Origin of the sequence: Dyadobacter chenhuakuii (assembly GCF_023821985.2) — a bacterium.
Classification (GTDB): Bacteria; Bacteroidota; Bacteroidia; order Cytophagales; family Spirosomataceae; genus Dyadobacter; species Dyadobacter chenhuakuii.
Genome location: NZ_CP098805.1, coordinates 57,672 through 115,342, shown reverse-complemented (window position 1 = coordinate 115,342; position 57,671 = coordinate 57,672). Strand labels below are relative to the sequence as shown.

The 57,671-nt window shown below is 44.5% G+C and carries 60 protein-coding genes and 1 pseudogene (2 of these 61 cut by a window edge); 30 read left to right on the top strand and 31 right to left on the bottom strand.

Going from position 1 to position 57,671, the window contains the following annotated elements; translation table 11 throughout:
- Positions 1-204, top strand: the 3' end of a protein-coding gene (locus tag NFI80_RS00530) for a universal stress protein (RefSeq protein ID WP_235159627.1). Its footprint begins 633 nt before the window's first position; 204 of the gene's 837 nt are visible here — the last part of the coding sequence; its start codon lies off the left edge, out of view; it ends in the stop codon at positions 202-204.
- A 23-nt stretch (positions 205-227) separates the two neighbouring features.
- Here the strand turns inward: NFI80_RS00530 and NFI80_RS00525 are convergent, their stop codons facing one another.
- The 8 genes from NFI80_RS00525 to NFI80_RS00495 form a co-directional block, all read right to left on the bottom strand.
- The gene (locus NFI80_RS00525; RefSeq protein ID WP_235164292.1) at positions 228-1,046 is read right to left on the bottom strand and encodes a universal stress protein; all 819 of its coding nucleotides are present in this window, start codon (positions 1,044-1,046) and stop codon (positions 228-230) included.
- Between the two features lie 13 nt (positions 1,047-1,059).
- On the bottom strand, positions 1,060-1,266 hold the full coding sequence (locus NFI80_RS25630) for a BON domain-containing protein (protein ID WP_510185819.1): 207 nt from the start codon (positions 1,264-1,266) through the stop codon (positions 1,060-1,062).
- A gap of 62 nt (positions 1,267-1,328) precedes the next feature.
- Positions 1,329-2,180: a universal stress protein gene (locus tag NFI80_RS00520; RefSeq protein ID WP_235164291.1), complete on the bottom strand. Its 852-nt coding sequence runs from the start codon at positions 2,178-2,180 to the stop codon at positions 1,329-1,331.
- A 371-nt stretch (positions 2,181-2,551) separates the two neighbouring features.
- Positions 2,552-2,740, bottom strand: coding sequence for a hypothetical protein (locus NFI80_RS00515; protein WP_235164290.1), 189 nt, complete (start codon positions 2,738-2,740; stop codon positions 2,552-2,554).
- A gap of 341 nt (positions 2,741-3,081) precedes the next feature.
- A complete protein-coding gene (locus tag NFI80_RS00510) occupies positions 3,082-3,474 on the bottom strand; it encodes an HAD hydrolase family protein (protein WP_510185811.1) in 393 nt (130 codons plus the stop codon).
- 128 nt (positions 3,475-3,602) lie between these two features.
- Positions 3,603-3,890 carry a hypothetical protein gene (locus tag NFI80_RS00505; protein WP_235164288.1) on the bottom strand — a complete coding sequence of 96 codons (288 nt, stop codon included), beginning with the start codon at positions 3,888-3,890 and terminating at the stop codon, positions 3,603-3,605.
- Positions 3,826-4,434, bottom strand: coding sequence for a DUF6544 family protein (locus NFI80_RS00500; RefSeq protein ID WP_235164287.1), 609 nt, complete (start codon positions 4,432-4,434; stop codon positions 3,826-3,828). The genes NFI80_RS00505 and NFI80_RS00500 overlap by 65 nt, the downstream gene beginning before the upstream one ends.
- 139 nt (positions 4,435-4,573) lie before the next feature.
- Complete coding sequence (locus tag NFI80_RS00495; protein WP_235164286.1) at positions 4,574-6,277, bottom strand: alpha-amylase family glycosyl hydrolase; 1,704 nt, start codon at positions 6,275-6,277, stop codon at positions 4,574-4,576.
- Between the two features lie 164 nt (positions 6,278-6,441).
- Here NFI80_RS00495 and NFI80_RS00490 point away from each other — a divergent pair, with 164 nt between their 5' ends.
- The 7 genes from NFI80_RS00490 to hemA all read left to right on the top strand — a co-directional run bounded on the left by NFI80_RS00490 (position 6,442) and on the right by hemA (position 14,024).
- Positions 6,442-7,308, top strand: coding sequence for a universal stress protein (locus NFI80_RS00490; protein ID WP_235164285.1), 867 nt, complete (start codon positions 6,442-6,444; stop codon positions 7,306-7,308).
- 100 nt (positions 7,309-7,408) lie between these two features.
- On the top strand, positions 7,409-9,913 hold the full coding sequence (locus NFI80_RS00485; protein WP_235164284.1) for a cation-translocating P-type ATPase: 2,505 nt from the start codon (positions 7,409-7,411) through the stop codon (positions 9,911-9,913).
- Between the two features lie 111 nt (positions 9,914-10,024).
- Positions 10,025-10,870, top strand: a complete 846-nt coding sequence (locus NFI80_RS00480; RefSeq protein WP_235164283.1) for a universal stress protein — start codon at positions 10,025-10,027, stop codon at positions 10,868-10,870.
- Between the two features lie 55 nt (positions 10,871-10,925).
- Complete coding sequence (locus NFI80_RS00475; protein WP_235164282.1) at positions 10,926-11,177, top strand: YtxH domain-containing protein; 252 nt, start codon at positions 10,926-10,928, stop codon at positions 11,175-11,177.
- A gap of 127 nt (positions 11,178-11,304) precedes the next feature.
- A complete protein-coding gene (locus NFI80_RS00470) occupies positions 11,305-12,369 on the top strand; it encodes a response regulator (protein ID WP_255703532.1) in 1,065 nt (354 codons plus the stop codon).
- Positions 12,370-12,490: 121 nt separating this feature from the next.
- Positions 12,491-12,763, top strand: coding sequence for an alcohol dehydrogenase catalytic domain-containing protein (locus NFI80_RS00465; RefSeq protein ID WP_235164281.1), 273 nt, complete (start codon positions 12,491-12,493; stop codon positions 12,761-12,763).
- Positions 12,756-14,024 (top strand): glutamyl-tRNA reductase, encoded by a 1,269-nt coding sequence (hemA, locus tag NFI80_RS00460; RefSeq protein ID WP_235164280.1) that lies wholly within the window; start codon positions 12,756-12,758, stop codon positions 14,022-14,024. The genes NFI80_RS00465 and hemA overlap by 8 nt, the downstream gene beginning before the upstream one ends.
- Here the strand turns inward: hemA and NFI80_RS00455 are convergent.
- Positions 14,021-14,587: a DUF4136 domain-containing protein gene (locus tag NFI80_RS00455; protein WP_235164279.1), complete on the bottom strand. Its 567-nt coding sequence runs from the start codon at positions 14,585-14,587 to the stop codon at positions 14,021-14,023. The two genes, hemA and NFI80_RS00455, sit on opposite strands and share 4 nt — an antisense overlap.
- A 261-nt stretch (positions 14,588-14,848) precedes the next feature.
- On the opposite strand from NFI80_RS00455, the gene NFI80_RS00450 reads away from it, so the two are divergent.
- On the top strand, positions 14,849-15,094 hold the full coding sequence (locus tag NFI80_RS00450) for a hypothetical protein (RefSeq protein ID WP_235159614.1): 246 nt from the start codon (positions 14,849-14,851) through the stop codon (positions 15,092-15,094).
- Positions 15,095-15,120: 26 nt separating this feature from the next.
- Here the strand turns inward: NFI80_RS00450 and NFI80_RS00445 are convergent, their stop codons facing one another.
- The gene (locus tag NFI80_RS00445; protein ID WP_235164278.1) at positions 15,121-15,588 is read right to left on the bottom strand and encodes a DinB family protein; all 468 of its coding nucleotides are present in this window, start codon (positions 15,586-15,588) and stop codon (positions 15,121-15,123) included.
- A gap of 588 nt (positions 15,589-16,176) precedes the next feature.
- On the opposite strand from NFI80_RS00445, the gene NFI80_RS00440 reads away from it, so the two are divergent.
- The 10 genes and pseudogenes from NFI80_RS00440 to NFI80_RS00395 all read left to right on the top strand — a co-directional run bounded on the left by NFI80_RS00440 (position 16,177) and on the right by NFI80_RS00395 (position 25,804).
- Positions 16,177-17,145, top strand: a complete 969-nt coding sequence (locus NFI80_RS00440; RefSeq protein WP_235164277.1) for a dihydrofolate reductase family protein — start codon at positions 16,177-16,179, stop codon at positions 17,143-17,145.
- Between the two features lie 273 nt (positions 17,146-17,418).
- The gene (locus NFI80_RS00435; RefSeq protein ID WP_256565296.1) at positions 17,419-17,793 is read left to right on the top strand and encodes a response regulator; all 375 of its coding nucleotides are present in this window, start codon (positions 17,419-17,421) and stop codon (positions 17,791-17,793) included.
- A gap of 18 nt (positions 17,794-17,811) precedes the next feature.
- Positions 17,812-17,985 carry a hypothetical protein gene (locus tag NFI80_RS00430; protein WP_252172087.1) on the top strand — a complete coding sequence of 58 codons (174 nt, stop codon included), beginning with the start codon at positions 17,812-17,814 and terminating at the stop codon, positions 17,983-17,985.
- Between the two features lie 297 nt (positions 17,986-18,282).
- On the top strand, positions 18,283-20,673 hold the full coding sequence (locus NFI80_RS00425; protein WP_235164276.1) for a phosphoketolase family protein: 2,391 nt from the start codon (positions 18,283-18,285) through the stop codon (positions 20,671-20,673).
- 18 nt (positions 20,674-20,691) lie between these two features.
- Positions 20,692-21,273: an HdeD family acid-resistance protein gene (locus NFI80_RS00420; RefSeq protein ID WP_235164275.1), complete on the top strand. Its 582-nt coding sequence runs from the start codon at positions 20,692-20,694 to the stop codon at positions 21,271-21,273.
- Between the two features lie 20 nt (positions 21,274-21,293).
- On the top strand, positions 21,294-22,925 hold the full coding sequence (locus NFI80_RS00415; protein WP_235164274.1) for a L,D-transpeptidase family protein: 1,632 nt from the start codon (positions 21,294-21,296) through the stop codon (positions 22,923-22,925).
- Positions 22,926-23,495: 570 nt separating this feature from the next.
- Positions 23,496-23,606: pseudogene (locus NFI80_RS00410) on the top strand (transcriptional regulator); the annotation flags it as partial.
- A gap of 168 nt (positions 23,607-23,774) precedes the next feature.
- Positions 23,775-24,272 carry a GNAT family N-acetyltransferase gene (locus tag NFI80_RS00405; protein WP_235164273.1) on the top strand — a complete coding sequence of 166 codons (498 nt, stop codon included), beginning with the start codon at positions 23,775-23,777 and terminating at the stop codon, positions 24,270-24,272.
- 13 nt (positions 24,273-24,285) lie between these two features.
- Entirely contained in the window at positions 24,286-25,338 is a 1,053-nt protein-coding gene (gene arsB / locus NFI80_RS00400) for an ACR3 family arsenite efflux transporter (RefSeq protein ID WP_235164272.1), read from the top strand.
- Between the two features lie 163 nt (positions 25,339-25,501).
- Complete coding sequence (locus NFI80_RS00395; RefSeq protein ID WP_235159602.1) at positions 25,502-25,804, top strand: putative quinol monooxygenase; 303 nt, start codon at positions 25,502-25,504, stop codon at positions 25,802-25,804.
- Between the two features lie 97 nt (positions 25,805-25,901).
- Here the strand turns inward: NFI80_RS00395 and NFI80_RS00390 are convergent, their stop codons facing one another.
- The 8 genes from NFI80_RS00390 to NFI80_RS00355 all read right to left on the bottom strand — a co-directional run bounded on the left by NFI80_RS00390 (position 25,902) and on the right by NFI80_RS00355 (position 31,196).
- The gene (locus NFI80_RS00390) at positions 25,902-26,582 is read right to left on the bottom strand and encodes a TlpA family protein disulfide reductase (protein WP_235159601.1); all 681 of its coding nucleotides are present in this window, start codon (positions 26,580-26,582) and stop codon (positions 25,902-25,904) included.
- Between the two features lie 258 nt (positions 26,583-26,840).
- The gene (locus tag NFI80_RS00385) at positions 26,841-27,137 is read right to left on the bottom strand and encodes a rhodanese-like domain-containing protein (RefSeq protein ID WP_235164271.1); all 297 of its coding nucleotides are present in this window, start codon (positions 27,135-27,137) and stop codon (positions 26,841-26,843) included.
- Complete coding sequence (locus tag NFI80_RS00380; RefSeq protein ID WP_252172085.1) at positions 27,118-27,327, bottom strand: hypothetical protein; 210 nt, start codon at positions 27,325-27,327, stop codon at positions 27,118-27,120. Before NFI80_RS00380 ends, NFI80_RS00385 begins: the two co-directional genes overlap by 20 nt.
- A 59-nt stretch (positions 27,328-27,386) precedes the next feature.
- Entirely contained in the window at positions 27,387-27,632 is a 246-nt protein-coding gene (locus NFI80_RS00375; protein WP_235164269.1) for an MBL fold metallo-hydrolase, read from the bottom strand.
- A 37-nt stretch (positions 27,633-27,669) separates the two neighbouring features.
- Complete coding sequence (locus NFI80_RS00370) at positions 27,670-28,182, bottom strand: DUF6691 family protein (protein WP_374760347.1); 513 nt, start codon at positions 28,180-28,182, stop codon at positions 27,670-27,672.
- A gap of 8 nt (positions 28,183-28,190) precedes the next feature.
- Positions 28,191-28,754, bottom strand: a complete 564-nt coding sequence (locus NFI80_RS00365; protein WP_235164267.1) for a YeeE/YedE family protein — start codon at positions 28,752-28,754, stop codon at positions 28,191-28,193.
- Positions 28,755-28,829: 75 nt separating this feature from the next.
- Entirely contained in the window at positions 28,830-30,254 is a 1,425-nt protein-coding gene (locus NFI80_RS00360; RefSeq protein WP_235164266.1) for an MBL fold metallo-hydrolase, read from the bottom strand.
- Positions 30,255-30,395: 141 nt separating this feature from the next.
- Positions 30,396-31,196, bottom strand: coding sequence for a sulfite exporter TauE/SafE family protein (locus tag NFI80_RS00355; RefSeq protein WP_235164265.1), 801 nt, complete (start codon positions 31,194-31,196; stop codon positions 30,396-30,398).
- 177 nt (positions 31,197-31,373) lie between these two features.
- Here NFI80_RS00355 and NFI80_RS00350 point away from each other — a divergent pair, with 177 nt between their 5' ends.
- On the top strand, positions 31,374-32,018 hold the full coding sequence (locus NFI80_RS00350) for a Crp/Fnr family transcriptional regulator (RefSeq protein WP_235164264.1): 645 nt from the start codon (positions 31,374-31,376) through the stop codon (positions 32,016-32,018).
- A gap of 558 nt (positions 32,019-32,576) precedes the next feature.
- On the opposite strand, the gene NFI80_RS00345 is transcribed toward NFI80_RS00350, so the two are convergent.
- The 3 genes from NFI80_RS00345 to NFI80_RS00335 all read right to left on the bottom strand — a co-directional run bounded on the left by NFI80_RS00345 (position 32,577) and on the right by NFI80_RS00335 (position 35,382).
- A complete protein-coding gene (locus tag NFI80_RS00345) occupies positions 32,577-32,999 on the bottom strand; it encodes a response regulator (RefSeq protein WP_235164263.1) in 423 nt (140 codons plus the stop codon).
- Positions 33,000-33,070: 71 nt separating this feature from the next.
- On the bottom strand, positions 33,071-34,756 hold the full coding sequence (locus NFI80_RS00340) for a sensor histidine kinase (RefSeq protein ID WP_235164262.1): 1,686 nt from the start codon (positions 34,754-34,756) through the stop codon (positions 33,071-33,073).
- Between the two features lie 23 nt (positions 34,757-34,779).
- Complete coding sequence (locus NFI80_RS00335) at positions 34,780-35,382, bottom strand: PAS domain-containing protein (RefSeq protein ID WP_235164261.1); 603 nt, start codon at positions 35,380-35,382, stop codon at positions 34,780-34,782.
- A 1,423-nt stretch (positions 35,383-36,805) separates the two neighbouring features.
- Between NFI80_RS00335 and NFI80_RS00330 the strand changes: the two genes are divergently transcribed.
- Positions 36,806-37,168, top strand: coding sequence for a VOC family protein (locus NFI80_RS00330; RefSeq protein WP_235164260.1), 363 nt, complete (start codon positions 36,806-36,808; stop codon positions 37,166-37,168).
- Between the two features lie 198 nt (positions 37,169-37,366).
- Here NFI80_RS00330 and NFI80_RS00325 read toward each other — a convergent pair whose 3' ends face one another.
- From NFI80_RS00325 to NFI80_RS00300, 6 genes are all read right to left on the bottom strand, one after another.
- Positions 37,367-37,687 (bottom strand): AtuA-related protein, encoded by a 321-nt coding sequence (locus NFI80_RS00325; RefSeq protein ID WP_235164259.1) that lies wholly within the window; start codon positions 37,685-37,687, stop codon positions 37,367-37,369.
- Positions 37,677-39,011 (bottom strand): acyclic terpene utilization AtuA family protein, encoded by a 1,335-nt coding sequence (locus NFI80_RS00320; RefSeq protein WP_235164258.1) that lies wholly within the window; start codon positions 39,009-39,011, stop codon positions 37,677-37,679. The genes NFI80_RS00325 and NFI80_RS00320 overlap by 11 nt, the downstream gene beginning before the upstream one ends.
- Entirely contained in the window at positions 39,008-40,306 is a 1,299-nt protein-coding gene (locus tag NFI80_RS00315) for a CitMHS family transporter (RefSeq protein ID WP_235164257.1), read from the bottom strand. Before NFI80_RS00315 ends, NFI80_RS00320 begins: the two co-directional genes overlap by 4 nt.
- 24 nt (positions 40,307-40,330) lie before the next feature.
- Positions 40,331-41,197 (bottom strand): alpha/beta hydrolase, encoded by an 867-nt coding sequence (locus NFI80_RS00310; protein ID WP_235164256.1) that lies wholly within the window; start codon positions 41,195-41,197, stop codon positions 40,331-40,333.
- A gap of 11 nt (positions 41,198-41,208) precedes the next feature.
- Positions 41,209-42,822 carry a carboxylesterase/lipase family protein gene (locus tag NFI80_RS00305; protein ID WP_235164255.1) on the bottom strand — a complete coding sequence of 538 codons (1,614 nt, stop codon included), beginning with the start codon at positions 42,820-42,822 and terminating at the stop codon, positions 41,209-41,211.
- Positions 42,823-43,674: 852 nt separating this feature from the next.
- A complete protein-coding gene (locus NFI80_RS00300) occupies positions 43,675-44,112 on the bottom strand; it encodes an RrF2 family transcriptional regulator (RefSeq protein ID WP_235164254.1) in 438 nt (145 codons plus the stop codon).
- A 104-nt stretch (positions 44,113-44,216) separates the two neighbouring features.
- On the opposite strand from NFI80_RS00300, the gene hmpA reads away from it, so the two are divergent.
- The 3 genes from hmpA (at position 44,217) to NFI80_RS00285 (ending at position 46,938) form a co-directional block, all read left to right on the top strand.
- Complete coding sequence (gene hmpA, locus NFI80_RS00295) at positions 44,217-45,422, top strand: NO-inducible flavohemoprotein (RefSeq protein WP_235164253.1); 1,206 nt, start codon at positions 44,217-44,219, stop codon at positions 45,420-45,422.
- Between the two features lie 110 nt (positions 45,423-45,532).
- Complete coding sequence (locus NFI80_RS00290; protein ID WP_235164252.1) at positions 45,533-45,982, top strand: cupin domain-containing protein; 450 nt, start codon at positions 45,533-45,535, stop codon at positions 45,980-45,982.
- A 62-nt stretch (positions 45,983-46,044) separates the two neighbouring features.
- Positions 46,045-46,938 (top strand): dihydrodipicolinate synthase family protein, encoded by an 894-nt coding sequence (locus tag NFI80_RS00285; protein ID WP_235164251.1) that lies wholly within the window; start codon positions 46,045-46,047, stop codon positions 46,936-46,938.
- 172 nt (positions 46,939-47,110) lie between these two features.
- Here NFI80_RS00285 and NFI80_RS00280 read toward each other — a convergent pair whose 3' ends face one another.
- The gene (locus tag NFI80_RS00280) at positions 47,111-47,842 is read right to left on the bottom strand and encodes a hypothetical protein (protein ID WP_235164250.1); all 732 of its coding nucleotides are present in this window, start codon (positions 47,840-47,842) and stop codon (positions 47,111-47,113) included.
- Positions 47,843-47,898: 56 nt separating this feature from the next.
- Entirely contained in the window at positions 47,899-48,132 is a 234-nt protein-coding gene (locus tag NFI80_RS00275; RefSeq protein WP_235164249.1) for a thioredoxin family protein, read from the bottom strand.
- A gap of 231 nt (positions 48,133-48,363) precedes the next feature.
- Between NFI80_RS00275 and pdxR the strand changes: the two genes are divergently transcribed.
- The 6 genes from pdxR (at position 48,364) to NFI80_RS00245 (ending at position 52,873) form a co-directional block, all read left to right on the top strand.
- The gene (gene pdxR, locus NFI80_RS00270) at positions 48,364-49,791 is read left to right on the top strand and encodes a MocR-like pyridoxine biosynthesis transcription factor PdxR (protein ID WP_235164248.1); all 1,428 of its coding nucleotides are present in this window, start codon (positions 48,364-48,366) and stop codon (positions 49,789-49,791) included.
- A 68-nt stretch (positions 49,792-49,859) separates the two neighbouring features.
- The gene (locus NFI80_RS00265; protein WP_235164247.1) at positions 49,860-50,117 is read left to right on the top strand and encodes a hexameric tyrosine-coordinated heme protein; all 258 of its coding nucleotides are present in this window, start codon (positions 49,860-49,862) and stop codon (positions 50,115-50,117) included.
- Positions 50,118-50,339: 222 nt separating this feature from the next.
- A complete protein-coding gene (locus NFI80_RS00260) occupies positions 50,340-50,564 on the top strand; it encodes a hypothetical protein (protein WP_235164246.1) in 225 nt (74 codons plus the stop codon).
- A gap of 227 nt (positions 50,565-50,791) precedes the next feature.
- Positions 50,792-51,175, top strand: coding sequence for a hypothetical protein (locus NFI80_RS00255; RefSeq protein WP_235164245.1), 384 nt, complete (start codon positions 50,792-50,794; stop codon positions 51,173-51,175).
- 15 nt (positions 51,176-51,190) lie between these two features.
- The gene (locus NFI80_RS00250) at positions 51,191-52,132 is read left to right on the top strand and encodes a cytochrome-c peroxidase (RefSeq protein WP_235164244.1); all 942 of its coding nucleotides are present in this window, start codon (positions 51,191-51,193) and stop codon (positions 52,130-52,132) included.
- A gap of 36 nt (positions 52,133-52,168) precedes the next feature.
- Positions 52,169-52,873 carry a hypothetical protein gene (locus NFI80_RS00245; RefSeq protein ID WP_235164243.1) on the top strand — a complete coding sequence of 235 codons (705 nt, stop codon included), beginning with the start codon at positions 52,169-52,171 and terminating at the stop codon, positions 52,871-52,873.
- Positions 52,874-52,884: 11 nt separating this feature from the next.
- On the opposite strand, the gene NFI80_RS00240 is transcribed toward NFI80_RS00245, so the two are convergent.
- Positions 52,885-55,710, bottom strand: coding sequence for an ATP-binding protein (locus tag NFI80_RS00240; protein WP_235164242.1), 2,826 nt, complete (start codon positions 55,708-55,710; stop codon positions 52,885-52,887).
- A 352-nt stretch (positions 55,711-56,062) separates the two neighbouring features.
- Positions 56,063-57,671 carry the 3' portion of a bifunctional YncE family protein/alkaline phosphatase family protein gene (locus NFI80_RS00235; RefSeq protein WP_235164241.1) on the bottom strand. Its footprint extends 878 nt past the window's final position, so only the last 1,609 of its 2,487 coding nucleotides appear in the window; the start codon falls outside the window, past its right edge — the gene reads right to left on this strand; it ends in the stop codon at positions 56,063-56,065.

Below are 57,671 nucleotides of genomic sequence, written 5' to 3'. Positions count from 1 at the left end.
AGACACTTTCACAATGCCAGCTATCATGTGCTACACGGTGCTGCGGAACAAGAAATTGTGAGGTATTTAAAAGAAAGTGAGCGGCCACCGCTGGTTGTGCTAGGGGCTTATCAGCGTAATTTGGTGTCGCGGTGGTTTCGGCAAAGTATGGCAGATGTGCTTATGGAAAAACTGGATAGCCCTCTATTTATAGCACATACCTAATGTTGACCGGGCTACATGCCCGGTCATTTTGACTTTATAAAGCTGGATGCCAGAGATTGCTGCACGCAGGTCCAGGTCAGTAAATGCGCGTGGTTAGCTACATCGGCCGAAACGCTAAACCCGTACATATGTGCAGCATCTGCTGATCCATGAGTGGTCATGGCAATCATATCCGCATTAATCTCTTTGGAAAAGTGAAGGATGCCATTTTTTTCGTCGGTGTCTTTGACGATGTTAATGGTTAAATTTTTTAGCGAGTGAAATGCTGCATAATCTCTGACCTGTTGCATGAGAATCTGCTTATCTATCCCAAGCGTAGTATCAACATGCAGCAGGTGTAGCCGTGCTTTTAGCAACGCTTGCAGTTTTTTGAACTGGCCCATCCCATAATCGTCTCTCAAAACAAGATCGCAGGGGAAGACTATGCTTTTAAGGTTCTTCAAATGCGTTTTCTGATTGACGGCAAAAACTGGGACAGGAGATCGTCTGAGAACCTTTTCAACGTTTGAACCCATGAATGTACTCTCCCACCCACGGGAGCCCCGCGTGCCCACCACAATCTGATTTACTGATTCTAGGGTGATCATCTCCAGCACAGCTGGCAATAACCTGCCAAATCGAATCTGCTGAATAATAGTGACGGCCTGGTTGATGTTCGTTACAAAGTTTTGAAAGTCTTCCTTATAACGCTCCATAACTGCCTGTTTTTGATCTTCTTGCTGTTGGCTGATTACAGACAGTATAACAATGTCCCCAGATGTTGCCTGAGCTAATTCGACAGCAAACTCAAGCCCACGTCGCGCTGAGACTGAAAAATCGCAAGGCACAAGTATTTTTTGCATACCGCTGTCAGTATTAGTCGCAATGGAATCGAGAAAAGGTCAGATTGTTAGTAATGCCATAAACGCCCAAGACGCTCTCAACACTTTCCTGGACAAGTTGTCTGTCGGACTCTTGATCTACTTTTCCTTCCAGAGATACCCATCCCTCTTTGACAGATACCCGTATATCTTCATCACGAAGACGAGAGTTTTGGTGCAGGGTGCTGACGATATGCTTCATAAGCAAGGCGTCACTTATCCATGTTTTCATGTTAGATAGCCTTTCTATTGGCCCGCAAAGCATCAATTCTGCGGGTTAACGTAAGTGAAGACAGTTCCGGTGGTATGATTGACCACATCTTCGGCAACGCTTCCTTTTAGTAAATGCTCACAACCCTTCAAACCATGCGTGGACATGGCGATAATCGAACCCGGCATCTTGGAAGCGAAATCCAAAATTGCTTTTTCCAAATTTGGACCCCTACGCACATTCAGTGTATACCGTTGCAGTTTATAGAATTTGGCGTAATTCCGCAAGCTGGCTGTAGCCTCTTCATCATGCATCAAGCTCATCGGATAATCATTGACGTAAAGCACGTGCAGAATTGCATCGAAGCGTGCTTGCAGGGTCTTGACCTGTGTCAAAAATTCATTTTCAGTCAAATCCAATGATGTGGGTACTATAATATCCCTTATATCCTTTACATGCTGCATTTGGTGAGTCACAAATACTGGAATTGGCGCTCGCCGCACGAATCTTTCGGAATTAGATCCGATAAAAAACTCCCTCAGGCCATGGGCGCCAGTGCTGGACATGACGATTAGGTCGGCATTTTCACGAACAGCCACATCGAGGACTGTTTCAATCAAAGAACCTGTTTCCGCCAAAAAGTTAATAGGTACCCTCCCCTCGCCAAGTGCCAATTTTATTTTTTCAAATTCTTTTTGAGCATCTTTAATTAACTCATCGACTGCAAGCGAGGTATCGGCAAACAGGTAAGGCTGACCAGCCATACCATTCCCGTACAGATACCGGGTTTCAATAATATGCAGAACTTTCACTTGTCCACGGCTAGCTTGAGCGATCTCTTGGGCAAACTCGACTGCCTGGATTGCAGCTGTTGAAAAATCGCAGGGTACTAATATGGTTTTCATGAGCAGGAATAGTAAGGTGAGCTAATTTTCTACCAAATTATCCTGATACAGACCTACGTCCGATGACCCTGCCTACTCTTCTAACTGACATTAGTCAGTTTTACGGCGCCGACACACAGTTAAGTAATACTCAGGCCTTATTGAAATGAAAGAACCACACCTTTAACAAATCGGCGGTAATCATGTACGCAATCAGGATGCCGAGCAAAACCAATACGTGCTTCCCCTCAATCCCTGTCAGCCCAGCGAAAAGGCAACCGAAGACCATGGCAGGTAAATGGCCAATATCAGCGCAATAACTGTGATCGTTAGCAATAGATTTCCAGGCCTACTTTTAAAAAACGATACTTTGGTACGGATTACCAGTAAGACTACTGATTTGCTAAGTCTATCAGTGTTTTCTCGTAGTCTAGCCTGACAATGGGCTTCATTTTCTCAATTTTACGGATTTGTGAAAGAAATTCCAGTTTTTCTTTGGCGGTAAGACAGATATAGTCCCTTACTGCTAACAATACATTTTTCGTCATGTGCTGGTAAGGTGTTGAACCTGTTACATTCATTGAGTTTGCTGTACGCTTTCTTAAATGTACACCCATTTCTTAACAAGACTGGCAGTGGTTACTGAGGGATGCCAATCTTTATTATTAACGGCTGCCTCAACTGCTATATAATTGCCATGTTTTTTATAGCCTCCTCGTAGGCCTCCTTTGTAGGTTTCCTCATGGATTCCAGTCTTTGAAGCTCATCCAATAATTCCATCCGATCGTCCGGTGACAACCCAATATAAAGTTTAACAATTATCAAAATTGAGTTTGGCATAGTACATTATAACGTTTTTTAAATGTACATCCATTTCGTTTAGCGTGTTGTAGTGATATTTTTCACAATGAAGAAAGTTTAGCTACAAACCCATGTCCCAACTCATATATAGTTGCCATTTCATTGAGTTGACAAAAGACTTCCTCCTGTCCTGGATGCCATCGGCCAGTACAGAAAGGTCTTTTTCTAGCAGAACAACATCCGCAGCCTGTTTTGCCGCGTCTACTGCATTGCTTGTCGAGATTCCCGCGTCAGCCGCGTTGATGGCGGCGACGTCGTTGATGCCGTCACCAATATAGGCAACGCGATACCCTTCTTTGGAAAAAGCTTCAAAACGATCATTGATATCGCTTCGCATCTTTTCATCCAGCTGCTGTAAATCTTCCGTCTGGGTATGCACAAACTGGCAAACTTGAAGAATGTTGGCTAAAGCCCCATTACTAATAATGATTGCTTCTTCTTGAAAGCCTACCAAAATACTCAGCCTCTATCTGATAAAATCGTAAAGTATTTCTCCAAGCTTGGTATAACCAGGATCTTGAACGCTCAGCGCGCAGATCGCCTGGTCGACCGGGTTAGTGAAACCCTGCTGCATGGATGCATTTAAAATGCGAACAACCGGACCTGATCATCCGGATTGCCATATACGTCAACAAAAACATTTGCTATGACAGTGCCTTCTGTAATGGTCCCGGTTTTGTCGGAGCACAAAATACGGACCTCGCCGAAGTTAAGGATGGATAAAAGCTTCTTGACAATCACCTTCTTTTTCATCATCGTTGCCGCTACCGACGACATAGCTACGGTCATAATGGCAGGCAGCAGCTCAGGCGCCATCCCGACGGCCAGCGCCAGGGAAACGTAATTCGGCGATCTGATGGTGCGCGTCAAAGATAACAGTGAAAGAAACTGACAAATTGTTATATGCGAATTCAAGTTTAGCAGATTTGTCATCGATCGGCAACCATCTTAAATGTTGACTTGGCAGCAAATTGGTTGGAAAACAAACGCTTTCCCCAAGCCAACGCATTAGCTCCCCTTTATCATATTTCTCACTAGTTTGGTTTTGAATGTTCGCACTGGAATGCTTTAAAATAAATGGCCGTATGCCAGCGATGTCGTTGAATGTGGCCATCTGTGCCAACAGATCAAACGGTTGATAGACAACCGGAGCGTCACGATGCATTTGGGCAATCTTCTCAGCCAATGCTATCATTTCATTGCTGCCTACTTTGCCTTTGGAAAGAAGGTGATCCATTCTCTTTTCAGTTGGTAACCGCCTCATCATTAACACCGTTTGACCCCTGCTTAAATGCTTATCCGTCAGCTCCGCCATCGTTTGGCATATATACATTTTGTCGTCCAATGTATACTTCCCCTGCGCATGAAGCGAAATACTAATCCTATCGCTGCTCAAATAAACCGCTCTAAGCATTTGGGCCAGTTTCTGGGCAAAAAAGCTGTTACCTTAGCTGGGAGTCCCGAGACAATGATGATTAAACCAGATTTTGCATTTCTCATTTTCAAGGTTTTACGAGTTATATGTCAACCAAATAGTAAGCTATCATAAACGGTTAGCTTTTGTTAGTTAGGACAACGAATTGGCCGGGTTCCAGTTTCAGCTTGATAAAATGCTTGTTACCCTCTTCATTCAAAAGGACATTTACGCTGCCTTGCTGTCCGTAAATAAACCTAAGTGAGCTCCCTTGCGGGTTCAGTAGCGGATCTACCCGGACGTACTCTTCATCGTTCTCATCCTGAGAGCTGTTGTAAGCAACCACAATTTCTTCATCATATAGGACCCGTGAAAACGCCAGCAGGCATTTTTCAAATGTGGGAAGCATGAAATCCTTTCCGTCCACCGAAAGTTTGCGCATATACATACGCCCGAACCTGAGCGCTGCATTTTCCTTTCTGAGTTTAGCCAGAGCAGCGATCTGCTGGTAGATCCGGCAGGATTTGTTCAAGGCATTTACTCTGGGATCCTGTAAGCTGAACATCGCTTCGCGAACATTGAAATCCTTTTCACCTGAGCCATCAAACCCCTGCTCAGTGCCATAGTAAATGCAGGGCGTACCCAGTGCGCACAGCAAAAATCCGATGCCTGCAATTATTTGGTTTTCAGAAGCTTCCTTACCAAAACGCCGCTTTATCAGCTGCCCCAGCTGATCGTGGTTATCAATAAAGGTTACCAGGAACTCACCAAACTCACCTCTGCCCATCGCTCCCTGGCGGAGTGATTCATAACGCTCGACCAGCTTTTGCGGTTTAGAGACACCACGGATCACATCAGCCAGAATATGGTAGAGCGGAAAATCCAGGACAGAATTAAGCCCAAAATAAATGGCCTTATCTTCTATCATCACAGAAGTTTTCGGGCCGATATACCGGTTGTACATCTCTTCGGGACCGACAAACTCTCCAAAAAAGAAGAAATTACGTTTTCCTAACTTGTAAGCGTACTCACGTACGTGTGAACAAAATTGACTAACGGTTTCCTCCCCCATATGCTTGACGGCATCAATCCGGAAACCGTCGACGTCTGTTTCCCTGATCCAGTAACAATGTATTTTGGTCAGGATCTGCTGAACCAGCAGAGCCTCCGGAGAAGCATCATTTTTGTAGCTCTTAAGATTCTCAAAATCACCTTCGCGCGTTTCCGGGTATGCATCGAAATTTCGGATTTGCCCTTTTCGCCAGTAAAGCTCGGGATTTCTCAGCTCAATTGGGACAGGTAAATCGGCTGAGCGCCAAGACTCAAATGGAAATACTGCCCCCTGATAATAGTAATATTTTTCATCGCCCGGATAAGTCCAGTTGTCCCCGGAATGATGCAAGACGATATCCAAAAAGACTTTGATATCATAACTATGTGCCTTTTCGACGAGGTCTTCAAGATCCTTTTTTGTTCCAAATCTCTGGTCAACGTCCATGTAATTCTCCACCGCATAACCATGATATGAAAAGCCATTATTCTGAAACACCGGGCTCAGCCATAATGCTGTGCAACCCAGGTCCCGGATATAGTCCAAGTGACGGGTAATCCCGCTGAGTGTCCCGCCACAAATTCTCTGAAGCTGATCTGCATTCCCAAAGCCGGTTTGTCTGTTTGGCTTGTCCTCAGGCGCTCTTTCAAGATCATCATGAAAGCGGTCTATTAAAAGAAAGTAGATAAATTCCTCACGCCACTCCCGGTTACCATCAGCCCAGTAGGTCTTACCTGGCTTAGGTGACAGATCAATATCAAAGATGGAATTCACTGTGTTGCTTCCGCTCATATTCATAAGGTTATGCCTATATCAGCAAAGCTATTTGCCAACAAGATATAGCTGACTGACCACGCTTCTAAAACGATATGACCTTCGTCATTCTCTTGCAAGCCTGCCCCCACGAACTTTGTAATACACTGATTCAAAGCATTCCTCTCAAACCAAAACATTCTATGAAAACGATCCTAGTACCAATAGACTTTTCCGAAAATGCTGATAAGGCACTAGCGGCTGCCAAGCAAATCGCAGCTAAAACCGGTGCAAAGCTACTGATCATGTATGCCTACCAGCCTTATGTTGGGGACTTTATGATCCCCGAATCCATCGTTACTGCGCCCATCTATCAGCAGTTGAAAGACGATTACCGCACAAAACTAAACGAGCGAGTGTCCAGGGCACAACAAGAAGGCTACCTGGCGGATGCCATATGGGAAACGGGCAGCGTAGAAACGGCTGTACTCAAACAAGCAAAAGAAAACTCCGCCGATCTGATCGTAGTCGGAAGAACTGGTCACGCAGCGTTTCTCGACAAATTAATAGGCAGCGCAGCAACCGGTATAGCACTGCAAGCGCATTGCCCAGTCCTGATTATACCGCCAAACAATGAGGTAATTAGGTTTGATCAGTTTGTTTATGCTACTCAACTGGAATTTGATGAGAAGGAAATATTGCTCGATGTCATCGCTCTGACTAAACAGTTAAAAAGTAAGCTCCGACTGGTAAAAGTGAATTCGGATGAGCAGCTCGACATCCAACCGGATGGGCAGTATATTGACGAAATAGAGCATGAGCTTGGCATTGGTCGCGGCGAGATTACGATATTAAATAGTGACCATGTGATGGACCGGCTGGAGAAATACTGCGGTCAAATAAAGGCGGACCTGCTGATCGTTTCTAACCGCCGTAGAGGCTTTCTTGAAAAGCTCCTTAACCCCTCGATGACAAAAAAGTTGACGATGGATACCCAGGTTCCACTATTGGTCTATCACAAAGAGTCGGTTAAAGACGGGCTCAAAGCACCGATGGTGATCCTGGGCTGATAGGGCGCATTCTGAATACGAAGTGGAGTTATAAACTTTGAGTTGATAGTACTAATTACGCCCTTCCTTTTCCCTGATTTCTACCATTACCAATATTGCCGTGCAAACTGTAAATACTATTGAAAGCCCGGGCTTAAATGATGCGCAAGTTCTGGCATCAAGGGATAGGTTTGGGCGGAATTGTCTGAAAGAGAAATCGCGAAGCGAATTTTTTGAAGCACTGATATCGCTAGTGAAAGAGCCTATGCTGATACTGCTTATGATCGCTGCCAGTATTTATTTTTTTACAGGCTCTGTTCAGGAAGGTCTTATGATGATTGGTGCAATTGTGCTGATCTCCATTATTTCGCTTTATCAGGATACAAAAAGCAGAAGCGCGCTGGAAAAGCTCAGGCAATTTACACAGCCTAAAAGCCTTGTTATCAGAAATGGCATCGAATCACCGATTCCAGTTGAAGACATTGTTGTAGGGGATTTGCTGGTTCTTGAAGAGGGCGTGCGGATTGCAGCGGACGGCATAGTTAAAAAGGCGCACGATTTCTCAGTCGACGAATCGATTTTAACCGGCGAATCATTGTCTGTTTTCAGATATGTTTCCCAGCCCGTTTACCAGGGTACCCTCGTTGCCAGCGGCCGTGCAGTCTGCAAGGTGACATCTATTGGAAATAAAACACGCCTGGCCCAGATTGGCGAAAGTCTTGACTCGATTGAAGTAGGGAAAACGCCACTGCAAATTCAGATCAATCAGCTGGTAAGAAATATGGCATTCATTGGGGCTGTCGTGTTTGTATTTGTCTGGGCCATCAACTACGGCAGATCACAAAACGTGCTGGATAGTTTAATGAAGGCACTTACCCTGGCAATGAGCATCTTGCCCGAGGAAATACCGGTTGCCTTTACCACGTTTATGGCCCTCGGTGCATTTCGCCTGATGAAAATGGGCGTAATTGTCAAAGATGCAAAGACTATTGAGGCGCTGGGAAGCGCAAGCGTGATCTGCACGGACAAAACAGGCACGATCACTGAAAACCGGATGTCGCTGGCCGGGATCTATCTTCCTACCGAAGATGCAATCGTTTCGATCGCTGATAAACCAGGCAAGGAAACCATTCACGTCTTGTCAACAGCCATGTGGGCAAGTGAGCCCGAACCCTTCGATCCTATGGAAATCGCACTGCATCAGGCATGTCAAGAGCTGCCTGGCAAAGATGAGCGAGCTGACTTCCAGATGGTACATGAATACCCGCTGAGTGGCTTGCCGCCGATGATGACACACATATTTGAGAACGGAGCTGGAATAAGGATCGTGGCGGCTAAAGGCGCGCCAGAGGCTATCTCATCGGTATGCAGGTTGAGCGGCGAAAAGAACAGGCGCGTTTTAAATGCAGTCAATGAATTCACCAAAAAAGGGTACCGGGTTTTAGGTGTGGGCCAGAGTAGTTTTTCCAGGAAGCAGTTTCCGGAACAACAGCAGCAAATCGAATTCCGTTTTGCAGGACTGATTGCATTTTACGATCCTCCTAAGAAGAACATCCAATCCGTACTTGAATCATTTTACAGAGCTGGTATACAGATAAAGATAATTACCGGCGACAATGCCGCCACAACCCAGAATATTGCGTCCCAAATCGGGTTTCGTGGCACGGAAAATGTCCTGCTTGGCCAGAGCCTTATCGGAGAGGATGATCAGGATCTTCGAAAAACGGTAACAGGTACCTGGATTTTTGCACGTATGTTTCCCGAGGCCAAACTTCGGGTCATCAATGCGCTGAAAGCCAACGGGGAAATTGTGGCAATGATCGGCGATGGCGTAAATGATGGCCCGGCGCTCAAAGCGGCGAACATTGGCATAGCCATGGGCAAAAAAGGAAGTGAGATTGCCAAACAAGCGTCTGCACTCATTCTGCAAAATGATGATTTGTCCGGAATGGTGGACGCCATTGCTGCCGGGAGAAGAATTTATACCAACCTGAAAAAAGCGATCCGGTACATCATTTCCATTCACATACCCGTCATCCTGACCGTATTTGTACCACTGCTGCTAGGATGGAAGTATGCTGAGGTTTTTACTCCTGTGCACGTGATCTTTTTTGAACTGATTATGGGCCCAACGTGCTCGATCGTCTACGAAAATGAGCCCGCCGACAAAGATGTTTTATCGCAGCCGCCGCGCCCTTTCTCCAGCAGCTTGTTTAGGACAAACGAACTGCTGTTTAGCATGCTTCAGGGCCTGGTCATTACGGCAGGTTTGTTTAGCGTTTACTGGTATGGGTTAAACACTGGCTGCTCAGAGACGATGACCAGATCGCTGGTCTTTATCAGTCTTATTTCGGCTAATTTCTTTCTGACGCTATCCAACCGCTCATTTCATAAATCACTCTTTACGACCTTGAAATACAAAAATGACCTCATTGGATGGGTCTTAACGATTTCGGTCTCCCTATGCGTTCTAATACTTCTTAATTCCACCCTGAGAAGCTTGTTTAAGCTCGACGCTGTGAATATAGCCCAGGCTTTACTTTGCATTTTGGTTGGCTTTATTTCCGTTAGCTGGCATGAGATATATAAGTACTGGAAGGAGGATGGGACTAAAGGCAGTTATTGATCAAAATCATAATCTGGACTAAGGCTTATCAAGGCATTAAAGTTCACGATTCCCTTATTTTATCTTGGAAATGGGCTAGCTCTGCAACTAAGCAATAACTTACTTAATCTCATGAAAAACATTCTGGTTCCCTGTGACTTTTCGAAAGCCTCTGAGCAGGCGCTTCGATTTGCTATTGAAATTGCGGCTTTAAGCCAAGGAGAAGTGAGGGTTTTACATGTTATTAACCTGACTCCCGACTACATCCAGACCCTTGAAACAAATCCATACTATGTCGATTCGATGTCTATTCTAGCAGAACTGAAACGGCAAGCCGCGGATGATTTTGACGAACTAATGCAAAAAGTAGATACTGGGAACGTCCCTGTGAAACTCACTATTGAGCAAGGTCTGATTAGTCATGCAATTTTAAAGTCCATTCACCAGCATAATGCTGACCTTGTGGTGATGGCAACCAACGGTGCCAGCGGGCTCAGCGAAATCCTCGTTGGCTCTAATACGGAGAAAATTGTCCGAAGCTCCCCTGTTCCTGTTTTCGCGGTTCACAAAAACCAGAAAGCCGAGCAAATCAAGAATATAGTTTTCCCTACTACGATTGAATTGAATAAGGGTGCCTTGATCGAAAAAGTAAAAGCATTGCAAGCTTTTTTTAATGCGAGGCTTTATTTGCTACATGTGAAAACCCCGGAATCCAGGCAGAAAGATCACGAATTGAAGATGGCTTTGGAAAACTTTGCGCGCTTTTATGATCTAGAAAACTACTTGGCAGTAATCAAGCAAGCCAAAACAGAGGAAGAAGGAATTATCAGATTTGCGCGGCAACTCGAATACTCAATCATTGCGATGTCCACCCACGGACATACCGGCTTGACACACCTGATGCTTGGCAGCGTTGCTGAAAACGTCGTTAATCATTGTCCAGAAGCCGTCTGGACATACACCGCGCATGAGGCATAAATTTTCATGTACTTACCAATATATAAAAACCACCTATGAATTAAATAATGATGTTATGAAAAAGACCAGTGTGTTCTTAAGTGTTTTAGTTGCTGCGGGAGCGGGGATCATTATTGGAGTATTACTGGCTCCCAACAGTGGGGTGAGAACCCGAAGGAAGATTCTGTATTTTGGCGAGGAAGCCTTGGAAGAACTTGAGCAAACGATTGAAGATTCATTTGACGATTTAAAACGTCAGGCGCAGAAGAAGTGTACCGAATTTAGAAATAAGCTGATCTGTAATCCGCAGCAGCACTTTAACCATTGAAAATCAAAGGATCAATCCTTAAAAGCAAGCAACCCGGTGTCATAAGATGAAACCGCCGGGCTTGTCTAACTTACTTCATTAACGTATATTGTCTATATTACACTATAACTGCTTAATTAATACTTGTTTGGAACAAAAGAAGATTTTGCTCATTGAGGACAATCCAGAAATGCGCGAGAATACGGCCGAAATTTTGGAATTAGCTCACTATAAGGTCCAGACTGCTCAAAATGGGAAAGAGGGCGTACGGCTTGCCATGGAATTCAAGCCCGATATCATTATCTGCGATATCATGATGCCTGAGCTTGATGGGTATGGAGTGCTTCATCTTCTGAGTAAGGACGAGAATACGGCCCATGTTCCATTCCTTTTCTTGACAGCAAAAGCAGAAAAAGAAGATTATCGCAAAGGCATGAGCATGGGAGCAGATGACTATCTTACAAAACCTTACGATGATGTCGAGCTTCTTCATATTGTTGAAGTGCGTTTAAAGAAAAATCAAAATTTACGTAAGCGATTCGAACGCTCATCGGCTGGATTTGATCAGTTCATTCAAGAGGCTAGATCTTTTGATTTGCTATCCAAACTTGGACAGGACAGAAAAGTAAAAGCCTTTCGCAAAAAAGAAACTATTTATACAGAGGGCAGCTTTCCGTCCCATATCTTCTTTCTTCTAAAAGGGAAAGTGAAAGCATACAAGTCCAGTGATACAGGTAAAGAATACATAACAGAGCTATATAAAATAGGTGATTTCTTTGGGTATCTTGACTTGTTGCAGGGCGAACCCTACCAGGAAACTGCTATTGCACTTGAAGAGGTCGAAGTTTCAATCATTCCAAAAGATGACTTTTTCAATTTGTTACAAGGCAACCGGGAGGTGTCTTCAAAATTCATCAAGATGCTTTCTAATGAAATAAAAGAAAGGGAACAACGGTTGCTGAACCTTGCGTATAACTCCGTGCGTAAGAGGGTAGCCCAAGCATTGGTGATGCTTGCGCAGCGCTACCAGGATGATCATACCAAGCCTTTTTCAATGGCTATCGCCCGTGAAGACATCGCCTCAATAGTCGGCACGGCGACTGAAACTGTAATACGCACATTATCAGATTTTAAAGAAGAACACCTTATCGACATGAAAGGCAGTCTAATTACCGTTCTGGAATATGATAAGTTAGTCCGTATTCGAAATTAGCCTTGCCTATCATAAAAGCTGACAAAAGTCAGTCTTTCTTCTGACCACACTCCTGACAACAAAACTATTAAGAACTGAAATTTACCATCTCAAAGTAAATCAGATTCTAAACTTTGTTGTGATGCTCCCAAAAATAATGAAAGCCGCGGTTGTTCGGCAGTTCGGAAAACCTCTTCAAATCGAAGAAATGCCAGTTGAAAGACCAGGAAATCACCAAATCCTGGTTAAAGTTGTTGCCAGTGGCGTTTGTCATACCGATTTGCATGCCGCAGAAGGTGATTGGCCTGTCAAACCCAAGTCTACGGCTCGGTTGGAGGACATTAATGACGTTTTTACGTATATGAAGGCAGGTGAAATTCAGGGACGCGTTGTGATGAAAATTGCCGATGCCTAATTTATTTAAGGTAGTTAGCCTCTCCTATCGGATTGCACCCTTGCATGTCAGGGGGCTGTTCACGCTCAATGACACCGAAGCTAAACAGCTCATGTTGCGGATAAAGGAGTATTTTCTGGTCAGCGAAGTGCTGGTGCTTTCGACCTGCAACAGGACAGAGATCTATTATTCCTCGCTCGAAGATCTTAACGAGGGCATCATCAAGCTCTTGTTAATTGAAAAACAGATAAATCACACGGAGAAGTATTTGAGCTATTTTAAACAGCTCGTCTGCGAAGAAGATACAGTACGGCACTTGTTTGAAGTTTCTTTGGGCTTACACTCCCAAGTGATTGGGGATATGCAGATCATAAACCAGGTAAAACAGGCATATCAATGCAGTATCGACCTTGATCTGGCTGGCCCTTTCCTTCACCGGCTTCTACACACGATATTTTTCGCCAATAGGAGAGTGGTCCAACAGACAGCATTCCGGGACGGAGCCTGCTCTGCGTCCTACGCAACCGTAGAACTTCTAAAAAGTCTGGTGCAAAATCCAAAAATCCTGGTTGTGGGCTTGGGAGAAATTGGTACCGATGTGGTCAAGAACCTTCCACCAGGCGCCCAGGTAACATTGGTTAACCGGACAAAAAGCAAGGCCGAAGAGCTCGGCTCAAAATATGGCCACAGGACTGCGGATTTTGATGACGTGGAAAGCGAGATTGCCGTTGCCGATATAATCATTTCCTCCATTGTCATGGATAAACCATTTTTCACAAAAGATATGTTGGTCCGCTCTGGCAGCTACACTTTCAAATACCTCATCGACCTGTCGGTACCCATCAGTGTAAGCCCGGATGTAGAGGATATCCCTGGTGTTTTAATTTATAACATTGATGGGATACGCGCAAGGACTGACGAAAGCCTGGCACAAAGAATGCAGGCGATTCCAATGGTAAATCAGATTATCTCAGAGGCCATTTCCGATTTTGATGATTGGTCAAAGCGGATGGTCATGCAACCGGTGGTTCAACAATTAAAGCAGGCCCTCGAGCAGATCCGGAGCCAGGAAATTGCGCGAGCTACAAAGGGCTTGTCGCCACAAGAGCTTGAAAACGTGGAACGAATCACCAGCAGTATGATTCAGAAAATCATCAAACAACCCGTTCTTCAACTTAAACAGGCGTGCAAACAAGGTGAGCCAGAAATATTAGTCGAGGCCTTACAAGACCTGTTCAACCTCGACAAAAAGAACTTACACCATTCCGTTAATGACTATTAGTGTATTTTGATCGTCATTTCTACACTTTGTCTTTTTGCTGATTCTGGAAAGTCCTTGAGAATCTTAGCTATCGCAGACCGGATCGCCACCTCCACATCACTGCTTTCATAAACTACAACTTCTAGGATGCCTACCGCCCACCCCCGCCAAAGAAGACGCCCGTCCTTTGAGTCTAAAACATCAAGTGCTAAGGTCGCTTCCCGGTAGTTAAATACTTCGGATCTTGACCGCATATAATTGTCCCAATACATGTACCCATAAGGGTCCGGCAGAAATACCGATCGTTCTTCAACAGTGATCGTGTAATCCAGTGTAAGCTCAGCGCTGCTATCAGTCAGCACGTAGCCCCGTACTGCTAACAAGTCATTTACCGCTGATGTGATCCTTTTGCCGGTCATTTCATTATAGTATAAAGGGTACCGCTCCTGGTCGGCCAAAGGTTTCGACCAGCTATAAGTACGAAACTGCGACACATCAAATTCTTTGTCATAATCAGAGTAGGTCCGGATTTCCGGGCTGCATGCTGTTGCAAGGATTGCCAAAAGATATACCAGTTTTTTCATGTACTAGCGGGATCAGATAAGTGATCTACCAAATTACCATTCGAACGGCAACTGAATTATGACAATAGCTTGCCTTTTAATTGACCACAATCATGCTTTGCAAAATATTTGATAAACTTTAACTATATCCGATTTTCATGAGAAATATCATGTCTAACTGCCACCACGATCATGGTATTTTAGTAAGAACTGCTATAATATTGTCTTGCTAATAACAAGGGCTCTAACTCAATTTCCATTCCACATTTACTACTCCGTGATATGACTTACCAACCTAACTCCCAGCAGGTAACATTCGTTTTACCGATGTACTTCACGAAAGCTGAAATCGTATTCTCTAAATCTTCTAAGAGCCTTGAGAACTTCTCTTTCAAGATCGTCCCGACCAGTAAACCGGTTCACGCCATTTCTACTGAGATTTTAGAAAAAGGTCAGTGGCTGGCACAACTGATCTGGACGCAAGGCAAATCTCAGTTTTGCAGCGAACAGGTAATTGACATCAATTGAAATTCCGAGCCGGGCTGCCAGCCTGGCTATTTGTCGGTATCTGCATATTTGAGTATAATGGCCAGTTGCCCGCCGTGATGTGCAGTGTGAGATATTATTCTGCCAAGCGATTCCGCTTTTGTTTTCACCCCAAACTCCTGGGTTACAATCTCAGTATCCCAATCCTGATCACTTTGCAGACCGATAGCGATTTCCAACGCTTCGGCTGAATGAGAAACATATTCAAGCAGGCTGGGCAGATCGGTCCATTCTCCTGTATCGTGCTGGGCGATTAATGTTTTTGCGCTCACAGAGATTTTGCTGCCAAAAACGTTCTTCGCAAATAACAACTCCACATCCCCAACATGCCGGATCAGAAAACCGACGCTATTTTTCGTGAGAGGTAATTTTCGAATCAAGTCCTGAGACTGAAGGCGTATTAATTGATTGGAGAAACGGGTTCTTGCTTCTTTCCAAAGAGAAAGCAGGGTTTGTGTTTTTGGTTTTAGTTCCATTTAATTTTCTGGTTTTGAGCGCAAAGCAACCATTTCTGCAAACACAGGAGTATGAGTCAAATCATTTTAGGATGTGATATATTGTCTTGTCCTGAAATAAGTTGACCACAACTCATTAAATTATGGATCAACTCAAACAACTACGGATGCGGCAGCATAGACAAACCATGCTTGAAATGGTATCTGAGATTCATCAGGGCAAACTTAACATCACTCAGGCAGCTAACAGATTTAGCGTCACACGTCATACGGTGTGAAGCCAACTTGGATCAATTGGATGAAGTGATGACCTGGGTGCAGGAATCACGTAAGCTATGGAGCTATCGCTTCCATAAGCTGGATAATTTTTTAGCAGAAACTAAAAATCAGTAGAAGTGGAAGCACAAGAAAAAGAACTTACAATATCTCATCTGTCTGACGCAGGTATTGATCGGGTTTCCAAGCATGGACTGACGCAATCAAACCAAAGCGCTTATTCATGAAATTGTTTCTGAGGATAAAGCCAAGAAAACCGGAGCTTACCGCGGCTGGATCCAAATGTTCAATAAACTAAACCAACAATTAGCCAGACTATAAATCAATCAAATAATGGAAGACGAAATTATAACCAGCAAAATCATTTTTGACAGCGGGATATCCCTTGACGGCTTTTTTGCTGGAGAGAATAGAGGCCCGGAGAATCCCATGGGTGGTGCGTCCGGAAAACTGCATGCATGGATGTTTAAGCAGAAAGCCTTTTGGAAAAATATAAATATGGAAGGTGGTTCTGAACACGGGGCAGACAGTGAATTAATTGATGATGTGTTTGCAAGGACAGGCGCTTACATCATGGGGAAACGGATGTTTGACGAAGGAGAGGTCGTTTGGAAGGAGGATTTATACAAAGCGGACGTTTATGTGCTTACCACCGAAATTCGGGAGCCGTGGGTACAGAAAGGGACAACGACCTTTTATTTTATCAATGATGGTATACAAAGTGCGTTGGAGAAAGCAAAACAGTCAGCAAATGGGAAAGATATCAGGATACAGGGCGGGGCAAATACGATCCAGCAATTTTTGAAAGCAGGACTTATTGATGAGTTCTTTATTCACATTGCCCCTGTTTTTTTAGGAAGCGGCATTAGGCTTTGCCGTGTTACCTACGAAATTTTTGCGGCTCACTGGCCATCGCTGAAAGATGATCCCACAGCTGACTTGTTTAACCGGATCAACAAATATGTTGTAACAAAATCTTCGGCTAATACAACCTGGGAAAATACGGTGCTTCTCAATCAAGATACAGTTGAGCAGATAAAAAGCCTTAAATTAACCAATGGCATTGACTTGCAAGTACATGGCAGTGGCAACCTGATCCAATCTTTGCTAAGTCATGGACTTATTGATCAAATGAATATCTGGATATATCCCCTTGTTATTGGAAAAGGAAAAAGGCTTTTTGGGGACGGGACCGTCCCCACTAACTTCAAACTTGTCAAACACGTAGTCTCGACTACCGGTGTAATCATTACATCCTTTGAGCAAGACGGGAAAGTACCAATCGGCTCATTCGCTTCTTAGGTGCGGCTCCATTCAAATGTTATCGAGCAGTTCATCGATTTCAACAGGTTTCCTTTCCAGTGCATTGTACCCAATTATGCCACATTATCTATTTGTTTTTCAGCGGTTTAAGATCTCTCAGACGTAGAATGCCATCCTTAGAAAGATGATGTTGAATGTCCACTATTAAGGGTTACCTTACATGAAACCGAAAATATATCATGTCAAAAGAAAAGGGTGCGCAGAAAGGTGACAAAAAAAAGGCAGATAAAAATTTGAAAGAAAAAAGGGCCGATAAAAAGGAAAAAAGGGACACAAAGTCCCAGGGGTCATAGCGCAGATTCAGCTCATACTCCCGATGGCTTTGGTGCGGCAACCTATTTAGATTGCCAAACACCACTTCCATTCGTTATCTTATCTGACACCAACCTCCCCAAGCTTGACGGGCTGGAACTACGAAGAAGGTTAAAAGAGAATGCATCACTAAACTTGAAGTGCATTCCTTATTTGTATTTTACGACCGCACTTAATCAAGATGTAGTCATTGAAGCATACAGCACATCAGCGCAAGAATTTTTTGTAAGGCCCTCAGATTTCAATGAAATCAAGGATCCTTTAAAATCCATCGTTGAGTACTGGAAACGGTGCGCCTCTCCGTACAACTTTTAATGTGAAAAACAAAAAAACATGGAAAACTTATATGTGGCCGGAGACAAAGTCTCCTTGCTCATTAATCCCAGCAAGCAGTTAGTAATCAAGAAATACCTAAGCCGAATTTACTACTGTGTAGATGTCAATGATGAAGATCAGAAGTTACTTGCCTATTTTGAACGAGAGTTAGTTGCACCAGCCAGTCTTTAATTTACTCAATAGTTAGCTTAAAGCGGGTCATATCAAGGATGATTTTGGCCCGCTATTTTGTTGGCGACTTTGTCCTGAGGTGAAGCGCTTACAAGCGTAGCCAGATAATCTGGCTCAATTTACTGTCTTCTGTGGCTCCATTGGCGTGATAAGGTGCCAGGCAACACATATCATCGAAGAAAGTGACGTTTTCTGACAAGTCCATTTCGGGCCTTTTTTGAAATCGAACGTTAACGAGTGATAAGAGCCTGTTGTGATGGAAATAGTACTAGCAATTCATTAAACGATAAAGATTATATGGAAATGGAAGATGTTGGAGTGAAAACTTTATCTGCCGATCTGTTAAGGAAAATGAACGCTTACTGGCAAGCTGCCAATTATTTGTCTGTCGGGCAGATTTACCTGTATGGCAACCCGTTGCTTCGAAAGCCCTTGACACTCGAACATATCAAGCCGCGCCTGTTGGGACACTGGGGGACAACGCCCGGGCTAAATTTCATCTACGTCCACCTAAACCGGGTCATTAAGCATAGCGACCTTAATATTATTTACGTGGCTGGCCCCGGCCATGGAGGCCCCGGACTTTTGGCCAACACCTATCTGGAAGGCACTTACAGCGAAGTTTACCCTGATATCACAGAAAATGAAACCGGGATGCAGAAACTATTTAAACAATTTTCATTTCCCGGCGGCATCCCAAGTCATGTGGCCCCTGAAACACCTGGTTCTATTAACGAGGGTGGTGAGCTCGGTTATTCACTCGTCCATGCGTTTGGTGCCGTTTTTGACAATCCTTACCTGATCGCAGCCTGTGTGGTAGGCGATGGCGAGGCTGAAACCGGCGCATTGGCGGCAAGCTGGCATTCCAACAAATTCCTTAATCCGGTGCACGATGGCGCGGTGCTTCCTATCCTGCATTTGAATGGTTACAAGATTGCCAGTCCAACCGTTTTGGCAAGAATTCCAAAACAGGAATTGGAGCAGCTTTTCAGGGGTTATGGCTACAATCCTTATTTTGTAGAAGGCGATGATCCAGAAGCAATGCATGAACTGCTGGCTACTACCATGGACACTGTCGTGGAAGAAATCAGGCAGATTCAAAGTGATGCGCGGATTGAGGGCTTTAAAGAGCGGCCGGTCTGGCCCATGATTATTTTTCGCACGCCAAAAGGATGGACCGGACCTAAGACCGTAGACGGCTTACAAATCGAAGGCACATGGCGCGCGCATCAGGTGCCGTTGGCGGAACTGGCCAGCAAACCCGAGCATGTACAAATGCTGGAAGCCTGGATGAAGAGTTACAAACCTGAATTACTTTTTGACGACAACGGCAGGCTGATCCGCGAACTGGCTGAACTGGCACCGGAAGGACACCGGCGAATGGGAGCAAATCCAAGCGCCAATGGCGGCTCGCTACTAGTTGATTTAAAAATGCCGGATTTTCGCGATCATGCAGTGGCTGTGCCGACGCCTGGAAACATTGAAGCGGAAGCAACTTCGGTTATGGGAGAATTTCTCCGGGATGTAATGAAAACAAACTGGCAAGAACGCAATTTCAGGATTTTTGGGCCCGACGAAACTTCTTCCAACCGCCTTTCGCATTTGTTTGACATCACCGGAAGAACTTCCACGGCTGAAATTATGGAGGGTGATAACCACATTTCACCTGATGGCAGGGTTATGGAAGTTTTGAGCGAACATCTTTGTCAGGGCTGGCTGGAAGGCTATTTGTTAACTGGAAGACATGGTTTGTTTTCGTGCTATGAAGCATTCATTCAAATTGTGGATTCAATGTTTAATCAGCATGCAAAATGGCTTAAAGTTTCGCGTAACCTTCCCTGGCGCAAGCCGATTGCCTCGCTAAATTACCTGTTAACCTCGCATGTATGGCGACAAGACCATAATGGAAATAGTCACCAGGATCCGGGCTTTCTGGATGTTGTGGCCAATAAGACGGCAGAAATTGTTCGCATCTATCTGCCGCCGGATGCCAACACGTTGCTTTCAGTTACAGATCATTGTTTGAGAAGCCGGGACAACATCAATGTCATAGTCGCCGGAAAACAGCCTGAAATGCAGTGGCTGGATATGGAAGCTGCGATCAAACATTGCACGACCGGCTTGGGCATCTGGAAATGGGCAAGTAATGACGAAGGTTTCGAACCCGATGTGGTCATGGCCTGCGCAGGAGATGTTCCCACGCTTGAAACCATAGCAGCTGTTCAAATTCTCAGGGAACATTTGCCGGAACTGAAAGTCAGGGTCATCAATGTGGTTGACTTAATGACGCTCCAACCTGAAAGCGAGCATCCGCATGGTTTGAATGATAAGGATTTTGATATCCTGTTTACCAAAGACAAACCCATCATTTTTGCTTTCCACGGATATCCGCTGCTGATCCACCGCCTCACCTACCGGCGGACCAACCACAAAAACTTGCACGTGCGTGGCTATAAGGGTGAAGGCACAACGACAACACCCTTTGATATGGTGGTGCTTAATGATCTGGACCGTTTTCATTTGGTGAGTGACGTTATTGACCGTCTACCTGAATTAGGCGCAAAAGGGGCCTATCTCAAACAATATCTCCGTGATAAGTTGCTTGACCACAAATCCTACATTGAAATGCACGGAGAAGATATGCCTGAGATTTTAAATTGGAAATGGGATCCGGCGATCCTGGCATAACAAGATAAACCTATCGAAATGACAATCATCAGCAAGCAAGCACAGCACCCTATTCACTACTGGTGGATATTTATGCTCTCGGGAGCCGCTTTAATCGGTGCCGGCGTATATGTGGCACGGAATCCGTCCATTACATACGATGAGCTCAGCATATTTTTCTCAGCTATGCTGATGATCAGCGGCATTTGCGAGCTTGCTTTTTGCATAGAAAACCGCAGGTTTTTCAAAGGTTGGGGCTGGTTTCTGGCCGGGGCAATTTTGGACTTAATCTTTGGAATCATTTTCATGACCAATCCGATTTTGGCCGCAATATCTCTTCCTTTATTTGCTGGGGTCTGGCTTTTAACGCGCAGCGTTTTGCTGATTGCCCGTTCCTTTCAAGCCAAAAAGAAAAGTTTGAACGATTGGCCCTGGTTATTGCTTTGGGCAGTAACAGGAAGTTTCTTTTCTGCGGTCAATATCTACAACCCTTTATTCAGTGAGGACAGATTGATTATCTGGACAGCATTTGCTTTATTGGCAGTCGGGGCATTTTACGTCCATTTCGGTATGCTCATTAAGAATGCTCAATGGTGGATCAATGATAAAATATACACCTGAACGACGGAGATTTTAATAATATGTGGGACCAAATTCCAGTACATTTAATTAGCCGCATAAACGCATCGCTCGTTTTTGTGATGATGCTGATGATGCTCGCTTCCTGTCAGACAAAGCAGGAGAAAAAGCAGCCCGAAGTTGCCAAAAGGGACACATCAATCAAAATTGAGAATTCATTTACTCAACTTTTCATTGACACTACTGCATTGGCTGGCTTTGTTCAATCACATAGCGTGGATGATAGCCTGGTCAACAAATTACAGAGCTTTTATAACCGCCGTAACTATCAATTTGCCTGGTTTTTCCCTGATGGGATGGCCGAGTTTGTACCTACATTCCTGGCCCTGCAAAATGACTATATCTACGTTTCAGGTGATAGCTCTCTCTATGACCCGGCACTTTTGGCTAGCATTGATACATTAGGATTACGAAATCACATTATCCCAACAGATACGCTTGTAATTAAGACTGAACTGGCATTAACGGAACATTTTTTCAGGTATACCCAAAAGGCGTATTCAGGCGACAGGAATATCAACATTCAGGACCTTGACTGGTTTATACCCCGTAAAAAGGTAAATCCAGCTGAATTTTTAGATTCCCTGCTGAAGAACAAAGGGGCAAACCTGGCTTCGTATGAACCGGTGAACCGCCAGTATAACCTGCTTACAGAGCAGCTTAAAATCTATCATCCGCTTGCCAATCAAGATTGGAAAGAAATAAATTCAACTAAAACGCTCAAATTAGGCGATTCATCCGCAGAAATACCTGAAATCAAGAGACGGCTGGCATTGCTGCAAGACCTAAAACAGGCAGATTCAACCAATCTTTTTGATTCCACCCTTTTTCATGGCGTACGTTCGTTTCAAACCAGAATGGGGCTTAAAGCATCCGGGCAGATCAGTGCGGCGTTTTTCAAGGAACTGAATGTGCCCGTGGCTGAAAGGATTCGCCAAATGCTTATTAATATGGAACGGATCAGATGGGTTCCAGCGGCTCCTGAGACAGATTATATACTGGTTAATATTCCTGAATACCGGCTGCATATGTATGAAAAGGGGCAGCTCGCGTTCAGCATGAATGCTGTGGTAGGCTCACAGGTCCATAGCACGGTCATCTTTTCGGGCAAGCTAAACCAGATCGTATTTAGTCCTTACTGGAATGTTCCACCCAGCATATTGAAAAGGGAAATCTTGCCTGGCATCAAACGCAATAAAAACTATTTGGCGCGGCACAATATGGAGTGGAATGGAGGCAGTGTCCGGCAAAAGCCTGGCAAATCCAATTCATTAGGACTGGTCAAGTTTCTCTTTCCCAATAGTTACAATATTTACTTGCATGATACTCCCTCGAAAAATTTGTTTGCAGAATCACAGCGCGCATTCAGCCACGGATGCATCCGGCTGTCGGAGCCCAAAAAACTAGCGGAGTTTTTGCTGCGCAGTGACTCAACCTGGACAACCGACAAAATAACCATAGCGATGAATAGCGGCAAAGAGAAATATGTGCGTCTTCGTGGCAGCAACGAAATACCTGTTTTCATCGGTTACTTTACTGCCTGGGTAGACCACAACGGCAAAGTTAATTTCAGAAAGGACATCTATGGGCACGATCAAAAAATGGCCGAAAGGTTGTTCGACTCAGTTAAATAGACGAACTCCTGAGCCATTAAAAGACAAAGTACTATCAGCCCTAGACTATCTTTATAATACTCCAGAAGAGTCCTTCATCATTATTTCAGATATAAACCTAAATAAGTTGGACGGTCTGAACATTCGAAAAAAAAGTCCAAACCGATGCTGACTTAATTTAGATCCATCCCTTTGTATAATTTAAACAGCGTTAAATCAGTGGGCTGTTATCGATGTTCATAGCACATCTGCAGAAAGCTTATATGTAAACCTGGTGTACTCAGGTAACCAAACAATTGACGTGAAAATCAAATACCGGACTAAATGTGCTGCTCCTAATAAATTTCTGACAATTGCCCATATAAGACCTTATAGTTCATGAGTACATCATAACGCCTATCAGAACTACTAAAATGTACTATTTTAGCCATTTCTGGCATCGTGATCATTAAAATGGCAAATTGGCAAAATTTCGTTTAAACGACCGATTAAACTTGCTACCATTTGCCATAGATAAAATCTATTACTTCGAAATGATGGGTTTTGTATCGTAATATTGCGATATGTAATTTATAATGTTATGTTTGCAGCATGGGAGTTACGAAAACTGAAATATTTACTTAGCAACAAAACCGCATTGCAGATCTGGCAAAGGCATTTGCTCATCCGGCAAGGGTGGCTATTTTACAATTACTAATTTCTCCCCTATTTTCCGTCAGCCGGTCAGATGATCCACCAGAGCTTTTCCGATCCCGGACATACCGCACCGGCGGACCGGCCAGGCGAAGATCTGGCAACATCATTCCGCAGGGTACAGCATGAAATCAAAGAATATAGCCGTGAGTTTATTAACCAAAATTTGCCTGTCTAATGGCTTTCATTATTCGTACCCTCATTGCAGCGGACTGGCCAGCGATCAAAGAGATCTATCAGCAGGGCATTGACACCGGCGATGCAACGTATGAAACGCAAGCGCCGGAAGCCGAAGCCTTGAAAGGGAAGTTTCTAGATGAACTGCAGCTTGTGGCCGACGATAACGGCCAGGTTATAGGGTGGGCAATGCTATCAGCTGTTTCCAGCCGGTGCGTATATGGCGGGGTGGCTGAAACGAGCATTTATGTTCATTCCGGATATCATGGGCGCGGTATTGGTCGTGCGCTACTATCCTCCCTGGTCTCGCTAAGTGAAAAACTAGGTTTCTGGACATTGCAGGCGCAAATATTCCCTGAAAATAAAGCAAGCGTTGCACTGCATGAGCAGCAAGGGTTTCGCCGGATTGGATACCGTGAGAAGTTAGGGAAACGCAATGGAATTTGGCGGGACGTTCTGTTTTTGGAACGCCGCAGCTTGGTAGCTGGAAATAATTGATATGAAAAACCCCATGCAAGAAAAACGGCTTTCTTTTCTCGACCGCTATTTGACGGTCTGGATATTCCTGGCCATGATCCTGGGCGTGTCCATCGGGTATTTATTCCCAGGCACACCCGCTTTTATCAATCAGTTTAATTCAGGCTCGGGCGTCAATGTGCCGCTAGCCATTGGTTTGATCCTGATGATGTACCCGCCGCTCGCAAAAGTGCGCTACACGGAGCTTCCGCAGGTATTCAAAAATAGTCGCATTCTCGGTTTGTCTATGCTGCAAAATTGGATAGTAGGCCCGCTGCTTATGTTCGGGCTAGCTGTTTTGTTTCTGCCCGACAAGCCGGACTATATGACCGGTTTGATCCTGATTGGCATTGCACGCTGTATTGCAATGGTGATTGTATGGAATGACTTGGCAGGCGGCGACCGTATATATGCGGCTGGGCTGGTTGCATTTAACAGCATCTTTCAAGTGCTGTTTTACCCAATATATGCCTATGTATTCGTGACGCTGCTGCCATCATTGTTTGGGCTGAAAGGTTTCGAGCAGGGCCGCCTGGCGGTTAATATTACTATTGGTGAAGTAGCTTACAGCGTCTTTATCTATTTAGGTATTCCATTTCTGGCCGGGATCATTTCTCGGGAAGTGTTGACCAGGTTTTTTGGCAACCATTGGTATGAAAAGAAATTTCTACCAGCCATCAGCCCAATTACGCTAATTGCATTGCTCTTTACGATTGTGGTCATGTTTAGTTTAAAAGGCCAGCTGATTGTTACAATTCCGCTTGATGTACTGCGCATTGCAATTCCACTTACAATCTATTTTGTAATCATGTTTTTTTCTGCTTTTTATCTCTCGAAACGAGCAGGTGCAGATTACTCAAAATCTACCTCACTGGCATTTACTGCGGCAGGCAATAATTTCGAATTAGGGATTGCAGTTGCAATTGCAGTATTTGGTATTGATTCAGGAGCTGCGTTCGCAGCAGTGATCGGGCCGCTGATCGAAGTGCCGGTGCTGATCTTGATGGTCAATTTCGCCTTAAGACAACAACACACATTTTCCAGGTGATCCATTTCACAAGCACTGATTTATGAATTTTTTTAAAAGGTTCACATACTACACTTTGCCCAAGTTGCGTGACTTATGAGGTAGTGGACAGATTAAAATTAGGGAATGCACATAACTTTTTAAGTATATTTCGATAAATCATTAATAGTATAAACAACGAACCATGTATCTGCTCCACGGAAAGTTAAATGCAAAGTCAGGCCATGCCGACGAACTTGCAAAAATTCTATTAGAGGCATCCAGTCTTATATCGACCGCGAAAGGGTGTAAGATTTATGCAATCGGAAAGGAGGCCAATGAGCTGAATTCTGTTTACGTTACGGAAATTTGGGACAGCAAAGAAGATCATGATAATTCATTAAATGTAAATGGCGTTAGAGAGCTAATAAGTAAAGCGATGCCAATCCTGGATGGACAACCCGCCAGAGGGCAAGAGTTGCAAATTCTTGGAGGAGCTGGACTCTAAGCCTGTTTTCATCAATAATACTTGAATATCCTTTGCTTTGCAAGAGTAGCATTTTGCCACAACGTATATCCATTTTCATAATACTTGTTAGCCTTAATTAATGAGTTAATTCAATGATAAAATCGACCATTTCGGTGCTATTATAATCCGCTGCTCCCTCTTGCTGATAAACCATTTTGCCTTCTTTATTCAAAATCACCGTGGTAGGCACAGCACCCTGCATAAATACGGGTGGTATTTCACTAGCCGGGCTTAATACCTGCAAAGTGAAATGGTTTTTTTTCATGAAGTTATCCGACTTCTGATAATTGCCATCCACATCGACCATTAAAAAGGCTACATTTTCGTTATCCTTGAATTTGCTGTACAAAGCATTAATGGAGGGCATTTCGGCAATGCAGGGCGGGCACCAGGTAGCCCAGAAATTGATGAATACGACTTTTCCTTTCAATGAGATTAGATCAACCACTTTTCCGTTACCGTCCCGGAAAGAAACATTTGGTAAAGGCGCAGAGACCTGGCTGGATTGTTTGTTAATTTTGGGCTGAAACAAACCTACCTTCATTAGCGCCTGGATTGTCCAAGCTTTTATCTCAGGGCTAATAACCATAGCAGCTAGAAATACCACCATCACTGCCGTGATTATATTTGATGCTGAGACCCACTTTCTATTCATAATATTATCTCCTATTAAGATTTTTGATTTCAATTTAACAGTATTGGGAGAAGCTTCTGAGAAGCAGTATGGAAATTTTCTGCACACAAAGCTTAAAGCCATTTTCAAATACATTACCTAAGACAACTTGGAAATAATCTAACTATTTACTGTATACGGTATTTCAGTTTAGGAACTATGAAAGCTAAATACTTGCTTAATATGCAAAAATGGAGGTAACTATCATGAAAATGCTAAATACAAGGCTTTTGCAAAATGAAACGGTATTAGGTCAGGCATCCCGGCAGTTTGCTATATACAAGTAAGAGCATACTGCCTGTCTTAGTTGAACTAATAGAAAATTATTGCGAAATATAACCTCTATTCAACAGCGGGCTGCTCATCAAACTCTTTAATATGTTCTCCAATGTCATATACCGGTTTGCCTTCCCCAATTAACGAAGCAATCAATGAGCTGCCAATAGCGCTTCGGTATCCACCCGCGCAGTGTACTGCAATCGGCTTATCATGAGGGATTTCATCAATCCTGCTTTTCAAATCGGCCAGCGGAATCGAAATACTACAACTGAAAATTGGATTCTCAGATACTTCCGAGCTGTTTCTTACGTCAACAATAGTGTATTTGTCCTGATGAGCCCTAAAATCTTCCAGGTCCAAAGGCTGAATAGTTTGCTGCCCACCGTTTAATACAAAAGCTTCCTTGATCTTGGCAAGCCAGCTTTACTTTACCAATACTATCCCCAAATGCTGGTGCGCCTTTTTTGTTAAGATCGACATTAAAAGGAAAATAGCCTGGAATAAAGGGCTGATCAGAGCTTAATTGTCGTACAAAAGCCTTATGACTCATAGGTTGCAGGGACCAGTTCTCTCTCTTTTGCTCTCCCATACTGCTGCTAGAAGCATCACTCAGCGCTTTTCCGCATAAATGGCAGCACCCGTGGTCTGGGCAATTTCCAGATGACTGCTGACGAAGTCGGCATGTGAATGCGTTTCTATTACAGCGATAATCTGGGCTTGATGCTCTTTTGCAAACGCATAATAAGGCTCTGAATTCCGGGCCGGATCAATTAATACCATTTTTGATTCGCATTCACTTAGGATGGCATAACTGTAATGTGCCAAGTATTTATCTTCGAATTGTTGGATTTTCATAACAAAATCTTTTTTTTAATTCAACTCTTTACTGAAACTAATGAGGTAATTGATCCCTAAACCGGCCATACACCCAGGTTCCTGCCACTGCGCTAATTAGCGTGACGATTACAACAGTTGCCCCCATACCGATCTGTGCAAACAAGGGTCCCGGACAAGCGCCGGTCAAACCCCAGCCCAGCCCAAATAATAGGCCTCCATAAATTTGTCCTTTATTGAATTTCTTATCGGTGAAGATGATAGCTTCCCCTGAAATGGTTTTGATCCGGTACCGTTTGATAAGCCACACTGAAATCATCCCGACCAGTACGGCGCTTCCAATAATGCCGTACATATGAAACGATTGCAGCCTGAACATTTCCTGGATCCTAAACCAGCTGATCACTTCTGCTTTCACAAATAGTACGCCAAAAAGTAATCCAACCGCAAGGTATTTTAAGTTATAATACCATTTATGTTGTTTTTGGCTCTCATTGATGCATATTGAATCCGTTGTACGGATGTCATGCTCACGCTGCTGTATAAAATTAACCTGCTTTGAATTTTCCATTTTTTGAATTACAATGATAATATAAAAGGCAATATCCAGTTTGCCATGACAAATCCACCAATCATAAAACATATTGTTGCTACCAATGAGGGCCATTGCAGGGTAGCAAGTCCCATAATTGCGTGACCGCTCGTGCAGCCTCCGGCATAACGCGCACCAAACCCTACCAGAAACCCACCACCAACCATCATGATAAAACCGGGTAGCGTCAAAAGCTTTTTCCAACTGACCAGGTCAACCGGGACGAGCGATGAAAAATCAGTAACACCATAAATGCTGAGCTCTTTTACCAATGACGGGTTCAACTCGACTGGTTCAGTGTTAGCCATAAATGTCACCGCTATCATCCCTCCCAAAAAAATCCCCAGCACAAAAAACATATTCCACAACTCCTTTTTCCAATCGTATTGAAAAAACGGGATTTTAGCTGGGACGCACATGGCGCAAACATGCCGGAGCGATGATGAAATCCCAAAGGACTTATTACCCAGTATTAAAAGTGCAGGCACTGTTAGCCCGATCAGCGGCCCGGCCACATACCATGGCCAGGGCTGTTTTATAATTTCCAGCATAATAGTTTAAAGATGTTTTTTTATTGATTTTTTTGTCTGAGCTTATCCCAGGCCCCGCCGTTATAAACCTGGAACCTAGCCGTTTAATGTACTTGGACAAACATAGTTGCTTACTTGAAACTTACCTGATTCCAGTATTGCCTTGAAACCGCCCCTGACATCGATCATATTATCATATCCACGTGCTTTGAGTATGGAATTAAATATCATGGACCGGTAACCGCCGGCGCAGTGTACGAAGTACGTTTTGTTTTTATCGATCTGCGCCAGGTGATCATTGACATAATCCAAGGGGATATTTTCTGCATCCAGCATATGCTCAGAGCGGAACTCACTTGCCTTACGTACATCCAGCACGCCGATGGCAGGGTCAATTTTCAAGCGCTGACTCATCTGGTCAGCGGTTACTGACTGAATCTGGCTGGTTTCTTTACCGGCTTTGACCCAGGCATCGATCCCGCCTTTTAAATATCCGATCGTATGGTCATAGCCCACACGCGCAAGACGGGTCACCACTTCTTCTTCCCTACCCTGCTCGGTTATTATCAATATGCTTTGTTTGATGTCTGGAATAAGCGTCCCTACCCATGGAGCAAAGCTTCCATTTATTCCGATATTGATCGAGTTAGGAACGAAGCCTTTTGCAAAGATTTCTGCATCCCGGGTATCAAGGACGAGCGCGCCAGTTTGGTTTGCCACCGCCTCAAAAGCCGCCGCATGCAAAGCCTGGGCGCCCCTTTCAAGAACCCTGTCAATGCTTTCGTAGCCATTGATATTCATCGATACGTTTTCAGGGAAGTAGGCCGGAGGCGGCATCAGCCCACCCGTAACTTCTTCGACAAATTCTTCCCTGGTCATATCCGGTCTGAGGGCATAGTTGGAGGTTTTCTGGCTACCCAATGTATCGGTTGTTTCCTTGCTCATGTTTTTACCGCACGCACTTCCTGCGCCGTGGGCCGGATAGACAATAATATCATCAGCAAGTGGCATAATCTTATAACGCAGGGAATCAAACAGATGCTCTGCAAGCTTTTCTTGTGTCAGTTCAGCGGATACTTTTTGTGCCAGGTCAGGACGCCCAACATCGCCAATGAACAGGGTATCCCCTGTAAAAATGCCAACCTGTTTTCCCTGCTGATCACTTAAAAGATAACAGGTGCTTTCCATGGTGTGCCCGGGTGTATGCAGTACCGTAAGCGACACATCGCCCACTATCAGAACCTGGCCGTCCACGGCTACAAGCGCATCAAAGCCGGGTTTAGCGGTCGGACCAAAAACGATTTGCGCACCGGTTTTTTCAGCCAGGTCAATGTGGCCTGATACAAAATCCGCATGAAAATGCGTTTCCAGGACATATTTTATCTTTACCCCATTTTGTTCTGCACGGTTGATGTAGGGCTCAACTTCACGCAGTGGGTCGATTACCACAGCTTCCCCATTGCTTTCAATATAATAGGCTCCTTGCGAGAGGCAGCCGGTATAAATTTGCTCAATTTTCATATTGATGATCTTTTGATTTTTCAACCCTTTTGAATTAACTATACAAATTTCAGGATGTTTAGATGGCTGGTCAGTGACAAGAGTCACATTGCGGAAAAAAAATGAAAATCATTTTCACCTTCTTGGCAGGTGATCAGAAATTTATTTGAGATGCATCAGCTCGGAGGATATAATGTAAATCCCCATCACCAGCACAAACCAGCCAAAACCCTTCTTCAAAGAAGTAGCATTAACCCTTTTGGCTAAGAGGCCCCCGATTAAAATCCCTGCCATGGCTATACCAGTGATTTTCAACAGGAAAGCCCAGTCAATCACGAAATTTCCTATATCGCCTGCAAAACCAATCAGCGAATTCAGCGTGATAATCAGAAGCGAAGTGCCCACAGCTTCCTTCATAGGCATGCCCAGGATCAATACCAATGTTGGTATCAGCAAAAACCCGCCCCCTGCTCCCAGAAATCCCGTAGTAAGTCCAATCCCAATGCCGCTTAAAAGCATCCGGGCAATATTACCTTTTAAGTCACACTCCAAACACCCTGGTTTTCGCTCCTTGCTTTTGATCATGCCCACCGATGCCGCTACCATTAAGACAGCAAAAAGCACCATCGTCAGTAAAGGTTCGGTGATCTGAAAGGCTCCGATGCTAAAAAGATCATGGGGCACCAACGGAATTAAAAACTTACGCGTGAGGAAAACCGTTGTGATCGATGTGCTTCCAAAGAGCAGTGCAGTTTTGATTTTGACTGCACCTTTCCGGTAATTGCTATATGCTCCAACAAGACTGGTGGATCCGACAATGAACAGCGAGTAGGACGTTGATACCAAAGGACTAATACCGAACATATAGACCAGGACCGGCACAGTCAAAATGGAGCCTCCCCCACCGATCATACCCAATGAGATACCAATAAATATAGACGCTATGTAGGCGATGATTTCCATTTTTTTGCATTGTTTATGCTGCAAAAATCAGAAGTGTCAAGCGCCGGGAAAGTGATAAAGGTCACATATGGGAATAAATATTTGTTATGTCCCAAAACTTGTATATCCAGCATTTCGGAACCTTTTAGGGTGCATTTTTTTTATGACTTTATGCCTCGCTTAATCATTTAGCTAGTTATGAGTGAAGATATTTCCTACTATCTCGATACCGTTTTTGCGGACTTCGAGCCTGAATTAAAACAGCACCTTATCCGGGAATGCAGCCTGAAAAAGATTCCAGCTGGAGAAGTAATCATGCGGGCCGGACAGTACATTAAACACACCTTGCTTATTGGAAGCGGGAGAGTAAAACTTTACCGTCAGGGAGATGATGGACAGGAAGCCTTCGTTTATGATCTTCAACCAGGAAACGCATGCGCCCTGTCGATGATTTGTAATACCAAACAAGAGGCTAGTGAGATCATGGCCAAAGCCTTGGAAGATACTGTTGCGATTCTGATCCCGATCCAGTTAATGGACGAGCTGATGCAAAAATATAAAACCTGGTACTACTTTGTCATTGCCAACTACCGGGCCCGCTTTGAAGAGCTGCTGGTCGTATTTGACAATGTAGTATTTAAGGGCATGGACGAAAGGCTGGAATTTTATCTGAAAAATCGGTTTAGAACTACTAAGACCAGTCAGATTTTAATTACCCATCATCAGATTGCCAATGATCTCAATACTTCTCGAGAGGTAATATCAAGATTATTAAAGAAAATGGAACAGGATCAAAAAATCAGACTACAAAGAAATAGTATTGAATGGGTAGCTGAAGTATGATTAAAAAGATTTCAGAGTATCATAATGCTTAATAGAGGTCAGATAGACAGCATTCTGTTCATTTAGTCGGATTCTTTATTATTATAGCTGGCCATCTCAGTAAGCGCATCCCGAGTGAACAATGCGAAAGCAGAACTACGATTTAATCAATACCTATTTACCCTAACTGTACGAAACAGCCGCTATTGGATATAGAATCGCATAAAATCGAAAATCAGCCCGAGTTTGTTTTAACCGCGGTTTGAATATGCCCGGCTGTGCCTAAAGCTTGGGATGATTCTAGATTTTTTAAAAATTTGTTCGTTTTATTACATACCTGATGGGCCTGGAATCGGATCTCCGATGTAATCTGCAGGACTCTTTTGCATGAAAATTTCAGAACTAAATTGCCATGATATAGATACCAATATTCAGGACCGGAAAGGCTCTAAGAGTACGGAAAACCACCGGTTCGGCGTACACTGTAAAACGAGAAATGTGGGAAGAACAATGACCATCTAGCTGGTAAAGATCATAAATTTTTCCGCAAGGCTTAGAAGCTCATATGTTTGACAATCCCTACCTTCTTTCGCCTGGCAAAGTTGCAAGCTCCCAATACTGGCAAATAGCACTGAGCTGGCTTTTCAAACCTTCAAAGGTTGGTGCCTTTACATAAAATCCTTGAACTAGTGACATATAAGCATTATCAACATCCTTGGGATTTACAGATTCTGATAGAAAAATAAATGGAATAGCGCGCCGCTTTAATTCTTCATCAGCATTGATAGCCTCTTTAAGCTCTAAACCCGTCATTTGCGGAAGGTATAAGTCACATAAAATGATAAAAGGCCTTTCCTTGCTGCTATCCAGATAATTTATCAGCCCCTGGCCATTGTCGAAATTAATCACTTTGCTGGTAGACCCGATCGCTTCTAACGCTTCTGTGACCAGATAGCGATCATCTTCATCTCCTCCAACGTATAGTATTGGACCGTATCCCATATTGCTTTTTATGATTGTTGGTTTAAAAACCTTGCCACCGTAGGTTAAGGGCAGGAATGAATGGCCAATAACTAAGTTTGTGGAATGTAAATCTGAAACGTTGCACCAGCTCCTGGAACACTGCTGGCAGTGATAACCCCACCCAAACTAGTTACTATGCGTTCACAAATTGCAAGGCCAATGCCAGTTCCCGAATATTCACTCCTGCCATGCAAGCGCTGAAAGACCTGAAAAATACGGTCAAGATAAATTTCGTTGAAACCAATACCATTGTCGCTCACGTTGATCTGATGATAATAGGAAGCCTTACCTGAAGGCTGGGTTAATACTGGCAAATCTGCAGAAGCAATTTTGTTGGCATAGATCTTAATTGTTGGGGGTATGAAAGCGCCAGCATCGTCGGTTTTTCGAAACTTAATAGCATTGCTAATTAAATTCTGAAAAAGCTGCCCAAGATGGGTAGGGTTTCCTTCAAGCTCAGGTAAGGAGCCAATTTCGAATACTGCATTTGCCTCGGTGATCTGTACATCCAATTCTATCAGCACTTGTTGTATAAGTAGGTGTAGTGAAACACTTTGAGTCGGGGCGTCATTTGTAGAGATACGGGAGAATGTCAGCAGGTCACTGATAAGATTTGACATCCGCTCTACGGCTGCAATCATCCTTTGCAAATAATCTTTTGCCTTTGGTGATGCTGCTTCATACTCAGTATTCAACCGACTTCCAAATTGCTGAATCTTTCGAAGGGGTTCTTGCAAGTCATGTGAGGCCACATAAGCAAACCTGTTTAAATCCTCATTGGAGCGGCTTAGCAATAGATTTGCGTACTGCAACTTCTGATTTCCAATTGCCAGTTCCTTATTGGTGGCATCCAATTCCTGGGTTCTCCGTTCAACCAGGGATTCAAGGGTTTGCTGCTGGTTTCTTAAAACCGTCACATCTTGGGCAATTCCTGAAATGCTGACAGCATTGCCTGATGTATCGTAGATGGTTTGTCCTTTGGAATGGATAATGTGCAGCTGATTTGTGATCGCATGCCGAATCGTGTATTCTGCCTCAAACTTGCCATCACTTTCAGAATGAAGTGCATAAAAAAATGCATCGGCCAATCCCTGGCGTTCGCCTTCAATAACATGGCCTATTGCCTGGGTAAGGCTCATCTCTTGTGCCGACACACCAAACATGTCCAGATGACGGCGGGAAAATGTTGTTTTCTGCGTAGCAATATCCATGCTCCAGGTACCAAGCTGGGCTACCTCAATCGCATTTAGCAGCGATTGCTGCTGTTGTTGCATTAACAGTTGCTGCTCTTTCCGCTCGGTAATGTCAGGGCTTACCGTGGCAAGAATTGCTGGGAGCCCTGTCTGAGGATTATCGATGACCATCACATTCCATTGAACCCAAAATGGTTCTTCGGTCACCTCGTTCCACAGCCTGATTTCATGGCTACCCCCTTTTTGAGCAAATATCTCGGGAAGTACACCAAGGACAAACTCCCGGTCTTCGGGATACACTGCATCAATAAGGGTACGGCCTTTGTTATGCTGCCAACCCAGCTTTTGCAACGTATATTGATTGTTGTATAAAGGCTCAGGCATAGGTTCCAGATAGCTAATACCAATGATCAGCTCACAATAGTCCAACACTGCTGTTTTGATCTGATTATCCATCTCCGCCTCCCTGAGCGCAGTTTGACTTTTCTGAGTGGCTAAGTCCGACATTACATTTTCAGTAACTTCAACCGTTACGGCGATCACCCCATAGACAATCCCTTTAGAATCTAGCAGTGGACTGTATGTGAAATCGAATAGTGATTGCTCACCACCCCGTCTTTTGATAAATGGCCCGGCATACCCTTTGCCGCATATGCCTTTCCACTTTGTAAGACAGAATCCAATATAGCGAGGTAGGGCTGCACCTGTATTTCCGGGACTGCAAGCCAGGCTGGCTTGCCAATGATTGCACTGCCCTTTCCCAGCATATCTAGCATACGTTGATTAGCAATGGAAATAACGTGATCAGGACCAGTCATTATCATCATGGCTGCTGGCGCCTTATCAATCATTACTTCGAGCAATTCCTGCTTGCCGGTTTTTTGCGGCTCATAAGAGAAGGAGTCTTGGCTGGTATGGGAGACTATTGGATTTTCCTGCTCAAGCGTGGCCAGCTTTTGGCAAAAGATATTATTCAATGCCAGTATTTGATCAAAAACAGCTTTGGCCAGCTCAACTTCATTGATCCTGAGCAGATCCTCTGTATGAGCAGCCAGCTTATGTATTTGCCCATGCAGGTCTTCAATGATAAGAAGATCCTGGATGTTAGGATAAGCTGCCAACGCATGAGCGTACAGCCAGGGCCCAAGCCCCAAAGCATATTGGCTCATGGCATTTTCCTCACTAAGATTGTCAGTTCGGCTGCTTATGCTGCGTCGTATCGAATCTATGAAAGATTGATGATCTCGCTTTGCCTGTTCAAGCCCAGGTATTGTAAGGGTAATCAAATTAGCGCTGAATGAAGTGAAACGTAGCGTTAACTGACCTTCAAAACAAAGTGTTACGCTCCTAAATAGTCAAAGATAAAAAAAGGACTGCTATCTGTAACATTCTCCAAATTCCATCCATTCTGCTTTCAGCTCAAAAGGTCAACGATGGTTGCTGAAATACATGCTATTCCATCTATTGCGTGAAATGTAAAAAAGCAAGCAAGCTAATTTATAACTATTCTAAGTTATAGAGGATCTCATTTTTATGGAGTAACGCTTACTTACTAAGTATTATGCAGTTGCAAATAATTACTGTTTTTCTGTAAATAAGTAATCATTTAGCTACCTAATAGGCATTTAACAAGATATGAGGCTGATTTTTTGTCTAAGAAAATTCCTTATATTTGAGCGCTTGCGAGAAACCGCACTATCCGCATACTTATGAAAAATAAAGGTACTTTACTAATATCCCTCCTATTTTTAACGCTTTGTCTTTTATCAAACAGGCGCGTGAGCAATCCATAAAACCAGACTACGCTAAGCCGCAGATGGCAGTTAGCTTTCAACCCACCATTCACTCAACTGAACGGGGTGTTAATGGCACTACCCCTTGAAATCTGTTTGCTACCAGGAGCACTAAAATGCTTCTTGGAGAACAACATTAATGCTCAACGTTCTAAAAAAGACTGGGAAGGCATCTAACTTCCTGGTCCTTAATTTCCCTTTTAGTCACGCTTTTTTAAACTTAAACCTTGTGATTGACCCGTGTCCAAACATGAATACATATTTGTCGCTAACCATTAAAGAAAGGTTTCATTATTATTGACGGACAAAAAATCTTCATTAACCACACGATAACCCTTAGGGAGCGTAAGGGATTGACCATGTACTTTTCCTCGGATAAGTATAATGCCAAACTGACTCTGAAAGAAGAAGTCAAACTCTGTCGCTGGCACAAAATATAGTGGCATTCTGACTATACAGAATGGAATTAAAGAGCGCAGATTTAAAGTTCATGGCCGGATCATCCCCTAGCCCGACGGCAAGGTTAGCGTTGTTTTTATGCCTATACACCTTGGTTGCTACCCATCAAAATTTCTCAAAATCTTCAACTAGCTAAACTTTTTTTTGTTCTGGTCGGGTGAACTTTGTGCTATGGAAAATTTTGAAAAACATAGCAGAAAAATGAGAGTAGTAACTATTCCGGACACCATGCAAGGCACAGGTGAGTTACAAGGCCGATGATAATAACTAGTCAAGTAGAAACGTCTGAACCTTACCTTTCGGGAACAATAGGTAGCAAATAAAAAAATTTCTGGCAAGTATGACTTATTTATCTTTAGAGCCTTTTATTCCTTCTGGTAATGATTTTTACAAATCAAAGCGACTATTTCAGGAACTTGGCTTTGAGGTAGAATGGGAAGAGGGCGACCTCATCGGTTTTCGAAATGGTAATTGCAAATTCATATTACAGAGATACGATAATAAGGTCTTTGCTGAAAATTTAATGTTAACAGTTAAAATAAAGGACATGGATGCTTTTTGGAAGGAACTAACAGAAAAAAATCTTCCAGAAAAATTTAGTATTCCACTCATTGGGCAACCCAAAGAGCAACCATACGGAAGAGAGGTTAATATTATTGACGCCGCAGGAGTTTGTTGGCACTTTATAGAAGAAAAAGTGTAAATGGTTAAATTAAACTGAAAGCCGGTTCAATTCACAAAAATTAGGACGAAGAAGCTCTAAGTCCGAAGCGTAATAACTTTAAGACTAATCTAAAAATCGTACTGATTTTATCATTAGTTTATTTCGGTAAGGTAGGGCATTCTTTTCGCACTACTGGTCAAAACGCGCTTGCGGTTGATTAAAGGCTTTTGGAAATATTTAACCGGCATGCAATTCAATGCACATTTCCAGCAGGGCGTAGCTCAAAGTCTTTCCGTGCGCGTCCATGACTAATGAAGTGGTAACGCCACCCGCCAAAGCCTGCTGACATACAAACTGCAAAGCCGAGATATTTGGTAGTTCGTATCTGAGGATTTCGCCGTGTATGATCTCCTTGAAATGTTCCTTTACTTTATCCGCAGTTACCAACTTGCATAGCAACTCATAATCCTTTTCGTCAAAAGGAATCAATGATAAAATCAATGTATTGCCCTTGTCTCCCGCGCGGCTATGCGCTATGTCATAAAGTTTAATACTCATATTCTTTTACAACTACGGACGACTTTGCTGTGTTCCGGTTCATCAAAATCGATACAATGCCAATGACTTCATTCACATACTTGCGCACCCCTCCCCCACCAGCCGGGCCATTGGTATATAGCGCCTCCACTTCCTGACCTATGATAGCTGCTTCATCAGCCGTTGCAGCTTTGCCAGCTAGGCGTAGTCTCACTTCATATGGTTTATGATCATGAGCGAGCGAGGTCGGGTGTACCGATGTGTGACCAACGTAGTCAACCCTTAACCCAGGAAATTGATCGTTCAACCGCTCATGCATTATTTCGCCTGCCATACGGGCCCTTTCCAATGCATTTGTCCCTGCGAAAGTAATCTCACCTTCACCTGTAAAGCCTGCTTTATACCCAACGCTGACCTTTAACGTCGATGGCTTTTTGCTGCCGCTGCCGCCAGTTACTTTAATACGATCTTTCACATCCTGTTTCAAGGATACGGTGGTGAAATCTGCTGAAACATCGGGCGTCAAGTATTGATATGGGTTCGTTACCTCGTACAGCAGCTGTTCCTTAGCCGTAGCCAGCGTTATGGTGCCTCCTGTGCCATCTACTTTCCCAATAACCGCGCTGCCATCGCGATAAACCTCTGCAAAGGGGTGGCCCAGTGTACTCATATTTTCAACCGGCTTTTTGACCGGATCGGCGAAATAGCCACCTGTGATCTGTCCTGCGCATTCCATCAGGTGTCCAATCACAGTCCCTTTGGCGATCATATCGGCATCATCCAACGACCATCCGAATTCGTGGACCAGCGGGGCTACAAACAAGGATGGATCAGCAACCCGCCCGGTGATGATAATGTCAGCGCCTGTTTCCAGCGCAGGTAAAATAGCTTCCGCACCTAAATAAGCATTGGCTGACACCGTCTGCCCGGACCAAGAAATGGAATTCCCTGTTTCCATGGCGATCTCATCGCCACTGATATGCTCCAACACATCATCCCCGATTACCGCGGCTACTTTAATGGAAATTCCCAGTCTCTTTGCTATGCCAATAATCTTATCTGCTGCTGCGACCGGGTTTGCAGCACCCATATTCGTAATGAGCCGTATCTTATTTTGTTTGAGCAATGGCAGCAGTAATTCAATCCGACGCTCCAAGAGCGGATCATAACCCTGTGAAGGGTCTGCCGCTTTTCTTTTTTGGGCTAATGCAATGGTCCGTTCTGCGAGGCATTCGAGTACAAGGTAATCCAGATCGCCCTTTTCGGCCAGGATCACAGCAGGTTCGAGCCTGTCTCCAGAAAAGCCTGCGCCACAACCAATACGGACTTCATTTTTTTGTGTCATGATATGCTTATTGCCCCCGAAGCTAATGCTATTAAAGTCATGATGATGGTCGTGCCGAACGCCCATTTGAAGGTAAATTTCTGATGATCCGCCAGTTCCACTTCTGACAAGCCAATTAAGACAAAAGTGGACGCAGTTAACGGACTTAACGGGAAACCGGTGGTCATTTGCCCTAAAATTGCCGCCCTTCCTATCTCTATTGAATTTAACCCATAATGGGCGGCGGTTGTTTTTAAAACAGGGATTACACCAAAATAATAAGCGTCCGGTGTGAATACCAAACTTAATGGCATGCTTGTAAAGCCCACCAAAGCCGGCAGGTAACCTGCGTGCGCTGTCGGGATCATGGAAACCATCGACAATGCCATGGCATCGATCATTTTTGTTCCTGTCAGGATGCCTGAAAATACTCCGGCCGCAAAAACGATGATGGAAACCGAAAATACATTGGCCGCATGTGCCTGAATCCTTTTCTTTTGATCGGCCTGTGATGGATAGTTGACCAAAATCGCCACTGCAAAACCAATAATGAATAACGCTGGCGGCGGGGCCAGTGACAAAATGAGCGCTGCGATCAAAATAATCGTCAAAACAGCATTCAGCCAAAATAATTTTGGTCGTCGACTCTCTTTTTGTTCAACAGAAAGTTGCTGGTGATGATCGTAATCCATGTCAACAACGCCCAATCTTTTACGTTCCTTTTTACCAAGCCAAAATGCTACAAAAAGTACCCAAAGGATTCCGCCAATCATGGCTGGCAGGATAGGAATGATCAGATGCGCCGGATCGCTGTTCATGACATTCAATGCTCTCGCCACTGTTCCCGACCAGGGTACCAGGTGCATGACCCCCGCACTCAGCGCGACGATACAGGGAAGTATCAACTTATTCATTCCCAGTTTTTTATAAACCGGAAACAAGGCTGTGACGGTAATCATAAATGTGGCGGTGCCGTCCCCATCGAGGTGAACCAGCATCGTCAAAATGGCGGTGCCCAAAGTAATTTTGAGCGGGTCGCCTTTTGCGAAGCGAATAATAAAGGCTATTACCGGATCGAAAAGCCCGGTGTCTATCATCACGCTGAAATATAGTACGGCAAAGATCAGCAGGATGCCGGTAGGGGCAACTTGTTTGATCCCGCCCAATAACATCTCCCCTACCTCTTTTGGCCCGAAACCCGCGATCAATGCAAATACGACGGGCACCAGGATCAGCGAAAGCAGCACAGACAAGCGCTTTGTCAGGATCAATCCTAAAAAAACGCAGATGGTAAAAAAGCCAAGCAGTGACAGCATCTGATTTTTATTCTAAAACCTACCTTATTGAACTGCGGTATTATTGGCTTTCAAGACCTTACTAAAAAACATTAATTGGCTGGGCAATGCTGCTTGCCAAAAGTCCCAGGTATGACCGCCAGGGCGCTCGGTATAGTCGTGTGGTGTGTGATTGTAGACCAGCCGTCGGTGCAACTCCCGGTTAGGTTCGAGCAAAAAATCTTCCACCCCAATGTCAAGCACGAGAGGTAGTCCGTTTCGGCGAATCTGATCCGCCATGTTGACGACAGAATAAGGCAGATAATTATCAGGTGTCATCGGACCAAAGGTCTTTTCGAGAAACGTGGTGAGGCCTTTAAACCGCTCGGGCGAAAGATTCCAGGTCGTCATATTCGGATCCAAAGCCCCGCTCATCGCGCCTGCCGCAGCAAATTGATCAGGATGCCTGGTAGAAAGATAAAGCGCGCCATAACCGCCCATGGACAAACCTGTAATGAGACGGCCCTTTTTGTCCTTGACCGTGCGGTACTTACTGTCTATAAATTGAATGACTTCTTTACCAATATAAGTTTCAAATTTGCTGTTTGGGTCAACCGGGCTGTCAATGTAATAACTAAAAATCTCGCCTTCTGGCATCACAATGATGATATTATACTGATCTGCAAGGTTCTTAACCAGCATAGGATCAGGCGTTTTACGCAGCCAGTCGTCGAAGTGGCCATATCCTCCATGAAGCAAGTATAAGACGGGAAAATCCTTTTTGCTTTTGGCGTAGCTTTCCGGGAGAACAATGGCCGCTTTGTAGGTTTTGTTCATCGCAGCGCTTGGGACCTGGATGGTGTCAACTTGTGATGCATAGGCGCATAATCCACTCAACATCAGAATGGTAAAGAAGAAATATATTTTTTTCATTTCAATTAAATCTATTTACCAGTGGAGACAACTTTTAATAGTTCGGCATCTGGATGATCACGCACTTCGCATTTAACATCGAAGATCATGGTAGCGCCACCAGCAGCAGTATAGGCAGGCCATTTGGGCAAACCGGGCGCAGTTGGATTGCCTGTCCGTGCGAAATTGATCCAAGAGCTGCTCATCCTGGAAGCAAGAGCGTAGGCATCCTTACCTCCACCGGTCATTTCCTCACAACGGTTAATGTTATCAAACTGGAAGGCGATATCCATGCAGTGCATGGCTTTATACATCCCACCATTGACGGGCGATTGCCAGGTAAAGAGATACATAAAAACTGGCGCAGCACCGTTCAAACCTGACTTTTGATCAGCTTGCTTAATAGCCATGGATCGAAAACCAAACTCTATATCATTGTATTCGAAAGGCTTACTGGTGTTGGGATAAGCCTTCTTTACAGCTGCTATATAGGCCTCTGTTTTATCGCCGTATTTTTTTTGCAGGGTGGTTTTCACATCCTCCATGGTCATATTTTTGGGCGTGGGTGCAAAAGCGGCAAATTCATTTTTTGTTGTGCCGACCAATAAAGGGATCGTTTTTGAAAGTTCCATGGCAGCAGGATCCGAAGGCTGATTTGGGAACATTTCACCATCCAGCACAGCGTTCCAGCCCACATTGCCCGGTTTACCTTCTTTTTTTAACTCTTCATTTACCTTTTTAAGGGCCTTTTTACTGGCAGCATTCAATTGGTCATAGGGCATCTTTTGAAGTGAGTCAACCTGGGCAGGTTGCAGATGCAGTTCCTCCATTAATGCTGCTGCCAAACGCTGAGATACGGCCTTTTCGGTAAATGAAGTAACATAGCTGCCGCTTTCTACGATTGCTTTGTGAAACAAACCCTTCGCCTGAGGGGTGTTCATCATACAAGTGACTTTTCCGCCGCCGCCCGACTGGCCGAAGATGGTGACATTATTGGGGTCGCCACCGAATTGATCAATATTTTGTTTAACCCATTGCAGGGCGGCAACAATGTCGGCCAAACCTGCATTACCGGAGTTTTTGTATTTGTCACCATAAGCCGATAAGTCCAAAAAACCCAAAATATTCAGGCGATGGTTGATAGACACTAAAACTACTTCGCCTTTTTTTGCCAGATTCTCGCCATCGTAAGACGGTAGTTCGATGGATGAACCGGCAGTGAAACCCCCACCGTGCAGCCATACCATTACCGGGCGCTTTTTGCCATCGTTCAATTTCTGTGTCCACACATTGAGCGTTTGGCAATGTTCATTGGAGTAACCCAAATTATGATTGAAAGCAAATTCGAAAGCATCGTTAACCGTCGTGGTAGGATCGGTAGGGCAAACCGGCCCATAGCTCATCGAGCTGCGTGTAACAGACCAGGGTGTCGGCTTTTGGGGCGCTGTAAAACGTTCTGATTTAGCATAAGGTATCCCCTTAAACGTAAAGATGTTATTATGCAAATATCCCTTAACCTTGCCGCTTTCAGTTGACGTAACTGCGATATCTTCGCCTGCTTTTAGCGGATCTTCGTTTTGGGAAAATGCAGAAAATTGAAAAAGGCAAATCGCAGCGGCTAACCCTAGAGTAATGATTCTTCTCATAATTATTGGTTTATATAGTTAGACAAAACTATGTATTTAAACCTGCAATTACGCCTTTTTTAACTTGCTGAATGGTATTTAAATTGGAATGAATTGACATCTTCCATTTTGAAAAGGATCCATAACGACCAAAGAGACTGGTCTTAGCAACGCCTGTTGTGTATCTATTCTTGACTCTTTCCATTGCTTAATGTTCTTAATTAGATGCAAGGATTAGGCATTGATATAAATATATGAAAGATCGATCAGGCATACTTTACGAAAAAAGTGCATTCAGGTATTAAGTCAACGCGCCAAAAGCTAAATTTAACTTATACATAAGACATTAAAAATACTGTTTTAGTCTGCTTATAGACAGTAATGTCATGGATTAAGAAATCGAAATACGAGGTTGGCTTTTTATTTTGAACATCTCTCGAATTTCATCCATACTCCGGTTGTTCTTCTCGTATATCTCTTCTACTTCCGGAGCTATTTTACGGTAACGCTCACTAACCCATCCGCTCTGCCTCCGGATTTCGCTCTAGCCCGGGCTGACTATTGTCCTGCTTTTGTTGTCTCGCGTATCATGTTACTTTCGTGTTCGGCCAACACGCACATAATATTAAAAGACGGATTGCCCATTGCACTGCTAGTATCATCACTAGGTCGGGCGTAGCGAAATGGTAATCTAATTGCTTGAGTGATCGATCTATTTCCCGGGAATATGCCCATTACACCCTCAAATTAGTATTTAACAGGCGCTATGGTATCAGTAACCAGAATTATCTAACCTTGCAGCCCTTAATATAGAATGCGAATGTTATAGCGCACATGCACCAAGCCAGATAGATTGAGAATGCCCTGATTAAGCTATTTCTTCAAGGAAAGCATGCCTGCCAGCAGTTCCTGATTAAACGCTCCGATGGTTGTGGTATAAAGCAGATCCTTAATTTGGTCGCGGATTGCCTTGAACTGGTCATGGAGTGGGCATGGATGGATTTCTGAACACTGTTTTAAGCCCAGCGCACAGCCATAAAAGAGTGCATTTCCATCCACCGCCTCGACAATGTCGCTGATGGGCTTGGATAGAGCATTATTTTCAATGTAAAAACCGCCATTAGGTCCCTTTGCTGAACTGATGATGCCTTTCCTGCTTAAATCCTGCAAGATTTTAGCCAGATACAGTTCGGGAGAATCTATCCCCGCTGCAATGTCTTTAATCCCTACCCTTTTGTCCAAGGCAGATTTGTGTGCGATATAAAGCACTGCCCTGATTGCATACTCGCACGTTTTTGAAAATATCGCCATAGTTGTAAGTTCAAATTTAAAAATAATAAAAGATAACCTTGTCCTTTAATGTTTTTAATTTACTTTTGAATAAAGGATAAAAAGGTATTTATATATTTATTGACATGACAAACGAACAAAAAGATCTCGTAAAGGCCACTGTGCCAGTTTTAAAAGCAAATGGCGTGGCGCTGACCACTTATTTTTATAACAGAATGCTCACAAAAAATCCCGAGCTCAGAAATGTGTTTAATTCGGCAAACCAGCATTCAGGAGCCCAGCCCACAGCGCTGGCAATGGCTGTGCTGGCATATGCTGAACACATCGATAACCCGCAAGTGCTTTCTCATGCTGTAAACCGGATCGCCAACAAACATGTAAGTCTGGACGTCAGACCCGAGCAGTATGCCATTGTGGGCAAGCATTTGCTGGCTTCCATTGGCGAGGTGCTTGGCGAGGCGGCAACACCTGAGCTGATCGATGCCTGGCTGGTCGCTTACCAGCAACTGGCAGGGATTATGTCGGGAGCAGAAGCTGATTTGTATAGCAAGTCCGCAGCAAAAGAAGGTGGATGGAGCGGCTGGCGACCTTTTGTGATAAAACGAAAAGTACAGGAGTCGGACGAGATTACTTCATTCTATCTGCATCCTGCCGACCAGGGAAAAGTAGCCGGTTTTATTCCGGGACAATACATTACAGTGCGCTTGTTTGTGCCAGAGCTACATGTTTTTCAGCCGCGGCAATACAGCATTTCCTGCGCTCCTAATGGCGAATATTACCGCATTTCCGTAAAAAAAGAACATGGCAACCAGCAGCGGCCGGAAGGTTATGTCAGCAATCTACTGCACAACAGCATTCAGCAGGGCGCCATGATTGAGGTGGCTGCGCCGTCAGGTGATTTTGTTCTTGATACTGAGAAAGCGGATCCTATTGTTTTCATCAGCGGCGGCGTTGGCGTCACTCCATTCATGAGTATGCTGGATTATCTGATTTCTGCCGGAAACAAAAGACCTGTTACGTGGATTCATGGATGCCGGGGTTACCGGGTGCATGCTTTTAAAGATCATGTGCGTGAACTTGGCGAAAAGCATGACGCAATGTCGGTTCACACTTTTTATGACAAGATTGAACAGCAAATTGAAGATGGTTATTATGAAGGTTTTGTGGATCTCAGTAAGGTGCAGCAAGCCATGCAACCCGATGCCCAATATTACATCTGCGGACCGGGCGCTTTTATCAAGAAACATTTTGACTATCTGAGTGCGCAGGGTGTTGCGCGCGAGGCTATCCATTTTGAGGAATTTGGTCCAGCCACGTTGGCGGTGGAATAATGGCCGAGAAGCTGGCCCAGGCATTTATCTTGATTCTGTACCACTGCTGCCATCCATGGCTGCGATACTTTTGAAATGCAATAATGCATGAAACGCAAAAGTTTTCAATCATGGATACGTTCAGTTCAAAAGATTTTCATCAGACATTTGCAAGGCCACAGTTTCAAAAACCGGCCTATATGATCCATAAGAATGTGGAAAACGCCGGAGAGCACAACCAGTTCTCAACAGAGCGCAAGCATCCTGTTTTCTTCGTGGATCTGCCCAGCAAAAATGTGAGCATGACCATCGGCGGCTTGTTACCAGGCCAGCTGACCAACAGGCACCGTCATACTTACGAAACGGTGCTATATGTTTTGGAAGGCAAAGGGTTCACTGAAATCGAGGGTGAAAAAGTGGAATGGGAAAAGGGAGATGCCGTTTACATTCCTTCCTGGGCATGGCACAGACATCAAAACCTGAGTGATGCACAGCCGGCAAAATACATTGCCTGCGAAAACGCGCCCCAGCTTCAAAATCTGGGCGTTGCGCTTCGCGAAGAAGAAGGAAGAGATCTTTAAAACCATTCAAATGAAGTCTTCATGTCGGAGACTTCATTTCACTTTTTTAACCATTGATAAAAATGAAAAATGTTCCATTCAAGGGGATCATCGCATACCCTATTACGCCATTTGACGAAAATGAAAGCGTAGATCTGCCCCTGTTCAAGACACTGGTTGAACGCCTCGTTGCATCCGGTTCGCACGGCATAGCGCCACTGGGAAGCACTGGCGTGCTGCCATACCTTACAGATCAGGAAAAAGAGGCAATTACCGAGGCTACGATCCAGCAAGTTGCGGGGCGCGTGCCGACTTTGGTCGGTGTGTCCAACCTTACCACCGAGCGGACGATTCATCATGCCAAGTTTGCCGAAAAAGCAGGCGCAACTGCGGTCATGATCATTCCAATGAGTTACTGGAAACTGACCGATGATGAGATCGTCAACCATTATGATGCCGTCGCGTCCAAAATCTCTATTCCCATCATGGCATACAACAACCCGGCAACGGGCGGCGTCGATATGTCGCCTACCCTTTTGAAACGGTTGCTGGAAATTCCCAATGTAACCATGATCAAAGAAAGCACTGGTGATGTGCAGCGTATGCATGTGCTAAAAAGAGAACTGGGCGATGATGTGGCATTTTACAATGGCTCCAACCCGCTGGCACTCGCCGCATTTGCCGCAGGCGCCGAAGGATGGTGCACCGCCGCACCCAATTTGATCCCCGAGCTCAACCTGAGTCTATACGACGCAATTCAAAACAATGATCTGGCATCAGCTCAAATTCTTTTTCTCGAACAACTCAATCTGCTCAGGTTCATTGTAGCCAAAGGCTTGCCCCGGGCAATTCAAGCAGGGCTCACAATTCTTGGAGAAAACGCAGGGCATTTGCGTGCACCACTGCAACCGCTTACGGAAATTGAAATCACAGAACTCGGGCATATTCTTGAAACCACGAAAGTGGTTTTCGACTGAAATGGTTAAACCAAAAAAATCATCCCTGTTTTAAATAGGGATGATTTTTCTTTGCTATACGATCTAAATTTCCGAAAGCGGCTTCATTTCATAGCCCTGTTAATCGCGGACTACCTCCATAGATAAGCCAATGCATCAACGATCTTTCCATCAATTTCAGCCATAGCCCAGGTTATTTTACCTTGTAAGGCAAGGTCAGTTTGCCAGAAAGCACGCTATAAACATTAACAACACCCAGCATCGGCTTATCCATGGACATGCCATCTGCCGGAGCGGACACCTGCATATAGCAACTGACGGCATCGTAATTGAAATCCACCTTATTATTGACCCTGTATGTAGGCACTGAAACGCGGATTGCGCTTTGCTGGGTAACGACCTGATAACCTGGCGAATCCATATACATAGGCATGTCGGGGGCTGTTTTAGGCTTTGTGATTTTATCTGCCTTTTTATATTCCTTTACCGAGAGCCCGCCTTTTACACGCTCGTCTTTCACGAGAACCACCCAATGCGGATGCCAAACAATTCCGTCATTATCAAACTTGCCGTCGGCATTCTCATCCCAAAGCGGGCTGTCATCGAAATCAGGATGCGAAGTAAGGGCAAGGGCCACAATGCCTTCGGTTGGATTAAAACCAATATCTTCCGGCTTCAATGTTGTAGGAAAAACGTATCCTAAGACAGGGGCCATATCCATTTTCCCCACGGCAGTGGGAACAGTCTTTCCGGCCGTTCCTTCCACGATGATCTCAAATTCGAGTGATCCGTATTTTTTGTTATGGATTACCTGCGCTGATTTGATCTTAAAATCCTTTGAGTCTTCGTATTTTTTGCAATGTTCGCATGCCATGGCGGCCGTGATGGACAGGATGGCGGCGAGCGTGAATATTGTCGTTTTCATGTTTTGATTAGTCAAGATAAATTAACGTTACCAGCAGGGTCCTGCCGGTCTATTCTTCAGCCTTTAACATCTTCCAGCGATGCTCCGAAATTGATATGCAGTACATTGCCATTTGGCGTAACCAGCGCGGGAACCGATTTAATCCCTGCACCTTCCGCTTCGCTGATACGGCTGCGGTCTTCCCCGATATTTACAACTTCAACCTGATCTGCACCGATTAGATTAAGAATGTCGTGCTCTGCACTGACGCATACCGGGCAACCTGCGTGATAGAAAATTGACTTGCTCATTTTTGTGATTTAATAGCTGTGGCACCATTGCCGATTCAAACTTAGTGAGGAGCCCTAACGATACTTGCTGGACCATTTTGAATTAATAATACTGGACTATCTGGCTCAGCTCCGACTTATCCAACTTTGTAAAATCATAATAATCACCTGAATCTTAACAGTTGGTAGAATGCATGCACATTTTACTTTGGCCTGTTAAAATGAGACATTTAAATAAAACCAGCTAGTCCAATGCTTAGACCCTGGAAATTGGAAATCCGGATTGATCACAAGTCACAAAAGCCCATTTATCTGCAAATCGCGGATGCTGTCATTTCAGATATTCAATCTGGAAGACTTAGTAGCGGTGATGCTTTGCCGGGAAGCCGCAACCTGGCCGAAATGTTGCATGTGAACCGGAATACGATTGTAGAAGCATTAAATGTGCTGCTTAACGAAGAATGGATTGTATCCAAGGAACGGAAAGGGACATTCGTTGCCGGCACACTGCCGGTGTTCAGCAGGCAGCGTAAGAAAGAAATCACCACACCGGATCAAAGCCTGCCCAAGCAACATTACAGGATCATTTTTGATGATGGTTATCCCGATAGCAAAATCGCGCCCGTGACCGAGCTGGCGCGTGGATACCGGCAGATTTTCAACCGGAGTGCACGATGGCAAATGATGGGTTACGGCTACGAGTTCGGTCATGCGGATTTTATCGAAGCCATTGTACAAATGCTGAACCATCAACGTGGCATGCAAATCAGCAGCAATTCCGTTTGCGTGACGCGTGGCAGCCAGATGGCGATGTATCTCGCTGCCCATTGTATTTGTTCAAAAGGCGATTTTGTCCTGGTCGAAAATCCGGGTTACCAGCCTGCCTGGAAAGCATTTGAAATGGCTGGTGCCACCTTGCTGCCTGTAAGGGTCGATAAGGACGGTTTGGTTACCAGCGATGTGATTGATCATTTGAAGACCCACCCGAACATAAAGGCTATTTACACAACACCACATCACCAATATCCGACCACGGTAACATTAAGTCTGCAACGAAGGCTTGAACTGATCCGCTTGTCCAACGCTCATGGATTTACCATCATTGAGGACGATTACGACAACGAATTTCATTTCGGGTACCGTCCGGTGCTTCCAGTTTCGAGCTTCGCTCAGCTACAAAATTTTGTGTACATCGGCACGATGAGCAAAGTTGTTGCGCCTGCTTTGCGCATTGGCTATCTGGTTAGTCACGATGCTTCGCTGATTTCAAAAGTGGGTGAGCTGCGCAAAATTATTGATGTTCAGGGTGATAGTATTATGGAACAGGCCGTTTTACAGCTGATCCATGACGGAACGATAAAACGCCACATTAAAAAAGCAACAAGCTACTACAAAGCAAAGCGCGACTACACGGTTTCGTTGCTGAATACTTATCTAAAAGAAAAGGCTGACTATACAGTTCCGGAAGGCGGTCTGGCGATTTGGATACAACCAAAGCAAGCGCAAAACTGGCGGCAGATTAAAGACATGATGGCCGCAAGTGGCGTTAAAATACTCCCACCGGAAAATTATAGCAACGCCCCATCGGTCAACGGCATCAGGCTGGGTTACGGATCACTTTCCGAAAAGGACTTAAAAGAAGGAATAGTGCTCTTAGCCAAACACTTGACTTTTACTTGAGATGAATATTTATACCGTTTGATCCACAGGCAATTCTTCAATTGAAATTACTTTAAACAAATAAAAAAATGGCAGATCCAATTCAACTAGTGCCCGGTAATTCACTCATTACCCCTACTCCGGAAGAAGGCAGACAGCTTGCAATCAAAATGGCAAGGCTGATCATTAAAGCCACCCAGCCAGATGCAGCCGTCCGTGAAAAACTACGGGAAATATACGCTCAGGATGCGACAATGCTGGTTTTGATTGGACAAACTGTTGCCGCTGAATTCGCTACAATTGCAGCAGCAAATAATTACTGGCAAAAATCAGCAGTTGGTAGCTGAATTTACAGAATTCAAGACTTGCCACGCATGCAGTTATAGTTTGTAAATAACCCTCCTTAACAAAGGCACCTATGAAATCATGGAAGACATTACTGATAAATACGAAGATCCACACAGCAGCCCCTCGGCATTCCACAAAATGGATCAGGAATATATCCGCAAAATCTGAAAGCCATCACCGGTTTTGAAATTATGGTTTCTGATATTTCCCATGTCTTCAAAATGAGCCAGGACCATTCCCGACAGGACAGAGAAAGATTAGTTGAAGACTTACTGCGGAAGGAAGATGCCTTGTCCGTTCAGATGGCAGAAGAGATGAAACGCAATGTGAAGACAAAACAGAACAATCAGGAACAGCTGATTAATGGAGTTCTATGGATAGTTCATGGAGAGTTTACTTTTCGCATTGTATTAAGAAACCTTCGTTTTAATACATACTGGACTTGATACCTCCTACATAAAGCCTGTGATATCACAGGCTTTGAATGAAATATGTAAATGTAGACATCATGTTTGAGGCGCCGTTTCATTCTTTGAAAGTATGTTATTTGCCCTTATAACAACGTTTCTCTACAAATTGACACGTTTTCAAATGTATCTGCAACAAATTCAAAACGCTGTTTTAGTGTGATCATCGAGCTTTGTCAGAATATTAATCCCAAAGCTCGAAACTGATGAAAAACGCAATTACATGGCTGGGTTGCCTGGCGGTTCTTTTGACCATAGTCTCTTTTATAGGTGCCCCCGATCCCATTGTCGGACGCTGGCAGCGGATACAAAAATCTCCAAACGGCGACATTAACCTGCTATTTGTCTTTCGGGCCGACAGCACTTATGATGGCATTGTGAATGGGAAAGCATTCACTACCGGGCGCTACTTTATCAAAAACGATACGATAAGTGTTTCTGACAACGGTTGTAACCTCGCTTACTACGGGACTTACAAGCTGAAATATTACGCTCAGGATTCACTACTGTTTACCGCCATTTCCGACACCTGCCAGGAGCGCTATCAAGGTGCTAATGGTTTGGCTTGCAAGAAGTTACCGAAAAAGTAACTGCAATATCTCCCCGTGAAAGCAAAAATAGCCATACTGATCTGCGCCGTTCCGCTGCTTTTCATCCGCAGCGTGATGCATGATCCTGAGCCGCCGACTTCCCTGGAATTGGGAAAACGACTGTTTTTTGACCCGATCTTGTCGGGGAACCGTTCCATTAGCTGCGGATCTTGTCATAAAGAGAGTTTGGCCTTTGCGGATTCTGTGCAGGTGAGTCAGGGCGTGAATGGTCGGATGGGGACAAGGAATACGCCTTCGGCTATGAACATGCGTTTTCAGGAAAGTTTTTTCTGGGATGGTAGGGCGACCACTTTGGAACAACAAGTGTTGATGCCCATCGAAAATCCGGTTGAAATGGATTTGCCGGTGGATTCGGCGATCGCCCGCTTAAACAGGGATGCATTTTACCGGCAATCGTTTCTGCGCATATTTAAAGAACTGCCGTCCAAAAGCAATTTGGCAAGAGCCCTTTCTGATTTTGAACGTTCCCTGGAAACGGGCGACAGTCCTTTTGACGACTGGCGTGTCAACGACAACGAAGATGCAGTCAGCGCTTCCGCGAAGAGAGGATTCAAATTGTTCAATACCAAAGCCAAATGCATTCAATGTCATTTCGGCCCTGATTTTAAGAATGTTGAATTCAGGAACATTGGCTTATTTGATGGCAAAATGCACGCGGATAGCGGGCGTTCTGCCATTTCTCATCAAGCATCCGATCTGGGTAAATTCAAAATCGGCTCTTTAAGAAACATTGCCATCACAGCGCCTTACATGCACAATGGCATGTTCAAAACATTAAAAGAAGTCATCAACTACTATAATGATCCCGAGGCAATCGTTCCGAATGCCGTCAACCGTGATACAATATTGACCGGATCCTTACAACTTACCGAAGCAGAAAAACTAGACATTGAAAACTTCCTGATCGCCCTTACTGACAGGCGGTTTTTGAAATAAATATTACACAACCTTTTATCACTTATCCTTAATACTATGTTTAAACTCAGCATCACCTCATTTTGTCTAGCACTTGCATACGGTGTACTTGCTTTGGCAGTATCCTGTACAGATCACGAAGTACCAGCCAGCAACCTACCCGAATCAAAATGCAAGGATGTAAACGGCGGCGACCGCCTGTATCCCTGCGAATTTTCAATTGAAAAGATCACCTTTCTGGGCGCAGATGGCGCCGCGGCCGGAACTGTGACCGGCTCTAATCAGGTGCTCGCATTGCCGCGATCACTCGCTAAGGCAGACAGTTACACAGGAAATGAAGAAGCAAAAATTGGTGTGGCGACATTCGACGTACAAATCACTCTGAAAAGAATCGCTTCACCTTCCTTTCCGGTAAATGAGGGTTACCTGATCGGATATACGCACAACACTTCGGGCGGAAAAATCCTCCACACCAGCACTGGTGGCGGCACATATGGAGAAAGAGATAAATTTGGCCCGCCTGTGGCTTTAAACATGGCTATTGGTGAAAATATGGATGTTAAGTACGAAATGTCCTTTCCGTACCGGATGGAAAAAGCAGGATTAGTGGTTGTGCCTGTCACGGTCTTTGCCTCTTCGTCTTTCTTTGTAGACAATGATGTGACGACTCTGAAGCTTCCACGAACGACTGTTCCTTACAACTATGTAGGCAGCGTAACCGAAGCTTTTTATGAACGTTTAATGGTTACTTTGAAAAACTGATCACGAAACTTTTACTGTTTTGCAATGCCTGCCGAACTGGGCGGATAGCCGAAATGTTTTGAAAAGCTGGTTGAGAAATTGGCCGGGTTGCTGTAACCGACCATGTAGGAGATTTCGGAGATCGTACCGGCTTTGTTTTTTAGAAGTTCGTGTGCTTTCTGCATGCGGATACTACGTACAAACTCACCCGGACTTTGGTTGACCAAAGCTTTTAATTTGCGGTGCAGCTGCGCCCGGCTGAGGCCAAGCTGCCTGCCAACCCAATCCGTGCTGATCTGCTCATCATCCAGATTTTGCTCAATAACCGTCCTGATTTTATCAAGAAATGCCTTCTCCACAGAAGGCATTTCTTCTGTATGGGTTAGCCAACGGTAATTCTGACTGTATTTTTCCTGCAAAGCCTTGCGTTGCCGTAGCAGGTTTTCGATCACCGCCTCCAACTCCCGGTTATCGAACGGTTTGCCCAGATAGGCATCTGAACCCGTTTCAAGACCATGAATCCTGCTGTCCTGATCCGCCTTGGCCGTAAGCATGATAATAGGAATGTGGCTGCTGCGCTCGTCGGCTTTCAATTCAGCGCACACCTCATAGCCATTTTTGACGGGCATCATTAGATCTGTGATGATCAACGCAGGGATTTCTGCAAGTGCAAGATCAATTCCTGCCTGACCGTCTTCTGCGGTCAGGACCACATATTTTTCGGACAAGGTTGTTCGGATAAATGCGTTCAGTTGCTGATTGTCTTCGATAAGCAGGATTACCGGTCGAGAACTTCCTGGTTGCTCGTCAGCGATTTGTTCATTGCTGTTAGATTGGTAAACAGGTGTTTCGGGATAAGGCATTGGTTCAGCATTTTCTGCACTCAGTTTATATGGTAACCGGACTTTAAAGGTGCTTCCCTTTGCCTCGGAACTGTCTACCATAATCTCCCCGCCAAGCAATGTTACCATTTCCTTAACCAGCGCCAGTCCTATCCCCGCCCCTTCCCTGGTGCGGGTGTCACTGCTATCGGCCTGGTAAAATCGATCGAAAATGAATGGCAGCTTATTTTCAGGAATGCCAATTCCCTGATCCTCTACCCTAATCTCGTACTGCGCGTCAGCCAGCATCTCAAAGAAAACCTTCACTTGCCCATCCTTCTGACTGAATTTAATGGCATTGCTGATCAGGTTCTGAATAATCTTTTCGAGCTTATCAGCATCTTCATCAATAATCACGGATTCCGAATCCGTATAGAAATCCAGTTGAATGTTCCGGTTGTTTGCCAAAGAATCAAACTGTGCGACATGAATGCGCAGCATAGCAATAATATCAACCGGATTCACGTCCAGAGCACTTTGCCCTGATTCTAACCGGCCAAGGTCAAGTAACTGATTGATCAGCTGTAACAACCGATTGCTGTTTTGCAGGATATAACCGGCATATTGCTCAGCAATTTTTGGATCAGGGTTACGCAACAATTCCCTGGCAGGGTTTATAATCAGGGACAGCGGCGTTTTGAACTCATGCGTTAGATTGACAAAAAAGCGCGATTTCGCAGCGTCCATCTCCTGTAACCGCTGGGCCTGTTCTCTTACCTGGGCGGTTCTTTTCAAAACGGTTTCTTCCAGCTCCGTTGTATGTGCCAGAATCAGCCGTTGTTTTTCCTGCTCCTGGGCTAGATTGGCTGCGGCCAGATCGCGGGTTTCAATGAGCTGCTTTGCCAGAAAACGATTCGTCCCAGCCACTTCCAAAGCCAGGTAAATCGTGAACAGCGCGGGCACGACCAGATTGCCCCAAGCAAATGCTAGCATTACTTCCGGCAATGTAAACCAGTTAAAGACATTGGCACCAATCAATATTCCGGATACAAAATGAAAAATGACCCCCGTAGCGATCAACCACAACGACTTTTTACCTTTTCGGATTTCCCTGAGAACGGACAGAAAGGCATCTGTGTAAAAGACCAGGATGAATATCAGCAGATATAAATTATGAAGATTGGTTATGATTTTGTCATACCAAACGTCATACCAATTCCAGACGGTCAAGAAAGTAACAGGAATGGAGATGCCAAAAACTGCGATGATCTTTCTGCGTGGCAATGTGCTGTAACCTGCCGAATAGAGCAGCAATGCGCCAAACGCAAGGTTCATGGTAACAAAGCATAAAAAAACTTTGGTAAAGAACACCTGCATCGCAGGATCGGTCGTGACAATGGTCTCATACCGCGCATAAAGTCCCAGCGCAATCATGAAAACATAGAATACATAGCATAGATGAATCCGCTGTTTGGGATAGAATGCAAACAACAGTAAATGCACCAGCACCAGCGTACAAGCAGCAGCTACGCTCATCAGGAGCAGGTCCATGAAATGTTGATCTGCCGCCAGCCCGCTGTTCATCTGATGCAGATCCTGAATTTGTGCATCAAAGCCGATAAAGTTTGGATAAAACGCATTGTAGTTGCTGAACCGGATAGCTATCAAGTGCGGCAGCGTGTCCGTAATAGCCAGCGGAATCGCCACACTGGGCTCCCGTACGGCTTGCATGGTCTGCTTTGAATTTCCTAGCCTACCAAAAGACATGACCTTTTTGCCATCCAGATAAGTTTCCGAAGCTGCGTCGTGGTTCAACTTTAAACCCCAGCTGTTTGTCAAATTGGGACTTTCCTTTTTAACCCATAACCGAAACCAGCCAAAACCCGTCCAAGTCTTGGGCGCTGGGGATCTGGTATATTTTCCTGCTCCAAAGTTCGTCCCGGCAAGCGTCTGCCAACTACTGTCTGGAAAATTAGGAGTACCCCATCTGGTATCATCTCCGGAACGGAATTTCCAGGGCGATGTGGTTAACGACAAGGGCTTTAATTGGGCGCTTTCGGTGAGCAGTACCGGAGCTGTTTGCGCGGTAACAGAAAAGTTGAATAGCAAGCAGCAAACAACAAAGAAGCCCTTTTGCAAAACGTACAAATTGTGGAATTTTTTAATTTTCCCAGTCAAATTCTGAATCGTTTTACAATTAGCAAGTTCTTTTCTGGTTCCTATTTCCAATTCTGCAACAGGCGTTGCAGAATTGGAAATAAAAGGAAATCATTGCTAAAATAAGTATTATTTTTCTCTAAGTCCTTTTTCCCAGCACCATATTCAGGAGAGACTTGGGATATTGCCATCTTCCAATCCGCCTAGCCGAAAACTTTTGGTTTTTAGTGATTTAATCCTGATCAAATTCCTCTTCGTCTTCTTCACCTCTTTCCAGTTTAACGAATGCACCCCGACGCGGAGCAGGCATGATGCTGTTTTCGCCGCGCACTGTCTGCCATACTATTTCGCTAAAAACCAGGTCATCAATCGCGTCGGGAATCGAGAGATCAAACTGGTCTGTTTTTCGGGAGTTTTTGTTAACCGCGACATTTTTCTGATCCAGATCCACCCCAGCTTCTTTTGAAGTGAATGTGCCCGGATTAACCTTGTTATCAAAACACCTCCACATCGGTGTGGCCGCCGCATCGTACTGGCTCATGGGCTTGATTCCCAAAATCAACTCCATTGTACGCAGCATTCCGGAAGTCGAATACATCGTGTGGTCCACAAAACCTCTCTTGACAAAACCGCCAGCCACAAATGCAATGGAACGGTGCGCATCCACGTGATCGGGTCCATTCTGAGCATCATCTTCGAGGATGAATACAACTGATTCATTCCAAACCTTACTTTTGGAAAGGTGCTCAACAAAACGCCCGACTGCCAGGTCATTATCAGCCACAGCAGCAAACGGCGTGGGTTTTCCTACACTGGCACCCGATGTATGATCATTACCAAACCTTAATGTATTCAATCTTGGGAGTTTGCCTGCGGCGAGTAATTCATCAAAATCCTTTTCCCATGCAGCTTCCCGGTCAATATCTTTATAGCCCAGATTATAACCTTTGAAAGTCGGGCAATAGTGTCCTTCAAGTGTTTTGATATTGGCTTTCCCCTCGTCTGCAAACCAGCCGTAACTGCGAAATGTTACCCCGGCACGCAAGGCATGGTCCCAGATAAATCCGTCCCTGGGATGCGCGATTTCTTTCTGGCCCTCGTAATCATACGTGCCACCGCGACCTCCATAGCTGGTTACCCAGTTTTTCTCCACATAATCATTAGCATAAGCAGCCGATGACCAGTTATGCCCGTCGGCACTCACCTCTGCATCGACGTAAAAGTTATCGAGTAACACAAACTGACGGGCCAATGCGTGCTGGTTCGGTGTGATTTTTTCAGGAAACAAACAAAGGGAAGCGTCGCCATTTCCTTCCTTCATATCGCCCAGGACCTGGTCGTATGTACGATTTTCCTTGATAATGTAAAACACATATTTAATCGGCGATTTATCACCCACTTTCATCGGGATCGGATTACCAGCCTCCCCTTCCGCATTCAACTCCTTATTTTTGGTGTAAGGCGTGTTAGCATATACCACACGCGAGTACGCTGAAAGCGTTTGCGCCGAGGGTGCATCTATGATGGATAATGTACCTTTAAACAATCCTCCGATGTACTGCTCCCTGCCAGTGTATGCCTGCGGATTTGGCCCTACTTGTTGCGGAACTTTTGATAAATTCGGGTTTGGACCTTTTGGATTTGCCTTAGAGGAAAATCCTTTCCCATTAGTAACAAATATCTTTGAGCCAATTGTTTTTACAGCCGTCGGATACCAGCCAGTCGGGATAAATCCGATGGAACGGCTGCGACCTTTGGTTTCTACATCAAAAACTGCCAGGCAATTATTATCAGCATTGGCAATGTATAAGGTTTTCTCATCATCACTCAGTGCAAGCCCA

Coding starts and splice junctions, on each gene's coding strand:
- NFI80_RS00525 (WP_235164292.1), bottom strand. CDS start 1,046: ATGCAAAAAATACTTGTGCCTTGCGATTTTTCAGTCTCAGCGCGACGT.
- NFI80_RS25630 (WP_510185819.1), bottom strand. CDS start 1,266: ATGAAGCATATCGTCAGCACCCTGCACCAAAACTCTCGTCTTCGTGAT.
- NFI80_RS00520 (WP_235164291.1), bottom strand. CDS start 2,180: ATGAAAACCATATTAGTACCCTGCGATTTTTCAACAGCTGCAATCCAG.
- NFI80_RS00515 (WP_235164290.1), bottom strand. CDS start 2,740: ATGAATGTAACAGGTTCAACACCTTACCAGCACATGACGAAAAATGTA.
- NFI80_RS00500 (WP_235164287.1), bottom strand. CDS start 4,434: ATGCTTAGAGCGGTTTATTTGAGCAGCGATAGGATTAGTATTTCGCTT.
- NFI80_RS00495 (WP_235164286.1), bottom strand. CDS start 6,277: ATGAGCGGAAGCAACACAGTGAATTCCATCTTTGATATTGATCTGTCA.
- NFI80_RS00490 (WP_235164285.1), top strand. CDS start 6,442: ATGAAAACGATCCTAGTACCAATAGACTTTTCCGAAAATGCTGATAAG.
- NFI80_RS00480 (WP_235164283.1), top strand. CDS start 10,025: ATGAAAAACATTCTGGTTCCCTGTGACTTTTCGAAAGCCTCTGAGCAG.
- NFI80_RS00475 (WP_235164282.1), top strand. CDS start 10,926: ATGAAAAAGACCAGTGTGTTCTTAAGTGTTTTAGTTGCTGCGGGAGCG.
- NFI80_RS00465 (WP_235164281.1), top strand. CDS start 12,491: ATGCTCCCAAAAATAATGAAAGCCGCGGTTGTTCGGCAGTTCGGAAAA.
- hemA (WP_235164280.1), top strand. CDS start 12,756: ATGCCTAATTTATTTAAGGTAGTTAGCCTCTCCTATCGGATTGCACCC.
- NFI80_RS00455 (WP_235164279.1), bottom strand. CDS start 14,587: ATGAAAAAACTGGTATATCTTTTGGCAATCCTTGCAACAGCATGCAGC.
- NFI80_RS00450 (WP_235159614.1), top strand. CDS start 14,849: ATGACTTACCAACCTAACTCCCAGCAGGTAACATTCGTTTTACCGATG.
- NFI80_RS00445 (WP_235164278.1), bottom strand. CDS start 15,588: ATGGAACTAAAACCAAAAACACAAACCCTGCTTTCTCTTTGGAAAGAA.
- NFI80_RS00440 (WP_235164277.1), top strand. CDS start 16,177: ATGGAAGACGAAATTATAACCAGCAAAATCATTTTTGACAGCGGGATA.
- NFI80_RS00430 (WP_252172087.1), top strand. CDS start 17,812: ATGGAAAACTTATATGTGGCCGGAGACAAAGTCTCCTTGCTCATTAAT.
- NFI80_RS00425 (WP_235164276.1), top strand. CDS start 18,283: ATGGAAATGGAAGATGTTGGAGTGAAAACTTTATCTGCCGATCTGTTA.
- NFI80_RS00420 (WP_235164275.1), top strand. CDS start 20,692: ATGACAATCATCAGCAAGCAAGCACAGCACCCTATTCACTACTGGTGG.
- NFI80_RS00415 (WP_235164274.1), top strand. CDS start 21,294: ATGTGGGACCAAATTCCAGTACATTTAATTAGCCGCATAAACGCATCG.
- NFI80_RS00405 (WP_235164273.1), top strand. CDS start 23,775: ATGGCTTTCATTATTCGTACCCTCATTGCAGCGGACTGGCCAGCGATC.
- arsB (WP_235164272.1), top strand. CDS start 24,286: ATGCAAGAAAAACGGCTTTCTTTTCTCGACCGCTATTTGACGGTCTGG.
- NFI80_RS00395 (WP_235159602.1), top strand. CDS start 25,502: ATGTATCTGCTCCACGGAAAGTTAAATGCAAAGTCAGGCCATGCCGAC.
- NFI80_RS00390 (WP_235159601.1), bottom strand. CDS start 26,582: ATGGCTTTAAGCTTTGTGTGCAGAAAATTTCCATACTGCTTCTCAGAA.
- NFI80_RS00380 (WP_252172085.1), bottom strand. CDS start 27,327: ATGAGTCATAAGGCTTTTGTACGACAATTAAGCTCTGATCAGCCCTTT.
- NFI80_RS00375 (WP_235164269.1), bottom strand. CDS start 27,632: ATGAAAATCCAACAATTCGAAGATAAATACTTGGCACATTACAGTTAT.
- NFI80_RS00370 (WP_374760347.1), bottom strand. CDS start 28,182: ATGGAAAATTCAAAGCAGGTTAATTTTATACAGCAGCGTGAGCATGAC.
- NFI80_RS00365 (WP_235164267.1), bottom strand. CDS start 28,754: ATGCTGGAAATTATAAAACAGCCCTGGCCATGGTATGTGGCCGGGCCG.
- NFI80_RS00360 (WP_235164266.1), bottom strand. CDS start 30,254: ATGAAAATTGAGCAAATTTATACCGGCTGCCTCTCGCAAGGAGCCTAT.
- NFI80_RS00355 (WP_235164265.1), bottom strand. CDS start 31,196: ATGGAAATCATCGCCTACATAGCGTCTATATTTATTGGTATCTCATTG.
- NFI80_RS00350 (WP_235164264.1), top strand. CDS start 31,374: ATGAGTGAAGATATTTCCTACTATCTCGATACCGTTTTTGCGGACTTC.
- NFI80_RS00345 (WP_235164263.1), bottom strand. CDS start 32,999: ATGGGATACGGTCCAATACTATACGTTGGAGGAGATGAAGATGATCGC.
- NFI80_RS00335 (WP_235164261.1), bottom strand. CDS start 35,382: ATGAGCCAATATGCTTTGGGGCTTGGGCCCTGGCTGTACGCTCATGCG.
- NFI80_RS00330 (WP_235164260.1), top strand. CDS start 36,806: ATGACTTATTTATCTTTAGAGCCTTTTATTCCTTCTGGTAATGATTTT.
- NFI80_RS00325 (WP_235164259.1), bottom strand. CDS start 37,687: ATGAGTATTAAACTTTATGACATAGCGCATAGCCGCGCGGGAGACAAG.
- NFI80_RS00320 (WP_235164258.1), bottom strand. CDS start 39,011: ATGACACAAAAAAATGAAGTCCGTATTGGTTGTGGCGCAGGCTTTTCT.
- NFI80_RS00315 (WP_235164257.1), bottom strand. CDS start 40,306: ATGCTGTCACTGCTTGGCTTTTTTACCATCTGCGTTTTTTTAGGATTG.
- NFI80_RS00310 (WP_235164256.1), bottom strand. CDS start 41,197: ATGAAAAAAATATATTTCTTCTTTACCATTCTGATGTTGAGTGGATTA.
- NFI80_RS00305 (WP_235164255.1), bottom strand. CDS start 42,822: ATGAGAAGAATCATTACTCTAGGGTTAGCCGCTGCGATTTGCCTTTTT.
- NFI80_RS00300 (WP_235164254.1), bottom strand. CDS start 44,112: ATGGCGATATTTTCAAAAACGTGCGAGTATGCAATCAGGGCAGTGCTT.
- hmpA (WP_235164253.1), top strand. CDS start 44,217: ATGACAAACGAACAAAAAGATCTCGTAAAGGCCACTGTGCCAGTTTTA.
- NFI80_RS00290 (WP_235164252.1), top strand. CDS start 45,533: ATGGATACGTTCAGTTCAAAAGATTTTCATCAGACATTTGCAAGGCCA.
- NFI80_RS00285 (WP_235164251.1), top strand. CDS start 46,045: ATGAAAAATGTTCCATTCAAGGGGATCATCGCATACCCTATTACGCCA.
- NFI80_RS00280 (WP_235164250.1), bottom strand. CDS start 47,842: ATGAAAACGACAATATTCACGCTCGCCGCCATCCTGTCCATCACGGCC.
- NFI80_RS00275 (WP_235164249.1), bottom strand. CDS start 48,132: ATGAGCAAGTCAATTTTCTATCACGCAGGTTGCCCGGTATGCGTCAGT.
- pdxR (WP_235164248.1), top strand. CDS start 48,364: ATGCTTAGACCCTGGAAATTGGAAATCCGGATTGATCACAAGTCACAA.
- NFI80_RS00265 (WP_235164247.1), top strand. CDS start 49,860: ATGGCAGATCCAATTCAACTAGTGCCCGGTAATTCACTCATTACCCCT.
- NFI80_RS00260 (WP_235164246.1), top strand. CDS start 50,340: ATGAGCCAGGACCATTCCCGACAGGACAGAGAAAGATTAGTTGAAGAC.
- NFI80_RS00255 (WP_235164245.1), top strand. CDS start 50,792: ATGAAAAACGCAATTACATGGCTGGGTTGCCTGGCGGTTCTTTTGACC.
- NFI80_RS00245 (WP_235164243.1), top strand. CDS start 52,169: ATGTTTAAACTCAGCATCACCTCATTTTGTCTAGCACTTGCATACGGT.